This window comes from Pseudomonas umsongensis (assembly GCF_002236105.1).
Taxonomy (GTDB): domain Bacteria; phylum Pseudomonadota; class Gammaproteobacteria; order Pseudomonadales; family Pseudomonadaceae; genus Aquipseudomonas; species Aquipseudomonas umsongensis.
In genome coordinates this window covers 455,659-512,140 of record NZ_NIWU01000003.1, presented here as the reverse complement: position 1 = coordinate 512,140, position 56,482 = coordinate 455,659, and the positions used below count along the sequence as shown (strand labels likewise).

At 61.0% G+C, this 56,482-nt stretch carries 52 protein-coding genes and 1 riboswitch (2 of these 53 running past the window's edge); of the genes, 23 read left to right on the top strand and 29 right to left on the bottom strand.

From position 1 onward, the window contains the following. Nucleotides 1-832 carry the 5' portion of an erythrose-4-phosphate dehydrogenase gene (gene epd, locus PSUM_RS19010; RefSeq protein WP_083349848.1) on the bottom strand. It extends 224 nt beyond the left edge of the window, so the window shows 832 of its 1,056 coding nt (coding positions 1-832); the start codon lies at nucleotides 830-832; the stop codon falls past the left edge of the window. A 190-nt stretch (nucleotides 833-1,022) separates the two neighbouring features. Next, nucleotides 1,023-3,020: a transketolase gene (gene tkt / locus PSUM_RS19005; protein WP_020800883.1), complete on the bottom strand. Its 1,998-nt coding sequence runs from the start codon at nucleotides 3,018-3,020 to the stop codon at nucleotides 1,023-1,025. Between the two features lie 272 nt (nucleotides 3,021-3,292). Between tkt and PSUM_RS19000 the strand changes: the two genes are divergently transcribed. The 4 genes from PSUM_RS19000 to PSUM_RS18985 all read left to right on the top strand — a co-directional run bounded on the left by PSUM_RS19000 (nucleotide 3,293) and on the right by PSUM_RS18985 (nucleotide 7,829). After that, entirely contained in the window at nucleotides 3,293-4,288 is a 996-nt protein-coding gene (locus tag PSUM_RS19000) for an ArsR/SmtB family transcription factor (protein WP_033045623.1), read from the top strand. An 18-nt stretch (nucleotides 4,289-4,306) separates the two neighbouring features. After that, entirely contained in the window at nucleotides 4,307-5,497 is a 1,191-nt protein-coding gene (metK, locus tag PSUM_RS18995) for a methionine adenosyltransferase (RefSeq protein WP_020800885.1), read from the top strand. Nucleotides 5,498-5,655: 158 nt separating this feature from the next. Further along, the gene (ligB, locus tag PSUM_RS18990; RefSeq protein ID WP_020800886.1) at nucleotides 5,656-7,329 is read left to right on the top strand and encodes an NAD-dependent DNA ligase LigB; all 1,674 of its coding nucleotides are present in this window, start codon (nucleotides 5,656-5,658) and stop codon (nucleotides 7,327-7,329) included. Between the two features lie 104 nt (nucleotides 7,330-7,433). Beyond that, nucleotides 7,434-7,829 carry a DUF1090 domain-containing protein gene (locus PSUM_RS18985; RefSeq protein WP_020800887.1) on the top strand — a complete coding sequence of 132 codons (396 nt, stop codon included), beginning with the start codon at nucleotides 7,434-7,436 and terminating at the stop codon, nucleotides 7,827-7,829. Between the two features lie 116 nt (nucleotides 7,830-7,945). On the opposite strand, the gene PSUM_RS18980 is transcribed toward PSUM_RS18985, so the two are convergent. Next, nucleotides 7,946-8,395: a c-type cytochrome gene (locus PSUM_RS18980; protein WP_020800888.1), complete on the bottom strand. Its 450-nt coding sequence runs from the start codon at nucleotides 8,393-8,395 to the stop codon at nucleotides 7,946-7,948. Between the two features lie 128 nt (nucleotides 8,396-8,523). Here PSUM_RS18980 and mltA point away from each other — a divergent pair, with 128 nt between their 5' ends. Continuing rightward, nucleotides 8,524-9,696: a murein transglycosylase A gene (mltA, locus tag PSUM_RS18975; RefSeq protein WP_033045626.1), complete on the top strand. Its 1,173-nt coding sequence runs from the start codon at nucleotides 8,524-8,526 to the stop codon at nucleotides 9,694-9,696. 123 nt (nucleotides 9,697-9,819) lie between these two features. On the opposite strand, the gene PSUM_RS18970 is transcribed toward mltA, so the two are convergent. Then, nucleotides 9,820-10,203 carry an MAPEG family protein gene (locus PSUM_RS18970; RefSeq protein WP_020800890.1) on the bottom strand — a complete coding sequence of 128 codons (384 nt, stop codon included), beginning with the start codon at nucleotides 10,201-10,203 and terminating at the stop codon, nucleotides 9,820-9,822. A gap of 30 nt (nucleotides 10,204-10,233) precedes the next feature. Continuing rightward, nucleotides 10,234-11,067, bottom strand: a complete 834-nt coding sequence (locus PSUM_RS18965; RefSeq protein ID WP_020800891.1) for an EamA family transporter — start codon at nucleotides 11,065-11,067, stop codon at nucleotides 10,234-10,236. A 282-nt stretch (nucleotides 11,068-11,349) separates the two neighbouring features. On the opposite strand from PSUM_RS18965, the gene PSUM_RS18960 reads away from it, so the two are divergent. After that, a complete protein-coding gene (locus tag PSUM_RS18960; protein WP_020797420.1) occupies nucleotides 11,350-12,519 on the top strand; it encodes an MFS transporter in 1,170 nt (389 codons plus the stop codon). Here the strand turns inward: PSUM_RS18960 and PSUM_RS18955 are convergent, their stop codons facing one another. Both PSUM_RS18955 and PSUM_RS18950 read right to left on the bottom strand, forming a co-directional pair. Then, nucleotides 12,520-13,407: a formate/nitrite transporter family protein gene (locus PSUM_RS18955; RefSeq protein WP_020797419.1), complete on the bottom strand. Its 888-nt coding sequence runs from the start codon at nucleotides 13,405-13,407 to the stop codon at nucleotides 12,520-12,522. It lies immediately after the preceding gene. A gap of 72 nt (nucleotides 13,408-13,479) precedes the next feature. Beyond that, complete coding sequence (locus PSUM_RS18950) at nucleotides 13,480-13,884, bottom strand: acyl-CoA thioesterase (RefSeq protein WP_020797418.1); 405 nt, start codon at nucleotides 13,882-13,884, stop codon at nucleotides 13,480-13,482. Nucleotides 13,885-14,082: 198 nt separating this feature from the next. Continuing rightward, a riboswitch (S-adenosyl-L-homocysteine riboswitch) is annotated at nucleotides 14,083-14,185 on the top strand. A gap of 23 nt (nucleotides 14,186-14,208) precedes the next feature. Between PSUM_RS18950 and ahcY the strand changes: the two genes are divergently transcribed. From ahcY to rhlE2, 4 genes are all read left to right on the top strand, one after another. Beyond that, nucleotides 14,209-15,618 carry an adenosylhomocysteinase gene (gene ahcY, locus PSUM_RS18945; RefSeq protein ID WP_020797417.1) on the top strand — a complete coding sequence of 470 codons (1,410 nt, stop codon included), beginning with the start codon at nucleotides 14,209-14,211 and terminating at the stop codon, nucleotides 15,616-15,618. A 162-nt stretch (nucleotides 15,619-15,780) separates the two neighbouring features. Further along, on the top strand, nucleotides 15,781-16,626 hold the full coding sequence (gene metF, locus PSUM_RS18940; RefSeq protein ID WP_020797416.1) for a methylenetetrahydrofolate reductase [NAD(P)H]: 846 nt from the start codon (nucleotides 15,781-15,783) through the stop codon (nucleotides 16,624-16,626). 187 nt (nucleotides 16,627-16,813) lie between these two features. Then, nucleotides 16,814-17,629, top strand: coding sequence for a substrate-binding periplasmic protein (locus tag PSUM_RS18935; protein ID WP_020797415.1), 816 nt, complete (start codon nucleotides 16,814-16,816; stop codon nucleotides 17,627-17,629). Nucleotides 17,630-17,854: 225 nt separating this feature from the next. After that, on the top strand, nucleotides 17,855-19,723 hold the full coding sequence (rhlE2, locus tag PSUM_RS18930; protein WP_083349849.1) for an RNA helicase RhlE2: 1,869 nt from the start codon (nucleotides 17,855-17,857) through the stop codon (nucleotides 19,721-19,723). Between the two features lie 239 nt (nucleotides 19,724-19,962). Here rhlE2 and PSUM_RS18925 read toward each other — a convergent pair whose 3' ends face one another. The 3 genes from PSUM_RS18925 to PSUM_RS18915 all read right to left on the bottom strand — a co-directional run bounded on the left by PSUM_RS18925 (nucleotide 19,963) and on the right by PSUM_RS18915 (nucleotide 23,510). Beyond that, nucleotides 19,963-20,550, bottom strand: a complete 588-nt coding sequence (locus tag PSUM_RS18925; RefSeq protein ID WP_008057034.1) for a YceI family protein — start codon at nucleotides 20,548-20,550, stop codon at nucleotides 19,963-19,965. 32 nt (nucleotides 20,551-20,582) lie between these two features. Continuing rightward, a complete protein-coding gene (locus tag PSUM_RS18920; protein WP_020797412.1) occupies nucleotides 20,583-21,134 on the bottom strand; it encodes a cytochrome b in 552 nt (183 codons plus the stop codon). A 639-nt stretch (nucleotides 21,135-21,773) separates the two neighbouring features. Further along, entirely contained in the window at nucleotides 21,774-23,510 is a 1,737-nt protein-coding gene (locus tag PSUM_RS18915) for a flavin monoamine oxidase family protein (RefSeq protein WP_033044531.1), read from the bottom strand. Between the two features lie 221 nt (nucleotides 23,511-23,731). Here PSUM_RS18915 and PSUM_RS18910 point away from each other — a divergent pair, with 221 nt between their 5' ends. Continuing rightward, entirely contained in the window at nucleotides 23,732-25,138 is a 1,407-nt protein-coding gene (locus tag PSUM_RS18910) for an adenosylmethionine--8-amino-7-oxononanoate transaminase (RefSeq protein ID WP_020797410.1), read from the top strand. 58 nt (nucleotides 25,139-25,196) lie between these two features. Further along, nucleotides 25,197-25,916: a 16S rRNA (uracil(1498)-N(3))-methyltransferase gene (locus PSUM_RS18905; RefSeq protein ID WP_083349850.1), complete on the top strand. Its 720-nt coding sequence runs from the start codon at nucleotides 25,197-25,199 to the stop codon at nucleotides 25,914-25,916. Between the two features lie 81 nt (nucleotides 25,917-25,997). On the opposite strand, the gene PSUM_RS18900 is transcribed toward PSUM_RS18905, so the two are convergent. The 3 genes from PSUM_RS18900 to PSUM_RS18890 are packed head-to-tail and all read right to left on the bottom strand — an operon-like array spanning nucleotide 25,998 to nucleotide 28,549. Next, nucleotides 25,998-26,900: a transporter substrate-binding domain-containing protein gene (locus tag PSUM_RS18900; RefSeq protein WP_020797408.1), complete on the bottom strand. Its 903-nt coding sequence runs from the start codon at nucleotides 26,898-26,900 to the stop codon at nucleotides 25,998-26,000. Nucleotides 26,901-26,929: 29 nt separating this feature from the next. Next, on the bottom strand, nucleotides 26,930-27,280 hold the full coding sequence (locus PSUM_RS18895) for a RidA family protein (RefSeq protein ID WP_020797407.1): 351 nt from the start codon (nucleotides 27,278-27,280) through the stop codon (nucleotides 26,930-26,932). Nucleotides 27,281-27,307: 27 nt separating this feature from the next. Then, entirely contained in the window at nucleotides 27,308-28,549 is a 1,242-nt protein-coding gene (locus tag PSUM_RS18890; protein WP_033043071.1) for a D-amino acid dehydrogenase, read from the bottom strand. 109 nt (nucleotides 28,550-28,658) lie between these two features. Here PSUM_RS18890 and PSUM_RS18885 point away from each other — a divergent pair, with 109 nt between their 5' ends. Beyond that, on the top strand, nucleotides 28,659-29,564 hold the full coding sequence (locus PSUM_RS18885; protein WP_020797405.1) for a LysR family transcriptional regulator: 906 nt from the start codon (nucleotides 28,659-28,661) through the stop codon (nucleotides 29,562-29,564). A gap of 26 nt (nucleotides 29,565-29,590) precedes the next feature. Here PSUM_RS18885 and trhA read toward each other — a convergent pair whose 3' ends face one another. Continuing rightward, entirely contained in the window at nucleotides 29,591-30,208 is a 618-nt protein-coding gene (gene trhA / locus PSUM_RS18880; protein WP_033043069.1) for a PAQR family membrane homeostasis protein TrhA, read from the bottom strand. A gap of 99 nt (nucleotides 30,209-30,307) precedes the next feature. Here trhA and PSUM_RS18875 point away from each other — a divergent pair, with 99 nt between their 5' ends. Further along, on the top strand, nucleotides 30,308-31,228 hold the full coding sequence (locus PSUM_RS18875; RefSeq protein WP_033043068.1) for a LysR family transcriptional regulator: 921 nt from the start codon (nucleotides 30,308-30,310) through the stop codon (nucleotides 31,226-31,228). 113 nt (nucleotides 31,229-31,341) lie between these two features. Here the strand turns inward: PSUM_RS18875 and madM are convergent, their stop codons facing one another. From madM to mdcA, 9 genes are all read right to left on the bottom strand, one after another. After that, a complete protein-coding gene (madM, locus tag PSUM_RS18870) occupies nucleotides 31,342-32,106 on the bottom strand; it encodes a malonate transporter subunit MadM (RefSeq protein WP_020797401.1) in 765 nt (254 codons plus the stop codon). Nucleotide 32,107: 1 nt separating this feature from the next. Next, a complete protein-coding gene (gene madL / locus PSUM_RS18865) occupies nucleotides 32,108-32,524 on the bottom strand; it encodes a malonate transporter subunit MadL (protein WP_020797400.1) in 417 nt (138 codons plus the stop codon). 63 nt (nucleotides 32,525-32,587) lie between these two features. Then, nucleotides 32,588-33,499: a malonate decarboxylase subunit epsilon gene (gene mdcH, locus PSUM_RS18860; protein WP_083349851.1), complete on the bottom strand. Its 912-nt coding sequence runs from the start codon at nucleotides 33,497-33,499 to the stop codon at nucleotides 32,588-32,590. Then, nucleotides 33,496-34,116: a malonate decarboxylase holo-ACP synthase gene (locus tag PSUM_RS18855; RefSeq protein WP_033045268.1), complete on the bottom strand. Its 621-nt coding sequence runs from the start codon at nucleotides 34,114-34,116 to the stop codon at nucleotides 33,496-33,498. The genes mdcH and PSUM_RS18855 overlap by 4 nt, the downstream gene beginning before the upstream one ends. Next, the gene (gene mdcE, locus PSUM_RS18850; RefSeq protein WP_033045266.1) at nucleotides 34,110-34,913 is read right to left on the bottom strand and encodes a biotin-independent malonate decarboxylase subunit gamma; all 804 of its coding nucleotides are present in this window, start codon (nucleotides 34,911-34,913) and stop codon (nucleotides 34,110-34,112) included. The genes PSUM_RS18855 and mdcE overlap by 7 nt, the downstream gene beginning before the upstream one ends. Then, nucleotides 34,910-35,761, bottom strand: a complete 852-nt coding sequence (locus PSUM_RS18845) for a biotin-independent malonate decarboxylase subunit beta (RefSeq protein ID WP_033045264.1) — start codon at nucleotides 35,759-35,761, stop codon at nucleotides 34,910-34,912. Before PSUM_RS18845 ends, mdcE begins: the two co-directional genes overlap by 4 nt. Next, nucleotides 35,754-36,053, bottom strand: coding sequence for a malonate decarboxylase subunit delta (locus tag PSUM_RS18840; protein ID WP_020797395.1), 300 nt, complete (start codon nucleotides 36,051-36,053; stop codon nucleotides 35,754-35,756). The genes PSUM_RS18845 and PSUM_RS18840 overlap by 8 nt, the downstream gene beginning before the upstream one ends. Beyond that, on the bottom strand, nucleotides 36,053-36,928 hold the full coding sequence (locus tag PSUM_RS18835) for a triphosphoribosyl-dephospho-CoA synthase (protein WP_033045263.1): 876 nt from the start codon (nucleotides 36,926-36,928) through the stop codon (nucleotides 36,053-36,055). The genes PSUM_RS18840 and PSUM_RS18835 overlap by 1 nt, the downstream gene beginning before the upstream one ends. After that, on the bottom strand, nucleotides 36,928-38,598 hold the full coding sequence (mdcA, locus tag PSUM_RS18830; RefSeq protein ID WP_083349852.1) for a malonate decarboxylase subunit alpha: 1,671 nt from the start codon (nucleotides 38,596-38,598) through the stop codon (nucleotides 36,928-36,930). Before mdcA ends, PSUM_RS18835 begins: the two co-directional genes overlap by 1 nt. Nucleotides 38,599-38,935: 337 nt before the next feature. Here mdcA and PSUM_RS18825 point away from each other — a divergent pair, with 337 nt between their 5' ends. Both PSUM_RS18825 and PSUM_RS18820 read left to right on the top strand, forming a co-directional pair. Next, complete coding sequence (locus tag PSUM_RS18825; RefSeq protein ID WP_033044663.1) at nucleotides 38,936-39,883, top strand: IS110 family RNA-guided transposase; 948 nt, start codon at nucleotides 38,936-38,938, stop codon at nucleotides 39,881-39,883. Nucleotides 39,884-40,452: 569 nt separating this feature from the next. After that, nucleotides 40,453-40,821, top strand: coding sequence for a DUF6124 family protein (locus PSUM_RS18820; RefSeq protein WP_020797391.1), 369 nt, complete (start codon nucleotides 40,453-40,455; stop codon nucleotides 40,819-40,821). Nucleotides 40,822-40,934: 113 nt separating this feature from the next. Here PSUM_RS18820 and PSUM_RS18815 read toward each other — a convergent pair whose 3' ends face one another. From PSUM_RS18815 to pilG, 6 genes are all read right to left on the bottom strand, one after another. Beyond that, nucleotides 40,935-41,402: a chemotaxis protein CheW gene (locus PSUM_RS18815; protein WP_083349853.1), complete on the bottom strand. Its 468-nt coding sequence runs from the start codon at nucleotides 41,400-41,402 to the stop codon at nucleotides 40,935-40,937. After that, on the bottom strand, nucleotides 41,395-47,406 hold the full coding sequence (locus tag PSUM_RS18810) for an Hpt domain-containing protein (RefSeq protein WP_083349854.1): 6,012 nt from the start codon (nucleotides 47,404-47,406) through the stop codon (nucleotides 41,395-41,397). The genes PSUM_RS18815 and PSUM_RS18810 overlap by 8 nt, the downstream gene beginning before the upstream one ends. 49 nt (nucleotides 47,407-47,455) lie before the next feature. Continuing rightward, a complete protein-coding gene (locus PSUM_RS18805; protein WP_020797388.1) occupies nucleotides 47,456-49,516 on the bottom strand; it encodes a methyl-accepting chemotaxis protein in 2,061 nt (686 codons plus the stop codon). Nucleotides 49,517-49,671: 155 nt separating this feature from the next. After that, nucleotides 49,672-50,205: a chemotaxis protein CheW gene (locus PSUM_RS18800; RefSeq protein WP_083349855.1), complete on the bottom strand. Its 534-nt coding sequence runs from the start codon at nucleotides 50,203-50,205 to the stop codon at nucleotides 49,672-49,674. A 10-nt stretch (nucleotides 50,206-50,215) separates the two neighbouring features. Further along, entirely contained in the window at nucleotides 50,216-50,581 is a 366-nt protein-coding gene (gene pilH, locus PSUM_RS18795; RefSeq protein ID WP_007897961.1) for a twitching motility response regulator PilH, read from the bottom strand. A 57-nt stretch (nucleotides 50,582-50,638) separates the two neighbouring features. Next, a complete protein-coding gene (gene pilG, locus PSUM_RS18790) occupies nucleotides 50,639-51,043 on the bottom strand; it encodes a twitching motility response regulator PilG (protein WP_020797386.1) in 405 nt (134 codons plus the stop codon). Between the two features lie 343 nt (nucleotides 51,044-51,386). Between pilG and gshB the strand changes: the two genes are divergently transcribed. The 7 genes from gshB to PSUM_RS18755 form a co-directional block, all read left to right on the top strand. Further along, complete coding sequence (gene gshB, locus PSUM_RS18785; protein WP_020797384.1) at nucleotides 51,387-52,340, top strand: glutathione synthase; 954 nt, start codon at nucleotides 51,387-51,389, stop codon at nucleotides 52,338-52,340. A 64-nt stretch (nucleotides 52,341-52,404) separates the two neighbouring features. Further along, the gene (locus PSUM_RS18780; protein ID WP_020797383.1) at nucleotides 52,405-53,304 is read left to right on the top strand and encodes an energy transducer TonB; all 900 of its coding nucleotides are present in this window, start codon (nucleotides 52,405-52,407) and stop codon (nucleotides 53,302-53,304) included. 191 nt (nucleotides 53,305-53,495) lie between these two features. Next, nucleotides 53,496-54,068: a YqgE/AlgH family protein gene (locus tag PSUM_RS18775; RefSeq protein WP_008063482.1), complete on the top strand. Its 573-nt coding sequence runs from the start codon at nucleotides 53,496-53,498 to the stop codon at nucleotides 54,066-54,068. Further along, nucleotides 54,068-54,505 (top strand): Holliday junction resolvase RuvX, encoded by a 438-nt coding sequence (gene ruvX / locus PSUM_RS18770; protein WP_020797382.1) that lies wholly within the window; start codon nucleotides 54,068-54,070, stop codon nucleotides 54,503-54,505. Before PSUM_RS18775 ends, ruvX begins: the two co-directional genes overlap by 1 nt. Nucleotides 54,506-54,591: 86 nt before the next feature. After that, the gene (gene pyrR, locus PSUM_RS18765) at nucleotides 54,592-55,095 is read left to right on the top strand and encodes a bifunctional pyr operon transcriptional regulator/uracil phosphoribosyltransferase PyrR (protein WP_020797381.1); all 504 of its coding nucleotides are present in this window, start codon (nucleotides 54,592-54,594) and stop codon (nucleotides 55,093-55,095) included. Nucleotides 55,096-55,122: 27 nt separating this feature from the next. Beyond that, complete coding sequence (locus PSUM_RS18760; RefSeq protein ID WP_020797380.1) at nucleotides 55,123-56,127, top strand: aspartate carbamoyltransferase catalytic subunit; 1,005 nt, start codon at nucleotides 55,123-55,125, stop codon at nucleotides 56,125-56,127. Beyond that, on the top strand, nucleotides 56,124-56,482 hold the beginning of the coding sequence (locus PSUM_RS18755) for a dihydroorotase (RefSeq protein WP_020797379.1). The gene runs 913 nt beyond the window's last position; the window shows 359 of its 1,272 coding nt (coding positions 1-359); its start codon is at nucleotides 56,124-56,126; its stop codon lies off the right edge, out of view. The genes PSUM_RS18760 and PSUM_RS18755 overlap by 4 nt, the downstream gene beginning before the upstream one ends.

Genomic DNA, 56,482 nt, shown 5'->3' with positions numbered 1-56,482 from the left:
CGCGGGTGGCAGCCTCGCGCAGGATCCGGTTGACCTCGGTGGCGTCGGTGTCGCTCACGGTCTGCATCGTGATGTCGAGGCAAGACACGTTAACCGTCGGCACGCGTACGGCTTTGGCCTGAATTCGCCCGGCAAGTTCCGGCAGCAAGCGTTCAATGCCGCGCGCCAGACCAGTGGACACCGGAATCACCGACTGAAACGCCGAACGGGTGCGGCGCAGGTCTTCGTGATGATAGGCGTCGATCACTGGCTGGTCGTTCATTGCCGAATGGATGGTGGTAATCGACACGTACTCGAGCCCGATGGCCTGATCCAGCAATCGCAACAACGGCACGCCGCAGTTAGTCGTGCAAGAAGCGTTGGACACCAGCAACTCATCGCCCGTCAGGCAATCCTGGTTCACGCCGTAGACGATAGTGGCGTCGACATCCGCCTCGCTGGCCATCGGCTGGGAAAACAATACGCGCGGAGCGCCAGCGTCGAGGAACCGTTGGCCGTCTTCGCGGGTGTGGTAAGCGCCGGAGCATTCCAGCACCAGATCGACGCCCAACGACGCCCAATCGATGCCTTCGGGAGTAGCACTGCGCAGGACCTTCACGCAGTCGCCATTAATATGCAGACAATCGCCATCGACCCTGACCTCACCGGGAAAGCGCCCGTGGGTGGAGTCGAAGCGTGTCAGGTATTCGATGCTGGCCATGTCGGCCAGATCGTTGATCGCGACAATCTCGAACCCGGCCTTATCGCCTCGTTCAATCAACGCACGCAATACGCAACGACCAATCCGGCCGTAGCCGTTGAGTGCAACTTTGTAGGGACGCGGTTGAGGCATGGGGGTTCTCGATAGACGCAGTCAGACGAAATCTCTTTAACAACACACCCCACCTGTAGGAGCGAGCATGCTCGCGATGGACTTCAGGACAACGCGTTCATCCAGACAGCCAGCGTTATCGTTAACGACCATCGCGAGCATGCTCGCTCCTACAAGGGTTCGCGGCGGTCATTAGACCGCCGCGCTGTGCTTAGTCTTCCAGCAGCTCTTCAGCCTGACCCAGGATGTTTTCCAGGGTGAAGCCGAACTCTTCGAACAAGGCAGGCGCAGGCGCCGACTCGCCGTAGGTGGTCATGCCGATCACGCGACCTTCCAGGCCGACATACTTGTACCAGTAGTCGGCAATGGAAGCTTCGATGGCGATACGGGCGCTGACCTGCAGCGGCAGGACCGATTGCTTGTAGCCAGCGTCCTGGGCGTCGAACACGCTGGTGCAAGGCATGGAAACCACGCGCACCTTGCGGCCCTGCTCGGTCAGCTTGTCGTACGCCTGAACGGCCAGGCCGACTTCCGAACCGGTAGCGATCAGGATCAGCTCAGGCTCGCCTGCGCAGTCCTTCAACACGTAGCCACCGCGGCTGATGTCGGCGACCTGCAGGGCATTGCGGGTCTGGTGCTGCAGGTTCTGACGCGAGAAGATCAGGGCCGAAGGACCGTCTTTACGCTCCAGTGCATACTTCCAGCACACCGCCGATTCAACGGCATCGGCCGGACGCCAGGTGTCGAGGTTTGGCGTGCAGCGCAGGCTGGCCAGTTGCTCGATTGGCTGGTGAGTCGGGCCGTCTTCGCCCAGACCGATGGAGTCGTGGGTGTAGACGTGGATCACGCGCTGCTTCATCAGGGCCGACATGCGCACCGCGTTGCGGGCGTATTCCATGAACATCAGGAAGGTCGCGCCGTAAGGCACCAGGCCGCCGTGCAGGGCAACCCCGTTCATGATCGCGGTCATGCCGAATTCGCGCACGCCGTAGTACATGTAGTTGCCGCTGGCGTCTTCAGCGGTGACACCTTTGCAGCCTTTCCACAGGGTCAGGTTGGAACCGGCCAGGTCAGCCGAACCGCCGAGGAACTCAGGCAGCAGCGGGCCGAACGCGTTCAGGGCGTTCTGGCTGGCTTTACGGCTGGCGATGGTTTCGCCCTTGGCAGCCACTTCGGCGATGTAGGCATCGGCTTTTTCGCTGAAGTCGGCCGGCAGTTCGCCGCTCAGACGACGGATCAGCTCATTGGCTTCGGTCGGGAACGCCGCGGAGTAGGCCGCGAAACGCTGGTCCCACTCGGCTTCGACCGCGCGACCAGCTTCCTTGGCATCCCACTCGGCATAAATGTCGGCCGGGATTTCGAACGGGCCGTGGTTCCACTTCAACGCCGCACGGGTCAGGGCGATTTCCGCGTCACCCAGCGGGGCGCCGTGGCAGTCTTCCTTGCCTTGCTTGTTCGGCGAACCGAAGCCGATGGTGGTCTTGCAGCAGATGAGCGTCGGCTGCGGGCTTTTACGCGCCGTCTCGATCGCGATCTTGATCTCTTCCGGATCATGACCGTCGACATTGCGGATCACTTGCCAGTTGTACGATTCAAAGCGCTTTGGCGTGTCATCGGTGAACCAGCCTTCGACTTCGCCGTCGATGGAGATACCGTTGTCATCGTAGAACGCGATCAGCTTGCCCAGGCCCAGGGTACCGGCAAGGGAGCTGACTTCGTGGGAGATGCCTTCCATCATGCAGCCATCACCCAGGAACACGTAGGTGTGGTGATCGACGATGTTGTGGCCAGGACGGTTGAACTGCGCCGCCATGACTTTTTCAGCCAAGGCAAAGCCCACGGCATTGGCCAGGCCCTGGCCCAGCGGGCCGGTGGTGGTCTCGACGCCCGGCGTGTAGCCGAATTCCGGGTGACCCGGGGTACGGCTGTGCAGTTGGCGGAACTGCTTCAGGTCTTCGATCGACAGATCGTAGCCGGTGAGGTGCAGCAGCGAGTAGATCAACATCGAACCGTGGCCATTGGACAGCACGAAGCGGTCACGGTCGGCGAACGATGGATTGCTCGGGTTGTGCTTGAGGTAGTCGCGCCAAAGCACCTCGGCGATATCCGCCATACCCATGGGGGCACCGGGATGGCCGCTGTTGGCTTTTTGCACGGCATCCATGCTGAGGGCACGAATGGCGTTGGCACGCTCACGACGGCTAGGCATCGCTGTTCTCCTGCGGGTTCTGAATCGAGAGTGATAAAAATGAAACGGAAAAAAGGCGAGCATTTTCCCTCACCCGGACGCCTCGGGGCAATGACAGAAAGTCATCTGAAGGCGTTTTTCCAACGCTTGGCGACGGATTAGGCGGGTGAAACCTTTCCGCTATCGGTTTGTAGAGTTGAGCAGCTCCTGAGAAGTGCCATCTATCGATCAATATCAAAACTTTTTGATATTGATCTTGCGGTGCTTCCGGTGCGTGACTAGACTGCCGGCCTATGAATTTACGCGCGCCCTCCATTCGCCAGGACGATTGTGATGAGCTGGCGGCCTTGTGCAAGGCCGGCGGCGATCCCTTGCGCCTGAATGTCTTGCGCGCTTTGACCAACGATTCGTTCGGCGTACTGGAACTGGCGCAGATCTTCGGCATCGGCCAATCGGGCATGAGCCATCACCTCAAGGTGCTGGCCCAGGCTGATCTGGTAGCGACCCGCCGTGAAGGCAATGCGATTTTCTACCGTCGCGCCCTGCCACACACTGAGTTGCCGGGGGGAAAATTGCACGCGGCATTGCTCGAGGAAGTGGATAACCTGCGTTTGCCGGTCGACGTGCAAATGCGCATCACCCAGGTTCACAAGCAACGCGAGGCGGCCAGCCAGGACTTTTTCTCACGGGTCGCCGAGAAATTTCGCGCCCAGCAAGACTTGATCGCTGGCCTGCCACAGTACCGCGAGAGCGTGGTGGCCCTGCTCGACAAGCTGAGCTTCGGCAGCGCTGCCACGGCGATCGAAGTCGGCCCCGGCGACGGTGCATTCCTGCCGGAACTGTCGCGCCGCTTCACTCAGGTCACGGCACTGGACAATAGCCAGGCCATGCTCGAACTGGCACGCCAGGTGTGCGAACGCGATTCGCTGACTAACGTTAACCTGCAACTGGCCGATGCCCTGAACGGCGTCAGTCTCAAGGCCGATTGCGTTGTACTGAACATGGTATTGCATCACTTTGCCGCGCCGGCCGATGCGCTCAAGCACATGGCCAATTTGCTGCAACCGGGCGGCAGCCTGCTGGTGACAGAATTATGTAGCCACAACCAGAGTTGGGCCAAGGAGGCCTGCGGTGATCTCTGGCTGGGGTTTGAACAGGACGATCTGGCCCGTTGGGCCACCGCTGCGGGGCTCGTCCCCGGAGAAAGCCTCTATGTAGGCTTACGTAATGGTTTCCAGATTCAGGTCCGCCATTTTCAGCGGTCGGCTGGCGACACTCACCATCGGTAATTTCAGGAAAACATCGAGATGAGCGAATACTCCCTTTTCACCTCCGAGTCCGTGTCTGAAGGGCATCCGGACAAAATCGCCGACCAGATTTCTGATGCGGTGCTGGACGCCATCATCGCTGAAGACAAGTTCGCGCGCGTGGCGTGCGAGACCCTGGTGAAAACCGGCGTGGCGATCATCGCTGGCGAAGTCACCACCTCGGCCTGGGTTGACCTGGAGCAGATCGTTCGTGACGTCATCACCAACATCGGCTACACCAGCTCCAACGTCGGCTTCGACGGTGCGACCTGCGGCGTAATGAACATCATCGGCAAGCAGTCCCCTGACATCAACCAGGGCGTCGACCGTGCCAAGCCTGAAGATCAGGGCGCCGGCGACCAGGGCCTGATGTTCGGCTACGCCAGCAACGAAACCGACGTGCTGATGCCTGCACCGATCACGTTCTCGCACCAGCTGGTGAAACGCCAGGCCGAAGCCCGTAAATCCGGCCTGCTGCCTTGGCTGCGTCCGGACGCCAAGTCGCAAGTGACCTGCCGCTACGAAAACGGCAAGGTTGTCGGCATCGACGCGGTTGTCCTGTCGACCCAGCACAACCCGGAAGTGTCGTACGCAGACCTGCGCGAAGGCGTGATGGAGCTGATCGTCAAGCACGTGCTGCCTGCCGAACTGCTGTCCAAGGACACTCAGTTCCACATCAACCCGACCGGCCAGTTCATCATCGGTGGCCCGGTGGGCGATTGTGGCCTGACCGGCCGCAAGATCATTGTCGACAGCTACGGTGGCATGGCCCGCCACGGTGGTGGTGCGTTCTCCGGCAAAGATCCATCCAAGGTTGACCGCTCGGCTGCCTATGCCGGTCGTTACGTGGCCAAGAACATCGTTGCCGCCGGCCTGGCCGAGCGCTGCGAGATTCAGGTGTCCTACGCCATCGGCGTTGCCCAGCCGACTTCGATCTCGCTGAACACCTTCGGCACCGGCAAGATCAGCGACGACAAGATCGTCAAGCTGGTCCGCGAAGTGTTCGACCTGCGTCCTTACGCAATCACCACCATGCTTGACCTGCTGCACCCGATGTACCAGGAAACCGCTGCGTACGGCCACTTCGGTCGCACCCCGGCAACCAAGACGGTTGGTGATGACACCTTCACCACCTTCACCTGGGAAAAGACCGACCGCGCCGAACACCTGCGCACGGCTGCCGGCCTGTAAGACTTCCCGGTGGTACCTGAAGCCCCGCACGGTCCGCCGTGCGGGGCTTTTTTATGGGTGAAAACTTAGTAGGTTGAACACTCCGAAAAACAGCGGCACACCCATCAGCCCGCCGCTGACTAACCTTCAGGCACCTCTATCGAGCAAGGAAGCTCACTATGCTGCCCCGCCTGCTGACCGGCTTACTCCTGACCTGCCTGTGCCTGAACAGTGCTGCTGGCGAATGCCCTGCCTGGCCGCCCGCGCGTGCCGCACAAGAACTCGCCGCGCTGCAAAAACAAATCGACCTCTGGGATGACAGCTATCACCGCGAAGGCCGTTCGCTGATCGCCGACGAACTCTACGATCAGTCCTTCGCGCGCCTGAGCCAATGGCGCCAATGCTTCAGCCCCGGCTCGGCCACCGATCCATTGCGCACCGCGAGCGGTCCGCTGGCCCATCCAGTGCCGCATACCGGCCTGGAAAAACTGCCAGATGCGGGTGCCGTCGAGCATTGGCTGCTGGGTCGAACTCAGGTCTGGGCCCAGCCCAAGGTCGACGGCGTGGCGGTGACCCTGGTCTACCGCAATGGCCTGCTGGTCCAGGCGATCAGTCGCGGCGATGGTGTGCATGGTCAGGACTGGACCGACTCGGCCCGCCAGGTCGGCGCCATTCCTCAACGCCTGTCCGAGCCACGGGACCTGGTGGTACAGGGCGAGCTCTACTGGCGCCTCGCTGACCATGTACAAGCCATCGCCGGCAGCCTGAACGCCCGCGGCACAGTAGCCGGCTTGATGGCCCGCAAGACATTGAGCGTCGAGCAGGCCGAGGGGATCGGCCTGTTTGCCTGGGAATGGCCCCACGGTCCGACGAGCTTGCCGGCCCGTATCGCGGAACTGGAAAAACTCGGTTTTTCCAGTTCCGCACAGTACACCCAGGCCATCAGTTCAATAGCCGAAGTCGAGTACTGGCGTGATCACTGGTATCGCTCGCCCCTGCCGTTTGCCAGCGACGGGATTGTCCTGCGCCAAGAGCAGCGCCCGCCCGCCGAACGCTGGCAGGCAAAAGCGCCATACTGGATCGTTGCCTGGAAGTATCCCTTTGCCCAGGCACTGGCCGAGGTACGAAAAGTTCATTTCAAGATTGGTCGCACGGGACGGATCACCCCCGTGCTGGAGTTGATCCCGGTGACGCTCGATGACCAGCAGATCAAGCGCGTCAGCGTGAGCTCCTTGCAACGCTGGCAAACGCTGGATATCCGAGCGGGCGACCAGGTCGCCATCAGCCTGGCCGGCCTGACCATTCCCAGGCTCGATGGCGTTGTGCTGCGCAATACCGAGCGCCCTGAGATGAACGTACCGCTGGCTGCCGACTTTCACCCATTGAGCTGCTGGCAGCCGACGCCGGGATGCCAAAGCCAGTTTCTCGCACGCCTGACATGGCTCAGCGGCAAACACGGATTGGACCTGCCCCATGTCGGCCCCGGCACATGGGAAAAACTTCTTGAAACAGGTCACCTGAACGGCCTGTTGGATTGGTTGACCCTCGATGCCCAAGAGCTTGCTAACATTGACGGTTTCGGCGAGCGCAGCGCTACTCGGCTGGCCAGCAGTTTCGACAATGCCCGGCAACGCCCACTCGCCCGCTGGCTCAAAGCCCTGGGTATGCCGCCGATCGGCCAGGCACACTTGGGCGACTCATGGCGGGAGCTGGCACAACGAGACATCGAGCAATGGCAGGCCCAACCCGACATCGGACCAGGACGCGCCGCACAATTAAGCGCATTTTTTCGCGATCCGCAGGTCGTGGCGCTGAGTGAAACACTTCGCCGGGCTGCCATAGACGGTTTTTAGCTTTAGCCCCGGTGATGCCCATGCGCCCGGGAACCCTGAAGTCCCGATGGGCTCAAACGTGCCATCGCTGCATCGACACGTATGCCTTTTCACCTGGAGCTTTTATGAAATTTCTTCCACCACTGGTCCTGTTGACCCTTTGCAGCGTTATGGCCACTCCATTGATGGCCGTCGAAGACGCCCCAGGCCTGACCGGCTGCGCCGCCAAGAAACAAGGCATCATCAATCAGATCGAACTGGCCAAATCCCACGGCAATGCCGACCAGCAGGCTGGCCTGGAGAAAGCCTTGAGCGAAGTCAGCGCCAATTGCACTGATGCCTCGCTGAAGAAAGAACGGGAAAACAAGGTGCTCGACGCCAAGCACGAAGTCAGCAAGCGTCAGGCCGACCTTGATAAAGCCATGAAACAAGGCGACCCCGAGAAGATCAACAAGCGCAAGGACAAACTCGCCGAGTCCCGCAAGGAATTGCAGGAAGCGGTGGACGAGCTGGATAAATAAGAACAGGTAAAGATCGGCAATCCCTGGTGCTGCAAAATCCGCCTTCGCGAGCAGGCTCACCCCCACAGTTGACCGCATGCCCCTGCTCGCGAAGACATCAGACCGGGTATCGTTGATCAATGATCCCGAAATTCTTTATGGCACGCACTGCAGGCATCTTCGACCTTCTGTACCGCCGGCCCCAGGTTACTGGCCTTGTAGGGTTGAACCTGACTGGCGATCACCAGCTCGCCCGTGGCCGCTTCAAGACTGCGAGCCATTTGCTCAAAGCGTGCCTGCTTCTCCCAGACATCATTCTTGGCACTGGTGTGGTCTTCTTCACGCACCTGCGGGAAATGTTTCCATGGCTCATGGGACAGCGCATCGAGTTTCACCGCGCCGTCAGCGAACTTCGGGCCATCGAACGCAATACGGCCACGCAACATGCCACCCAGGTCTTCACCGGTCTTGAGCATCTGCTTGAAAATGGCCTTGCGCTGACCGAGGGGCGAGTTGGGATCGACGCCGCCACAAGCGCAAAGCGTCAGGCAGGCCAGCAATACAACAGAAAGTCTTTTAAGAGTCATGGTGGCTTCAGGTCACGGAAAACGGGGGCCAGTATCCTCGCGTCACCGGCAAACACCAATACCCCTATTATCAATACGGGTTGCATGAGTGCACACGACGCTCAGGCAACCGGCAAAGGAAATATTCCATGAACAGCCGTTTCAAGGCCTGGTGTCACCCCCTGGCCTGGACGCTTCCGATTGTGGCCGTGCTCGCTGGCTGCACCGGTGGCGAAGACAAACAACCGAAGACCCACGCCCTGGCCACCTACTCCAGCGCCACTTGGGAAGCGTTGCCAGCAGTCTCCGACAATGACCTCGTTGCCGGTTTCGGCTCCTGGCGCAGCGCCTGCACCCGACTCAAGGCTGACCCGGTCTGGGGCGCCACCTGCGCAGCGGCGACCAACGTGCCGCAGAGTGCCAGCGACATCCGTGGTTTTCTCAAGCAGAACCTGGATGTCTACGGCCTGCGCGCCGCCAACGACAATCCCAACGGTTTGATCACTGGCTACTACGAACCGGTCTACCCCGGCAGCCTGACCCAAACCGCAAAGGCGAACGTCCCGGTGTATGGCGTGCCTGAAGATATGATCATCGTCTCGCTGGACAGCATCTACCCGGAACTCAAGGGCAAACGCCTGCGCGGCCGACTTGAAGGCCGCGTGCTCAAGCCTTACGACGATGCAGCGACCATCGGCAGCAAGGGGGTCAAGGCTCCCGTCGTGGCCTGGTTGACCGATCCGATGAACCTGCAGTTCCTGCAAATCCAGGGATCGGGTCGTATCCAGCTCGACAGCGGTCGTCAGCTGCGAATCGCTTACGCCGACCAGAACGGCCACCCTTATCGACCGATCGGACGCTGGTTGGTGGAGCAAGGCGAGCTGAAGAAAGAAGACGTGACCATGGGTGCAATCAGCAACTGGGCCAAGGCCAACCCAGCGCGTATTCCAGAACTGCTCGGCAGCAACCCAAGCTACGTGTTTTTCACCCAGAACCCGGACAGCAACGAAGGCCCGCGCGGCTCGCTGAACGTGCCGTTGACGGCCGGTTATAGCGCGGCGGTGGATCGCAAAGTGATTCCGCTGGGTAGCCTGTTGTGGTTATCCACCACAAAACCGGATGGCACTGCACTGGTACGCCCGGTGGCAGCCCAGGACACCGGCGGCGCCATTGCCGGCGAGGTTCGTGCGGATCTGTTCTGGGGTACTGGCGAGGCGGCCGGGCAACTGGCTGGCGACATGAAGCAGCAGGGGCAGATCTGGATGCTTTGGCCCAAAGGCGCGGCGCTGCCGCAAGTGCCGCAAATCGCCGACAAGCTTTAAAGTCAAAAGATCGCAGCCTGCGACAGCGCCTACATTGACCTCATCCGCCGCATTATCGCGGATGCTCTCAATGCCTGTAGGAGCTGTCGAGTGAAACGAGGCTGCGATCTTTTGATCTTGCCCTTAAACCGACACGACAAAGAAACTGACGATCAGCCCCATCCCCACAAACCACACCAACGACCGCAAGGTCGCCCAGTCCGCCAGATAGAAAATGATGAAGAGAAGGCGACTGGTGATGAACAACACCGCCAGCACATTGAGGGTCACGAGCTCCGCATTGCCGACCAGGTGCGCCACGAGCACTGCCGCCGCGAACGCCGGGGCCACTTCGAAGCTGTTCAGTTGCGCGGCATGTGCCCTCTTGCCCAAGCCCTCCAGGGAATCAAGAAATCCCCGGGGATCGTGATTGTGTCTCAAACCGTATCCACCGCTGATCTTGGCAACCGCCGTACACACATACGGCAGGATGATCGCAATTAAAATGCACCACAGAGCAACATTCATGAAGCAGTCCCTTTCTCACGTTTAGACCCGTCAAAATTTCATTACCAGCATGCCAACCAGAACCAGCCCGCAGGCCAGTAGCCTTGGCCCGCCGAAAGGTTCTTTCAGGTAACGCATGCCGAACAGCACCACCAGGATCACGCTGATCTCGCGCAAGGCCGCCGCTTCGGCAATGGAGCCCAGCTGCATGGCCCACAGCACCAGAGCGTAGCTGAACAACACGCAGAATCCGACCGCCAGGCCCAATCGCCATTGCTCACGCCAGAACAGCTTGAACGCCGGCCGCTTGCTCACCCAGGCCAGCAACGGAAACGGCCAGGCACTGAGCAATGTCACCCAGACCAGGTAATCCAGTGGATGCGACCAGCGCCGCAAGGCCTGGCCATCGATGAAGGTGTAGCAACCGATGCACAAGCCGATCAGCGCGACCACAGGCAGCATCGACCACGGCAAGCGAGCGCCGCCTCCCCCCTGCCAGAGCAGGCACAGCATGCCAAGCGGGATCAACAGAATTCCGAAGATCTGCTGGTGGGTCAGCACTTCCCCGGCAAAAACCAGGGTCAGCGCGAGCACCACCAGCGGCGACAACCCCCGCATCAGCGGATAGACCAGCCCGAGGTCGCCGACCCGATAAGCCTGGATCAGCAAATAACGGTAGAGCAACTCGAAGGCTGCCGAGGCGAGAATCCACGGCCAGATGTCCAATGGCGGCAGCGCCACGAACGGCAACATAAGCGCGACGAAGAGCATTGCCACGCTGTCCATGCAGGCCACTACCAGCAAACGCTCGGCGCTGAACTTGATCAGGGTATTCCACGCCGCATGCAACAGCGCCGCCACCAACACTAACGCCGTCGCAAGCACGGCCTACTCCTTTTTTGTTGACCGCCCCCCCCTTGTAGGAGCCGGCTTGCTGGCGATGGCGTTCCTGTGATTGCCATCGCCAGCAAGCCGGCTCCTACAAGGGCTGGGGAGAGAATTGATTCGCCATATGTCAGCAGCTGTTTATACTGCAACCGACCACGCCGCACTCAGTTGCGCACAGACTAATTCCAATAACAATGCCCTTGCCCGCTCTCATCGAGATCGGTCCTGGCATGCGTATGCCTGATCACAGCGTCAAGACTACCGACAGAGACCTTGCGCATGCCACTCGCCTTGCTTGCCCTTGCTGTTGCCGCGTTCGGCATCGGCACCACTGAATTCGTCATTATGGGCTTGCTGCCCGATGTTGCCCGCGACCTCGCGGTCAGCATTCCCCACGCCGGATTGCTGATTACCGGCTACGCCCTGGGCGTGGTGTTCGGCGCACCAATCCTCGCGGTCGGCACCGCCAACATGCCGCGCAAAGCGACACTGCTGGGCATGACGCTGATGTTCATCCTGGGCAACATGCTTTGCGCACTGGCGCCGAACTACGCCACGCTGATGGCCGCGCGCGTGGTGACTGCGCTGTGCCACGGCGCGTTCTTCGGCATCGGCTCGGTGGTTGCCGCCGGCCTGGTGGCGCCGAACAAACGCGCCCAGGCGATTGCCATGATGTTCACCGGCCTGACCCTGGCCAACGTGCTTGGAGTGCCGCTGGGCACCGCGCTGGGGCAGTACGCCGGCTGGCGCTCGACGTTCTGGGCGGTGTCGGTGATCGGCGTGATCGCGGCGATTGCGCAATGGGTCTGGCTGCCTAAGAACATCGTGATGGAAAAAGCCAATCTGGCAAGCGAGTTCAAAGTGCTGGGCAAGACCAACGTGCTGCTGGCATTGGGCATGAGCGTATTGGCCTCGACCAGCCTGTTCAGCGTATTCACCTACATCGCACCTATCCTGCAGGACATCACCGGTGTCAGCCCCCATGGCGTGACCATCATGCTGTTGTTGTTCGGCGTAGGCTTGACGGCGGGCAGCATGCTCGGCGGGCGATTGGCCGACAGCCGCCTGTTGCCTTCACTGGTCGGCATGGCGCTGGCCGTGGTGGTGGTCTTGGCCGCGTTCAGCCAGACCAGCCATTCGGTAATTCCCGCGGCAATCACCCTGGTGTTGTGGGGCCTTTTCGCCTTTGCCCTATGCCCGATCCTGCAACTGCTGATCATCGATCAAGCCCATGAAGCGCCCAACCTGGGCTCGACGCTGAACCAGAGTGCATTCAACCTCGGTAACGCAGCAGGTGCCTGGATCGGTGGGCTGGTAGTCGCCAGCGGTGCAGATCTTGCGGACCTGCCGTGGACCGGCGCCATGGTCAGTGGCTTGACGGTGTTGGCCGCGCTGTATTTCATCTACCTGCAACGGCGCAGTGCCGCTGCGGTAAATGTGCCGGGTTGATTATTTTTTTTGCGCTTGCGGATCAGGTTTTGCAGCCTGCTCCGCCGCGCTTTTGGGTGGCCCGCTCTCGCTGCGAATCTGCGCATGGCTGATCAATGCAAAGATGAAGCTACCACCAACAATGTTCCCCACCAGCGTGGGACCTGCGAACACCAGCCAGAAATCTTTCCATGGCAGCTCGCCAGCGAACACCAGATAACCGACCTCCAGCGAACCGACCACGATGTGCGTGAAATCCCCCAGCGCCATGAGATAGGTGATGAGGATGATGATCCACATCTTGGCGCTCTCCATCGACGGGATCATCCAGACCATGGTGGCGATCATCCAGCCCGAAACGATGCCCTTGGCGAACATCTGACTGGCATCGTTTTCCATGACCTTGCGGCCGATATCGAGGAAGGCCTCGTCGGTCTTGCTGTCGAAAATCGGCAGCTCAAGCATGACGTAAGCCACCAGCAAGGTGCCGCAGAGGTTGCCCACCAGCACCACCCCCCACAATCGCAGCAATCGGCCGAAATTGCCGAGCGTGGGCTTGCTCATGATCGGCAGCACGGCGGTCAGGGTGTTTTCGGTGAAGAGTTGCTGGCGGGCAAGAATCACCGCGAGGAAACCGGCGCAGTAGCCGAAACTGGCTATCACCTTGAAACCTTCGCCGTCCGGCAGTCGGGAGTTGAGCAAGCCCATGCCCATCAACGACAGGCCCATGGTCAGGCCGGCAGCCAACGCCGACCACCACAGCGCAGCAACGCTGCGCTCCAGTTCCTGATCGCCCTGGGTGCGGATAATTTCGTGCAGCACCGCCGCGCGTGGCGGTTGGTTCTTTTCGACTTCGTGCTGCTCTTTTTCCGAAAGGTCGGGGGTCTTGCCGTCTTTTTTAGTGTCCATGGAACTCCTGAACCGCTGGCGTGCGATGTAGTTACGACCCGCGCGGTTCAGATTCCGTTCGTCATCCACAAATTATTCGACGGCGCCTTCATCCTTGAACTGGTCCTTGACGTACTTGATCTCGGTCCGCCCGTGTGGCGCAGGCAATCCGTCTTCGCCCAAATTGACGAAAACAATCTTCTCCACCGTCAGGATGCTCTTGCGGGTGATCTTGTTACGCACTTCGCACGTGAGGGTGATCGAGGTGCGACCAAATTCAGTGGCGGTGATACCCAGCTCGATGATGTCGCCCTGGCGCGAGGCGCTGACGAAGTTGATCTCGGAAATGTATTTGGTGACCACGCGTTGATTGCCCAGCTGGACGATGGCATAGATCGCCGCTTCTTCGTCGAGCCAACGCAGCAGGCTGCCGCCAAACAGTGTCCCATTGGGGTTGAGGTCTTCGGGCTTGACCCATTTGCGGGTGTGGAAATTCATATGCACTCCTGAGCGCCTTGCCGAATGATGGACGGTATATTGGCAGACCCCGGGCCAGAGCTCTATTCGGGATCTTCTATAGCCAGTATTACCGTTCGCACATTGACCGACAGAAACCCTTTGGAAGATCAGCATAGCCCGCTATAATCGCCCCCGTTTCAAAACGGTAATCTTCACTTGCTACCGTTTTCCCGCCACCTGTCCGAGGGGCGCTGCAGCAGGCTAGACCTGTCAGGCTCGGATGGGGCGTTGCTTGGCCATCAACGGCCAGACACTAAACGCACAACGGCGCCCATTCGCATACATTACGAATGGAGACTCTTCATGAGCGCTGTTATCACGCCTGCAGATTTTAACGATTACAAAGTCGCCGACATGTCCCTGGCTGCCTGGGGCCGTCGCGAAACCATCATCGCCGAATCGGAAATGCCAGCCCTGATGGGTCTGCGCCGCAAGTACTCCGAAGAGCAACCGCTCAAGGGTGCGAAGATCCTCGGCTGCATCCACATGACCATTCAGACCGCCGTGCTGATCGAAACCCTGGTTGCCCTGGGTGCCGAAGTACGCTGGTCGTCCTGCAACATTTTCTCGACTCAAGACCAGGCTGCTGCGTCCATCGCCGCTGCCGGCATTCCGGTTTTCGCCTGGAAAGGTGAAACCGAGCAAGAGTACGAGTGGTGCCTGGAGCAAACCATCCTCAAGGATGGCCAGCCATGGGACGCCAACATGATCCTCGACGACGGCGGCGACCTGACCGAACTGCTGCACAAGAAGTACCCACAGGTACTGGATCGCGTTCACGGCGTGACCGAAGAGACCACCACCGGCGTGCACCGCCTGCTGGACATGCTGGCCAAGGGCGAGCTGAAAATCCCGGCCATCAACGTCAATGACTCGGTGACCAAGAGCAAGAACGACAACAAGTACGGCTGCCGTCACAGCCTGAACGATGCGATCAAGCGCGGTACCGACCACCTGCTGTCCGGCAAGCAAGCGCTGGTCATCGGCTACGGTGACGTGGGCAAGGGCTCGGCCCAGTCCCTGCGTCAGGAAGGCATGATCGTCAAGGTTTCCGAAGTCGACCCGATCTGCGCCATGCAAGCCTGCATGGACGGTTTCGAACTGGTTTCGCCGTTCATCGACGGTATCAACACCGGCACCGAAGAAAGCATCGACAAAGCGCTGCTGGGCAAGATCGACCTGATCGTGACCACCACCGGTAACGTCAATGTTTGCGATGCGAACATGCTCAAGGCCCTGAAGAAGCGCGCTGTTGTCTGCAACATCGGCCACTTCGACAACGAAATCGACACCGCTTTCATGCGCAAGAACTGGGCATGGGAAGAAGTGAAGCCGCAGGTTCACAAGATCCACCGTACCGGCGCTGGCAGCTTCGATCCGCAGAACGACGACTACCTGATCCTGCTGGCTGAAGGCCGCCTGGTTAACCTGGGCAACGCCACTGGCCACCCGAGCCGCATCATGGACGGTTCGTTCGCCAACCAGGTACTGGCGCAGATCTTCCTGTTCGGCCAGAAATACGCCGACCTGTCGCCAGCCCAGAAAGCCGAGCGCCTGACCGTTGAAGTACTGCCGAAGAAACTCGACGAAGAAGTGGCCCTGGAAATGGTCCGCGGTTTCGGCGGCGTCGTGACTCAACTGACCAAGACCCAGGCCGACTACATCGGCGTGACGGTCGAAGGTCCGTTCAAGCCGCACGCTTACCGCTACTGATCGGTTCTGCAGCCTGCTCTCCCTTGTGGGAGCGGGCTTGCTCGCGAAGGCGGTTTATCATTCGACATTAATGTTGTCTGACGCACCGCTTTCGCGAGCAAGCCCGCTCCCACATGGGGATGTGCATGTCTTCCAGGCTTACGTGTTTCCAAGGATATGACCATGTCCCAAGATCGTCGCTACAGCTTCGAGTTCTTCCCTACCAAGACCGATGCTGGGCATGAAAAGCTGCTTGCCACTGCCCGCCAGTTGGCCACGTACAACCCCGATTTCTTCTCCTGCACCTACGGTGCAGGTGGTTCGACCCGTGATCGCACGCTCAACACCGTGTTGCAGCTCGAGAGCGAAGTCAAAGTTCCGGCCGCACCGCACTTGTCGTGCGTCGGCGACAGCAAGGCTGACCTGCGCGGCCTGCTGAGCCAGTACAAGGCCGCCGGCATCCAGCGCATCGTCGCCTTGCGCGGTGACCTGCCTTCAGGCATGGGCATGGCCAGCGGTGAAATGCGCCACGCCAACGACCTGGTCGAATTCATCCGTGAAGAGACTGGCGATCATTTCCACATCGAAGTTGCCGCCTACCCGGAGATGCATCCTCAGGCACGCAATTTCGAAGACGACCTCAACAACTTCGTGCGCAAGGCCAACGCTGGCGCCGACAGTGCGATCACCCAGTATTTCTTCAACGCCGACAGCTACTTCTACTTCGTCGAGCGCGTGCGGGCCAAGGGTGTGAACATTCCGATCGTGCCGGGGATCATGCCGATCACCAACTACAGCAAGCTGGCACGCTTCTCCGATGCCTGCGGTGCGGAAATCCCGCGCTGGATCCGCAAGCAACTGGAAGCCTACGGTGACGATACCCAAAGCATTCAACGCTTCGGCGAGCAAGTCATTACCGAGATGTGCGAACGCCTGCTGCAGGGCGGCGCGCCAGGGCTGCACTTCTATACACTGAACCAGGCTGAAGCGAGCCTGGCGGTTTGGAACAACCTGAAGTTGCCGCGTTAAACACAGCAAGATCAAAAGATCGCAGCCTGCGGCAGTGCCTACAGGGAATACACATTCCAATGTAGGAGCTGCCGAAGGCTGCGATCTTTTGCATTCAACGCACGTTTACTGTGATGCAACACGCGGAGTTAGAGCATCTGCTGCCAGTTTCTGGCTCTTTCGCGTTTCTCGTCGTAATCTCAAGCCCATGCCTTTGATCACGCAGTTCGTCGCCCTGCTTGTTTTCACTTGCCTTAGCTTTGCCGCTAGGGGCGAGAAGCTGCGCATTGTCACCGAACCCTGGGCACCATACGTGTACGAGGAGAACGGCAAGGCCCTGGGGCTGGACTACGAAACCACCGCCATCGTCTTCAAGCGCCTGGGCATCGAAGTGGAATGGCAATTCCTGCCATGGAAACGCTGCCTTTCGATGCTGGAAACAGGTCAGGCCGATGGCGCGCTGGACATTTTCCATAGCGATGAACGCGATGCGACCCTGCTCTACCCCAGCGAACCGCTCTCGGAAGTCCAGTTCGTGATGTTCTACGCCAACGCCAGGCCCCATCCGTTTCGCACCCTCGACGAACTGCGCGGCCTGACCATCGGCATCTCTCCTGGCTACCTGTACAGCGAGGATTTCAGGGACTCGACCCTGTTCACCCGGGAACCTGCGCCGAGCCACGAAGCGAACTTCGGCAAACTGGTGCGTGGGCGGATCGACCTGCTGATCACCGACCGCAGGGTGGGCCAGCATTTGCTCGACGAACTGAATATCCGCAACATAATTACCGAAAACCCCACTGTCATCAGTCAACAGAGCCAGTTTCTGGCGGTGCGCCGCAATGCCGGCATGGACTTGCTGGTGCAGCGTTTCGGCGCCGAGCTCAAACGTTTCAAGCGCGAACCCGCGTACGCCGAGCTCAGCGCCCGATATGGCGCCGCACCGGCCGCTACAATCAACGTCGGGCGGACCACGGCCAACACGGAAAAAACCGTTGAGCAGCAGGAAAGCGGCGCGCAGTGATTGCTCTGTTATACTCCGGCCTTCCCGCCAGGCTCACGCCCGGACGCTCGGAACCGTTCAAGGCATCTCGAACCCGCTACAGCGCAGCTTTTCAGCCCGCGCGAGCGCTCCAGACGAGCCTTCGTGACCGAAGCAGGACCGGACGGGATTGCGTTCCTCATAAACGCCATTCGCGCCAGGCAAGACTCCCATTGGGCCAAGCCCTAACTTAAAACAGGATTACTCATGTCCTTTGCTTCCCTCGGTCTCTCCGAGGCTTTAGTCCGCGCCATCGAGGCAGCGGGCTATACCGAGCCTACTCCGGTGCAACAGCGGGCCATTCCCGCCGTGTTGCAAGGTCGCGACATGATGGTCGCGGCACAGACAGGTACTGGTAAAACCGGCGGTTTCGCCCTTCCGATCCTGGAGCGGTTGTTCCCCAACGGTCACCCGGACAAATCCCAGCGTCACGGCCCGCGCCAACCGCGCGTACTGGTCCTGACCCCTACTCGCGAACTCGCGGCGCAAGTGCACGAAAGCTTCAAGGTCTATGCCCGTGACCTGAAGTTCGTCAGTGCCTGCATTTTCGGTGGCGTCGGCATGAACCCGCAGGTCCAGGCCATGTCCCGTGGCGTAGACGTGCTGGTGGCCTGCCCTGGCCGCCTGCTCGACCTGGCCGGCCAAGGCAGCGTTGACCTGTCCCACGTGGAAATCCTCGTACTGGACGAAGCCGACCGCATGCTCGACATGGGCTTCGTCCATGACGTGAAGAAAGTCCTCGCCCGTTTGCCGGCCAAGCGTCAGAACCTGCTGTTCTCGGCGACGTTCTCCAAGGACATCACCGACCTCGCCGGCAAGCTGCTGCACAACCCGGAACGCATCGAAGTCACGCCGCCGAACACCACGGTCGAGCGCATTGAACAGCGCGTATTCCGCCTGCCGGCCAGCCACAAGCGTGCGTTGCTGGCGCACCTGATCACCGCTGGCGCCTGGGAACAGGTGCTGGTATTCACCCGCACCAAGCACGGCGCCAACCGCCTGGCCGAGTACCTGGACAAACACGGCCTGAGCGCCGTCGCGATCCACGGCAACAAGAGCCAGAACGCGCGCACCAAAGCCCTGGCCGACTTCAAGGCCGGTACCGTGCGCATCCTGGTTGCCACCGACATCGCCGCTCGCGGCCTGGACATCGACCAGCTGCCACACGTGGTCAACTTCGAACTGCCGAACGTCGATGAAGACTATGTGCACCGCATCGGCCGTACTGGCCGTGCCGGTCGTTCGGGCGAGGCGATCTCGCTGGTGGCCCCGGACGAAGAAAAACTGCTGAAAAGCATCGAACGCATGACCAAGCAGAAAATCGCCGACGGCGACCTGATGGGCTTCGATGCCAGCGCCGTGGAAGCCGAGAAACCCGAAGCTCGCGAGCGTCCGGACATGCGCAACCCGCGCAATCCACGTGGCCCGCGCGGCGATGGTCCGAATGGCGGCGGTGGTGGTGGCGGTCGCAAGGACAAAGGCAAGGACAAGGGCAAGGAAAAACCGGCGGGTGAGCGCGGTGAGCGTCCAGCCCGTCAGCAGAAGCCCCGTGAAGGCACCCCGGCCCGCGAACAGCGTCAGCCAAGCCAGCCGCCGCGTGCCGCAGCTGATCGTGCGCCGGACGAGTTCCTGGACGACGATATCGATAACTTCGGTAACCGCGTCGACTATGTTCCGCAGCAGAAACCGGCCCAAGGCCGCGGCCGTCGTCCGGGTGCTCCGGCACAAGGGACAGCCGCAGGCGCTCCACGTGGCGGCAAGCCGCAGGGCGGTCGCCAGAACGGTCCGCGCAACAGCGATGGCGCCAGCACCGGCACCCCGCCAGCCAAGCGCAGCGGTCCACGCAGCGGCGCTCCACGTGATGGCCAGGCCCGTCGCGAAGACTCGCGCAACCGCCGCCCGGCCCGTGACGATCAACCGCGTTCGGAACCGGCCGTGCAGAACCCGCGTGGTCCGGCGCCGAAGATCATGCACAAGGAGTCGAAGGCCGATCGCTTCCCGACACCTGAGCAACTGGATCAACTGCCAAGCCGTCCTCGTGGCGAAAAACCGGCATTGCTGACTCGTAATCGCTGAGTTATCGCTGAAATGAAAAATGCCCCGCATCGAAAGATCCGGGGCATTTTTTTGAGCGATACAAAACCTGTAGGAGCGAGCCTGCTCGCGATGGTCGTGAACGATAACGCGTTAAACCAGATGCCCAGTGGCGCCTATGGGTTTTTCGCGAGCAGGCTCGCTCCTACAGGGGTTTGTGTACGGCAATAAAAAACGCCCGCGCTCGTGAGAGCGGCGGGCGTTTTTGTCAGCGGCGAAAATTATTTCGCTTTGACACCTTCAAAGGTCACGTACATTTCAACTGCATCGGACGATGGGCCCAGGTCTTTCTGCTTGCCGAAATCGGAACGCTTGAGGCTGAAGGTACCCTCGAAGCCTGCACGGTAGCCGCCCCATGGATCCTTGCCTTCACCCAGGAAGGTAGCCTTGACCACGATTGGCTTGGTCACGCCAAGGATAGTCAGGTCGCCAGCCACGTCCGCAGTGTCCTTGCCAGCGGCGTTTTTGCCGGTTGGCTTGACGCTGGTGGAAACAAAGGTGGCTTTGCTCCCGTTCAGGAAGTCTTTGCTGGAGATGTGCTTGTCACGCTCAGCGTTGTTGGTGAACACGCTGGCGGTGTTTACGTTGAACTCGATCTTGCTGTCTTCAGGCTTGGCAGCGTCAAAGCTGAACTTGCCGTCGATGTCCTTGAAAGTACCGGTGATGAAGCTGTAGCCCAGGTGGCTGATCTTGAAGTCAACGAAGGCGTGCTGGCCTTCCTTGTCGACCACGTAGTCAGCGGCCATGACGCTACCGGCGGACAACAGGGCGGAACTGATTGCCAGAGCGGCCAGAGTCTTTTTCAACATACATTGTTTTCCTTTGGAGTCGAGGTTGAACTTCAGGCTTTGCGACCCAGCATTCGCTTGAGGGTCACATCACGGTCGATAAAGTGGTGCTTCAATGCTGCCAACGCATGGAGGCCGGAAAAAATTACCAGTATCCATGCCAGCCAGAGGTGAATCACACCGGCGGTATCTGCCTGGTCCGGTAGCCCGGACACCAGCGCAGGCACTTCAAACAAGCCAAACACCGGGATACCGACACCTTCTGCGGTGGAAATCAGGTAACCGGCAATCATCACAGCGAACAGACTGAGATACAGAAAGCCATGGCCGAACTTGGCGCCCAGGCGCGTCATGCGGCTGTAGCTGGACAGGGTCGGCGGCGGCGGACTGATGAAACGCCACACCACCCGCAACACCATCACACCCAACAACACCAGGCCGATGCTCTTGTGCAGGTCCGGTGCGTCTTTGCGCCAGGTGCTGTAGTAGTCGAGCCCGACCATCCACAACCCCAACGCGAACAGGCTAAAAACCGCCAGCGCCACACTCCAGTGAATGAAAATGCTGACCCAGCCGTAGCGGGAAGTAGAATTTCGTAGCTGCATTGCCCAGATCCCTGTAAGTGCTGGCCCAAGACTATCGATTTATCTATCGGATTAAAGCGGAAAATTTCGCTTTGAAATATCGAGAAATGCGATCAATAGCCTAAATCACGCGGGTTAAGGAAAGATTAAAGTCGAAATTGTGAAAAGAAGTGAATACAAACCAGAGAACACCTGTATCAAAAGGTTTATTCGATTTCTTGCCTCATTTTTTCAAGCGTAAAAAAAAACGCGGCCTTGAACCGCGCTTTTTTGTGCTTGAACGCTACGTAGACTTAGCGGGGCGATATCGACCTTCCTAATTGTGGTACACGGAAGGGGGCTGCAGACAGTCAGGATTGTACGGATCCATATCGCATTTATAGGCCAGTTCATGCCCGTATCCCCGGCGATATCCCTCATGAAATATCTCCGCATTTGCACAACCAAAAAGGGTTACCAATATGATGATTACCGTCAGTTCTTTCATATGCTCTCCAGTTTTTGAAGAGCATGGGCCCAAGATCAAGCTCTACCCATCACCCCCTTCTGATTCGCTTGTGGGAAGTCTCTGATATCGCTGGCGCATGTAGGACGGGAGACAACGCCGAGATCTGGCAAAAAAAAACGCGGCCCATGAGCCGCGTTTTTTACGCCTGAACGTTACTGGGCCTTGGTAACCGTGGTCGCCGCTGGCTTCTTGGTCGGTTCGGCCTTTTTCGCCGGTGCCTTGGCCGACGTTTTCTTCGCCTCGGTCTTCTTCACTGGCGCTTTTGCCGGTGCTTTCTTCGCAGGCTCGGCTTTCACCGGTGCCGCAGGCTTCGGCGCTTCGACCGGAGCAGGTGCAGGGGTCGGCGCCGGGGCTGGTGCGGGAGCCGGTGCGACGGGTTCTGGTGTCTTGATCGGCTGTGGCTTCTTCTCGTCATCCGAGCCGCCGAACAGGTTGCTGAAGAAGTTGCCCTTCTTCGCTGCCACCGCGCCGGCTGCAGCGGCAGCGGCTACTGGAGCGGCTTTCGCCGGGTCAAACGACTTGCCCGCCGCCAGGTCTTCAACCTGGCTGGCCGCACGCTGACCGGTGCGCAATGCGCCTTCCAAGGTGCCCGGGTACAGGGTGTCAGTGTGTTCGCCAGCAAAGGCTACACGCTGAACCGGACGCTCCCACAGACGCCAGAACTTGCTGATCTGACCCGGGCCGAAGGCCAGGTAAGCGCCGCCCATCGAAGGGTCGGTGCTGTAGCGACGGATTTCATAACCGGTAAACGAACCGCGTGCCTGTGGGTAAAACGCGTGCAGGCGGATCAGTACCTGATCGACCATCTGCTTGTCGCCGAACGCCTGCATGACCCGCGAGTTGTCGCCGGACAGGTTGATCACCACGTTGGCGCCGCCCTTCAGCGCCGGCTCGACCCACAACATGCCCAGGCCGGTGTTGCTGTAGATCTCACCGGACATGCGCGCCTTGCTTTCCCACACTGGCGTCTTGAACTTCAACATGATCTGGTCGCGCCAACCGTAGTTGGTGCCCTTGATCGCGGCCTGGTGCTGGGCGTCCAGTGCCGGGGTCATCTGGATCTTGTTCAGGGCACGCAAAGGCACGGCCACCACAACGTAGTCAGCCTGGTAGCCAACGCTGCCGACCTTGACGGTGACGCCGTCCTTGTCCTGGGTAATGGCCGAGACCGGGGAGCTGGTCTTGATGGTTTTCAGTTCTTTGACGAAGGCCTGGGCCAACACCGGGCTGCCACCGACCAGGCGCGACGCGCGCAGGTCACGGTCGGAAACGCCACGATAAACGCGACTCTGCTGTGCGAAGTACAGCAGCGAGATACGCGAAGGTTCGTCATAACGGGTACGAATCTGCTGGTTCACCAACTGACGGGCAGTGGCCGGCAGGCTCAGGCGATCGAGCCAGTTGGACACGTTGATCTGGTCCAGGGCGTGCAGCGTGTTGTTGGCTGACGGGTTTTGCGGGTCTTCGATCGAGCGCGCCAGGTCGTCCACCGTCTTTTCGTAGCGCTTGAGCGCTTCGGCAGTGGTTGGATCCTTGGTGGCCAAGTCGGCCGCGGTGTAATACACACCGTCGATCAGGTAGCCCGGGGTGCGCACGAATTCAGGTGCTGGCGTGGTGCTCAGCTTGAACGTCGAGATGTACTTGTTCAAGACCGGCTGGGTCTTGTCGTTGCCGATCCACTCACTGGTCGCCATGCCGGAGCGGCCGCCCAGGCTCGGCTTGGCTTCCAGCAGCGTGACCTGCCAGCCTTTTTTCTGCAGCTCGTAAGCAGCCGTGAGGCCCGAGACCCCGCCGCCGATCACGATCGCGGTTTTATCCTTGGCCAGCGCAGACACGCTGAACAGCCCCAACATCACCAGCGCACAGGCGCGCAGCCAACCGACAGACATTCAGCGAACTCCGGAAATACAGGAAAAATAGCAGTTTTTGCGAGCCAGGCGGCTCCAGAACCGCGAAGGATACGTCAGCCGCCAGACGCCTGCCAGCAACGTCTACCGTCCTATACAAAGTAGCTCAAACAACACAATGGGTTGTTCCCGAGGCACGCATTGCATAGGCTTGCGCGATTGTATGTCCGCGCACGACACGGACCGCCTCGAGGAGACTGAACATGGGCCTGAATAATCAGTGGATGCAACGCGATCTCGCGGTGTTGTGGCATCCCTGCACCCAGATGAAAGATCACGAACAACTGCCGCTGATCCCGATCAAGCGCGGTGAAGGCGTGTGGCTGGAGGATTTCGAAGGCAAGCGCTACCTCGACGCGGTGAGCTCCTGGTGGGTGAACGTGTTTGGCCATGCCAACCCGCGTATCAACCAGCGCATCAAGGACCAGGTCGATCAACTGGAACACGTGATTCTCGCCGGGTTCAGCCATCAGCCGGTGATCGAGTTGTCCGAGCGCCTGGTGAAGATGACGCCGGAGGGCCTGACTCGATGCTTCTACGCCGATAATGGTTCGTCCTGCATCGAAGTTGCGCTGAAAATGAGTTTTCACTATTGGCTCAACCGCGGCCTGCCGAACAAGAAGCGCTTTGTTACCCTGACCAACAGCTACCACGGCGAAACGATGGCGGCGATGTCGGTGGGCGACGTGCCGCTGTTCACCGAAACCTACAAGGCGCTCCTGCTCGACACCATCAAGGTGCCGAGCCCCGATTGCTATCTGCGCCCCGAGGGCATGAGCTGGGAAGAGCACTCGCGCAACATGTTCGCCGCCATGGAGCAAACCCTGGCCGAGAACCATGACACCGTTGCCGCGGTGATCGTCGAGCCGCTGATCCAGGGCGCCGGCGGCATGCGCATGTACCATCCGGTGTACCTCAAGCTGCTGCGTGAAGCCTGCGACCGCTATGGCGTGCACCTGATCCACGACGAAATCGCCGTGGGCTTCGGCCGCACCGGGACGATGTTCGCCTGTGAACAGGCGGGTATCCGGCCGGACTTCCTCTGCCTGTCCAAGGCCCTGACCGGCGGCTACCTGCCGCTGGCGGCGTGCCTGACCACCGATGACGTCTACAGCGCCTTCTACGACGATTACCCGACCCTGCGCGCCTTCCTGCATTCCCACAGCTATACGGGCAACCCTTTGGCATGCGCGGCGGCCCTGGCGACGCTGGATATCTTCGAAGAAGACAAGGTCATCGAAAACAACAAGGCGCTGGCGCAGCGCATGGCCTCCTCCACTGCACATCTGGTCGACCACCCTAACGTCAGCGAAGTGCGCCAGACCGGCATGGTGCTGGCCATCGAGATGGTCAAGGACAAGGCCAGCAAAGAGGCCTACCCATGGCAGGAGCGTCGCGGCCTGAAGGTGTTCCAGCATGCACTGGAGCGAGGTGCCTTGCTGCGGCCATTGGGCAGCGTGGTGTATTTCCTGCCGCCGTATGTGATTACCCCGGAGCAAATCGACTTCCTCGCCGAGGTCGCCAGTGAGGGCATCGACATTGCCACTCGCGATAGCGTCAGCGTGGCGGTGCCGAAGGACTTCCACCCCGGTTTCCGCGATCCGGGCTAGCGTTCGCCTGCTCGTTCCCACGCTCTGCGTGGGAACGATCCAACTACAGAGATTTAGCATGAGACTGTCCCGCTTCTTCATCGACGCCCCCCTGAGCACCGGCGAGCACGAATTGCCCGAAGCCCAGGCCCATTACATCGGGCGCGTGCTGCGCATGGCCGAGGGTGATGCGTTACAACTGTTCGACGGTTCCGGCCATGAATTTCGCGGCACGCTCGTTGAAGTCGGCAAAAAAAGCGTGATAGTCCAGATCCATGAGGAGTTTGCCGGCCAGGTGGAATCGCCGTTGCAGATCCACCTCGGCCAGGGCTTGTCCCGTGGCGAGCGCATGGACTGGGCGATCCAGAAAGCGACTGAATTGGGTGTCACGCAAATCACGCCGATTTTCAGCGAACGCTGCGAAGTGCGACTCAAGGACGAACGCGCCGACAAACGCCTGCTGCACTGGCGCCAGGTAGCGATCAGCGCCTGCGAACAATGCGGGCGCTCACGGGTGCCGGTGATTCATCCGCCGGTGCTGTTGGCCGACTGGTTGAAACAGACTGAGGCTGAACTGAAGCTGGTGCTGCACCCGGTGGCCGAGCCATTGGTCAGCCATGCCAAGCCTTCAAGCCTGGCCTTTCTGATCGGCCCGGAAGGTGGTTTGTCCGATGCCGAAGTCGATCTGGCCAAGGCCAGCGGCTTCCGCGCCGCCCGCCTCGGCCCGCGAGTGTTGCGCACCGAGACCGCGCCGGTGGTTGCACTGGCGGTTGCCCAGCAGCTCTGGGGTGATTTCTAAAAAGATCGCAGCCTGCGGCAGCTCCTACAGGCTGGAGCGCAATCCCGTGTAGGAGCTGCCGAAGGCTGCGATCTTTTGACTTTATTGCACCGGATCACTCACCGGCTTGGCAATGATCGCCTTGAGTTCGCTGGTCATCGGGAACTCAAGGTTCAAACCCTTCGGCGGGATCGGCTGCTCGAACCAGCGCTGGTAGATGCCATTGATCTCGCCCGAGCTGTACAGATCCGCCAACACGCCGTTGACCAGGGCGAGGAACTGCGGGTCGTCCTTGCGTACCATGCAGCTGTAGATCTCCCGCGATTGCTCCTCCCCGACCACCACCCACTTGTGCGGGTCATTGGCCTTGGCACGCTCGCCGTAGAGCAGCGCGTCGTCCATGTAGAACGCCGCGGCCCGGCCCGATTGCAGCATCTGGAAGGCTTCCCCGTGGTCCTTGGCGCTGATCACGAACATGTCGATCTTGTGATCGACGTTGTAGCTTTTGAGGAAGCGCTCGTTGGTGGTGCCGGCGGTAGTCACCACGTTCTTTCCGCGCAGGTCGGCAAAACCTTTTATGCCGCTGTCCTTGGCGGTGAGCAACTGGCCTTTGACGTAGATGAAGCCATAGGAGAACGCCACCTGTTTCTGCCGTTCGGCAGTGACGCCGGTGGAACCGCATTCCAGGTCCACGGTGCCATTCTGTACCAATGGAATGCGGGTCTGAGAGGTTACCAGGTTGTACTTCACCTTCAGGTCAGGCCGCGCCAGTTGCTGCTGGATACGCTCGACGATCTTGCTCGCCAGATCCACCGAGTAACCCATCGGCTTGCCGCTGTGATCACCCACGTAGGAAAACGGCACCGACGCATCGCGATAACCCAGGGTAATGCTGTTGGTGCTGGCGATCTTGCCCAGGGTGCCGGTCAGCGGCGTTTCATTGGCCTGTACCTGACTGCCTAGCAACAGGCCGAGGCTGCAAGCGAGCAACGTGATTTTTTGCATTGTTATTCTCCGTTGTGGGTGTTGGTTTATCAGGCGCGTGCAGCGATGACGGTGATTTCCACAAGCACCTGCGGGCGGGCCAGTTCGGCCTGCACGGTGGTGCGGCTCGGGGCCTGCCCGGGCGATAACCAGGCCGACCAGACCTCGTTCATCGCGGCGAAATCCTCGGTGATGTTCTTCAGGTAAATGGTCGCGCTGAGCAGATGATCCTTGTCGCTGCCAGCCTCGGCCAGCAAGGCGTCGATTTTCCTCAGTACTTCCCGGGTCTGTCCGCTGGCATCCAGGGCATCGCCCGGTACCTGCCCGGAAAGAAACACCAGATCGCCAAAAGTCACGGCGCCTGACAGGCGCGGGTTGCTGTGCAGTCGGGTAATGCTCATTGCAGTGTCCTCTTCAGAAATGGCTATTCAGGCGGCCCGGTGATTGAACCCCTGCAGGTCGATGGAAGGTGGACGCTCAGCGATCAACTCGCTGAGCAATCGCCCGCTGCCGCACGCCAGGGTGAACCCCAACGCACCGTGGCCGAGGTTGAGCCACAGGTTGCGATAGGCCGTCGCGCCCAGCAACGGTACGCCGCTGGGGGTGGCCGGGCGCATGCCGGCCCACTCGACGGCTTGGTCATAAGCGCCGGCATTTGGAAAGGTGTCCTGGGCCTGACGCTTGATCAGTGCCAGGCGCTTGGGGTCCAGCGCAGGGTCGAAGCCGACGATGTCGACCATCGCCGCCACGCGCAATTGCTCGCCGATGCGGGCGTAGACGATCTTGCGATCGTAGTCGGTGATGCTCACGTCCGGCACCCGGTGACCGACGCCGATGGGCACGGTCAAGCTGTAGCCCTTTAGCGGGTACAGCGGCAGTTGCAGCCCGGGCAGCGCCAACAGCGGACTGCGGTGGCCGGCAGCGATCACCAGTTGCTCAACCGGCAGCAGGTGTTCGCCCAACTCGATGGCGTTGACGCTGCCGTGTCCATGGCGAATCCCGGTCACTGCTTGACCGAGACGAAACTCGCAACGACCGGACGCTTGCAGCCGGGCGGCCAGTTGCTGGCAGAAACCGTGGCAATCGCCGACCTCTTCGTCCGGGGTGTAGATCGCCCCGACGAAGGGTGCATCCATCAGCGCCGGCTCCAGCTGCGCGCATTCGGCCGCCGACAACACCTGCTGTTGTTGCGGGTCGGCCAGCCCATGGCGCGCATGTTCGAAGCTGCTGTTCTGGCGGAACGTCACCAGCTTGCCATTGCGCCGCCACTGGAAACCCGCCAGTCCATCGTCCTCGCGCCAGGACTTCAACGTGCCCTGGCTCAGGAGCGCCAGGCGCAGCAAGTGGGCGGCGTTCGCGCGGTTGACCGAGTGGCGGCAGGCCCCGAGGAACGATGCCATCCAGCGCCATTGCGCCAGGTCGAAGCGCGGACGCAGCTTCAGCGGTGAATCGCCGCGTAACATCCAGCCGATGGCCTGTAATGGCACACCGGCGTCGGCCAGGGGTGCGACATAGCGATAAGACAACTGGCCGCCATTGGCGAAACTGGTTTCGCTGCCCAATGAGTCCCGAGCCTCGACCACCGTGACCTCAAAGCCGTCGCGCACCAGCGCATAGGCCGTAGCCAGGCCAATCACGCCACCGCCGATGATGCACACTCGCTGAGCCATGTCCGTCCTTAAAACCGTTGTGAAGACAAGGCCGAGGTTAGAGCCAGGTGACAGACGTTGAACAATGCATAAATATGTCAACCCCATAAACAAAGGTTATGGACTTGTCATGCGTCTTCGCCATATCGAAATTTTCCAGGCCATCCGCCAGACCGGCTCGATCAGCGCGGCCGCACAGTTGCTGCACGTCTCGCAGCCGGCGGTGAGTAAGGTGTTGCAGCACGCCGAGCAGCAATTGGGCTTCCCGTTGTTCCTGCGGGTGCGCGGCAAGTTGCAGGCGACGCCGGAAGCGCTGGAGCTGGAGCGCGAAGTGGACAAGGTCAGTGAAAGCCTGCAAGGCGTACGACGCCTGGCCCAGAGTCTGCGTCGCGAGCCGGGGCACAGCCTGCGCATCGGCGCGACCCCGGCACTGGCCCTGTCATTGCTGCCGCCGGCCATTCACGAATGGACCGGACGCTACCCGGACATCGTCTGCGAGTTGTCCAGCGCCCACAGTCGCGAACTGGTGCAGAACCTGTTGATGCGCGAAGTGGATGTCGCCCTGACCCTGCAACGCCCGGATCACCCGGGGCTCAAGGCCCAAGCCCTGGCGTGCGGCGTGCTGGTGGCGCTGGCGCCGATTGGTTACTGGCCGCCGCAAGAGGCAGGCAGGCCGTTACCGCTCATGGCGCTGGCGAATGCGCCCCTGATTGGTTTATCCAGTGCCGATCCGCTGGCCGCACGGCTCGACAGCTATCTGGAAGCCGTCGAACCACCTCCTCGCGTACGCATCGCCGTGCAGACCTACTCTCTGGCACGGGCGATGGTGGAATCTGGCGCGGGTGTAGCGGTGATCGATCCGTTCACCGCCCTTGGTGCGTCTCCCGACACCACAACGATTCGCCCTCTGGCGCCGCCGCTGCCCATCACCCTGTACGCAGTCACCCGCGCCGCCGAACCCCCGCCCCACACGTTGAATGACCTGTTGCAGGTGTTCGGCCGCCAAGCCCAGGAGCAATTGGATCGCCTCTGCTGAGCCTGAAACCTGCAAGGCCGTTTCGCCTACAAGACGTAAAAGAATATCGCCACGAAGTGCAGCAAACTCCCGGCAATCACGAACAGATGCCAGACCCCGTGGGCATGGCGCAGGCGATGGTCGAGGGCAAAGAAGATAATCCCCACGGTATAAAAAATCCCGCCCGACGCCAGCCACGCAAATCCGGCGCTGCCGAGCGCCGCCAGCAAGGGTTTGACCGCCACCAGCACGATCCAGCCCATGACCGCGTAGATCACGATCGACAGGATCCGCGCTTCCGATCTCGGCTTGATCTCTTGCAGGATGCCGATCAGCGCCAGCCCCCAGACGATCCCGAACAACGTCCAGCCCCACGGCCCGCGCAGGGTCACCAGGCAGAATGGCGTGTAGCTGCCGGCGATCAACAGGTAGATCGAAAAATGATCGACCTTTTTCATGATCGCTTTCTTGCGTCCGCGCACGCTGTGGTAGACGGTCGATGCGCTGTAGAGCACCAGCAAGGTAAAGGCGTAGATCGCCATGCTGACAATTTTCCACGGACTTCCGTCGAGGCTGGCGAGCACAATCAGCCACACACCGCCGACAAAGGCTGCCACTGCTCCGACCAGATGCGTCCAGGCGTTCAATCTTTCCCCGTGATACATCGTTTACCCACCTCGAAAATCGATAAAGCTCAATAGGGTGCGCTCCTACATACACCCACATACGTGCACAATCAGGTTATTCCAATAAGAGTCCACCCCATGTTGATCGATGAAGAGTTGACCCTGAAAAAACTCGAGGTGTTCCTGGCCTTCATGCGCACTGGCAACCTGGCCCGCGCCGCTGCCGAATTGCAGACCAGTAACGTTAGCGTACATCGGGCCATCCACTCCCTGGAAAGCGCCCTGCGCTGCCCGTTGTTCAAGCACGAGGGGCGCAACCTCACGCCGCTGGAAAGCGCCTACGTCCTGGAAGAACGGGCGCACAAGCTAATCCAGGATGTCGTGGAAACTGTGCGCCTGACCCGCGAAGCCGCCGGGTTTTCCGCCGAGCGCTTCAAGCTGGGCTCGCTGTATTCGCTGACGGTGAAGACCGTGCCGCAATTGATCATGGGCCTGAAGATCCGCCGCACCGAGCTCAATATCGACCTGATCCTCGGCTCCAATTTCGACCTGTTGTACAAGCTCAAGAACATGGAGGTCGATGCGATCCTGGTGTCCCTGGACGACAGCATCAACGATCCGGATCTGGAGCACTTGCCGTTATTCTCCGACGATATCTTCCTGGCCACCCCGGCGGATTCGAAGTTTGCACACAGAAGCGACGTCGACCTGGCCGAGGTCCGCGATGAAACCTTCATCACCCTGACCCAGGGCTTCGCCACGCATCAGGACGGTAAACGGGTTTTCGAGCAGGCGGGGTTCGAGCCGAAGGTGGCGATGCAGGTCAACGACATCTTCACCCTGCTGAGCATGGTCAGTTCGGGGGTCGGTTATGCGTTGCTGCCGGGCCGGATTGCGGCGGTGTACGAGAATCGCGTGAAGCTGATTGCGCTGCAGGAGAAGTACCGGTTGCAGCAGCACATTGGCGTGGTGTTCTTGAAGGCCAAGGAGCGTGATCCGAATCTGCTGGCGTTGCTGGCGGAATGCCGGATGTACGCCAATCGCCACGCCAACCAGTGATCGTTCCCACGCTCTGCGTGGGAATGCAGCCCGGGACGCTCCGCGTCCCATTCGAGAGCTGGAACGCGGAGCGTCCCTTGAGGCATTCCCACGCAGAGCGTGGGAACGATCAGTTAGCCAACAATCCCGCGAACAATGAAGTACAGCAACGAAGGCCCCAACAAGCACCCAAGCCCGGTGTGAAAGGTCGCCGTCAACGCCCCATAAGGCACCAGCCGTCGATCCGTCGCCGCCAGCCCCGCCGTCACACCGCTTACCGTACCGGCCAGGCCACCGAACACCATCGCCGAACGCGGGTTATCCAGGCCCATCCAGCGCGCCGCCATCGGCGTGCCGACCATCACCAGGATCGCCTTGATCAACCCGGTGGCGATCGACAGTGCCATCACATCCGAGGTCGCGCCAATCGCCGCACCGGTCACCGGCCCGACGATGTAGGTCACCGCGCCCGCGCCAATCGTGGTCATGCTCACCGCATCGCGATAACCGAATACCCAGGCCATGCATGCGCCGACAATGAACGGCAGCACCGTACCCAACAGCAGCGCGATCACGCCGATCAGCCCGGCTTTTTTCGCTTCGGTGGCCTGCACTTCGAAGGCCGTGGCGACAATGGCGAAGTCGCGCAGCATTGCGCCGCCCATCAGGCCGATGCCGGAGAACAGCGTCAGGTCCGCCAGGCCTTTTTGCCCGCCGGTCATGGTGCCGCCGACCCAGGCCAGCACCAGGCCGATGACGATGGCAATCGCTGAGCCGTGAATGCGTCCGAAGGTCAGGCGTTTGGAGAGGATGACCGACACCCACATGATCACGCCGACGAAGGCGAATGCGGTGACCAGGCCGTTATGTTCCAGGCCTTTCTCGATGAGATCCCACATATCAGCGACCTCCTACTGGTGTGCCGACGGGGGTAATTTCCGTGGGCTCATCGGGCAAGGGTTCACCTTTATGGGTCCGGCTGATCAAGGCAATGGTGCAGCCGCAGACCACCACCGAACCGATCGCCGCCAGCACCGCCACCGGACCGCCATGCAAGGCCGTGACCACGTTCTGTTGCGCGGCCATCGCCACCACCACGGGGATGTACATGGCACCCCAGAAGCCCACGCCCATTTCGCAATCCCTGGTCATGCCACCGCGTTTTTGCATCCACAGCCGCGCGCAGATCAACAGGATCATGGCGATCCCGACCCCGCCGACGTTGGATTTTACGCCCAGCAGGACGCCCAGCATGTCACCCATGATCACCCCTGCCAGCGTACAGATCGCGAGCAGCGCCACACCGTAAATAATCATTGTTGTCGTCCTCAAAGTGCATCGTCGAATGTTGTTCTTGTTGTTCGAAGCCTCAGGGTTGCTCTAGGGGTGGCGACATCCCTCCTCACGCAACAGCGCCTGCAGGGTATCGAGCCTTGCACCGTCGAACGCAATCACGGTGCCCTGTTCGAAGACCCGGCGCGCCAGCCCGGTCAGCACTGCACCGGGCGGCAGTTCGATCTGTAGACGTACGCCGCGCTCATACGCGCTTTGCACCGTGCCGCGCCAATCCACCACGCGGCACATGTTGAAGGCCAGGTCGTCGCGCAAGGCGTCAACCTTGATCACCGGGCGGGCGCGACTGCCGCTCAGGTAGCCGATCTTCGGCGTTTGCAGCTTCACCCTGGCGAACGCTTCGGCCAGGGTTTGCGCCGGTACGTCCAGCAGCGGGCAGTGCGACGGCACACTCACCGCCAGACGCTTGACCATCCCCGCCCCACGCGCCCTTGCCAGCTCGGCCAGCGCTTTCATCCCAGCGTCGCTGCCGGCAATCACCACCTGGTTATCGGCGTTGATATTGGCCAGGTAAACCGGTGTATCGACGCTGTGAACCCGGGCCAGCAAGCCCTCCACCACCGCCAGTTCCAGGCCGATGATCGCGGTCATCCCGTAGCCATGTGGATAAGCCTGCTGCATCAACTCGCCGCGCAGGCTGACCAGATGCAACGCATCGCTGAAATCCAGGGCACCGGCGACCACCGCGGCCGGGTAGGCACCAATGGACAGCCCGGCGACGTAATCCGCCGGCAATGACAACTGCCGCGCAGCCGCCACACCGGCGATCAGCAGGCAGAGCTGCACCGCCCTTGTCGATTGCAACGCCTGTGCAGAATCGAGCCGCCGAACGTCTTCGCCCAACAGGTCGCTGGCCTCGATCAGCGTGTCCCCAGGCAAACCCTGGAGCATGCCCGGCCGCTGCGCACCCTGCCCCGGGAACACCAGCAAACTGCTCACGCTGCCTGCTCCTGCGCGTTCCACGGGTCGACGACCAGGCAGGCCCCTGTTGCGTTCTTGAGCAAAACCCGAGAGGAAGAACCCGCCCACTCACGCAAGGCGACAGCGCCGAACGTGGTCTGCAATTGCATGTCCACCACACACGGCGCCGTATCGAGTAACGCCAGCAACTCTCGAGCCTGAACACGCGCCAGGGGTCGTGGTGTGCGCAGGATCAAATCCAGATCGCTGGCCTCATGCAAGGCTGCGACGCCACTGGCCAACTCGAAGCCGGCACTGCCGCTGACACCCCAGGCCCAACCGCAGGCATCGAGTACAGGGCGCAATTGAGCCAAGGCCTCAAACGCCGGCAAGTCACGGTGGCTCTCGACGTGGCAAAGCGCTTCCGGGCTGACACAACGGGTTACCGCGGCAATTGCCATCGACGTCCCATAGCGCTGTTCACGTAAACGTCCACGCACGCCGACCGCAATCCGATCCGCCGTCGACACCGCACGGCGCACCACCACGGGCTGACCGGCGCCGATCGACTCGACCGCCCAGGCAGGCGCATCCTCAGGCAGCTGCCGAGGAGTCATGCCCCAGAGCAGGTCGTGGGCCAGAAACCGGCTCACCATTGTTCTCTCAGTAACTGGCGGACCTTGCTCGAGGCCGCCCGATTGGCCGCCCCGAGGCGAGCGCTCAAATCAGTGCCCTTGTGCGCGACATCGGCAATCGCCTGCGTCAGGCACTCGCTCACCCGCGCCACATCCGCCGAGGTGGGCTGTTCGATCTGCTGCACCGCCAAGGTTTCCCAGAGCAGTCCGAGGCTGGCATAGCTGTCGATGTCATAGGCCATCGGTGGCACGCTGGCGGCCAGGGTTTCCAGCTCTTCGACACTACGCAAGGTCACCCGCGCCGCCGAAGCCTTGCCCATGGCATGCACCATCACCCCTGGATCGCGCAGGGCAATCAAGCGGTTGGCCTGATAACCGTGAGCCAGAAACGCCCCGGACATCGCCTTGCCCACCAGCAAGCCAATCACGGCATGACCGGCCAGCCGGGCGCGGGCATAACTGTCGGCGGCACCGGCCAAGGCTTGATGAATACCGAGGGCTTCTTCGCGGCGCCCGTAGGCCTGGCTCGGCACATCGACGATGGCGATCAAGGCGCGTTTTTGCAGCTTGTCCTGATCGGCAACGATGACGTCATTCACCGCCTTGGCCAGGCCCCAGCCTTCGAGCAGCCCGACTTCACCATGGCGGGCACGCACGAACCGGTTGTCTGGATCGGCCACCACGGCGATGAAGCGCGCGGGCTGTTCACCCACAAATCCATCCGCCACTTTCAGCGAGGCCGGCAAACCAGTGACCGGCCTGGCATCGCCGCTCAAGGCGTTGAACCAGTTCAAGCCCCTCAGGGAATACGAACTCATGAGCGCTCTCCTTGATACAGGTCGCGAACCGTGGCCGGCTCGATTTGCGGCTCGGCGTCCAGACGCGCCAGCCGTTGCAGAAACAGGTCGGCCTGAGTACTGCGTTGCTGCGCAGGCAAACCCTGCTTGAGCAATTCGCCGACCTGCCGACGAATCCGCGCCACGTCGTCTTCCACGTAGCGATCCACCAGACCCGTGGCGAAACGTTGCTCGCCGCCGGTCAGGCTCCAGATAAAGGGGCGATCGCGCGAGTCGTATTCCTCGAGCCCCGCCTCCTGTTCGATCACCTGGGGACCGTTCAGGCCCAGGCGAGCCTCCTGAGTCACCAGCAGGTAGCTGCACAAACCGGCGGCAATCGACATGCCGCCAAAACAACCGACGCTGCCCGCTACCACACCGATCACCGGTTGGTACTGGCGCAAATCGACGATCGCCGCATGGATATCGGCAATGGCCGCCAAGCCGAGGTTGGCTTCCTGCAGGCGCACACCTCCGGTTTCCAGTAGCAGCACGGCTCGGGTCGGGATGCCCTTGCGGTTATCCTCGGCAGCCAGTTCCAGTGCACCGGCAATTTTCGCCCCTCCGACTTCACCGAGACTGCCGCCCTGGAATGCCCCTTCGATAGCCGCGATCACTACTGGCAATCCGTCGAGGCTGCCCTTGGCGATCACCACGCCGTCATCGGCTTGCGGCACCACGCCCTGGCGCGCCAGCCACGGCGACATGATGCGTTGAAACGGATCGAGCAATTCGCGAAAGGTGCCGGTATCAAGCAAGGCTTTCGCCCGTTGCCGGGCACCGAGTTCAACGAAGCTGTGCTTGTTGAGAAGCGCTGCGCTGTCAGTCATGGCCGATCTCCTCGAAGCCCTGTTCCAGGCGCAGGCGGACTACCCCGGGGGTGGCGCCGAAATCGTGGATGTCGATGTCCATGGCCGGCGGGACCTGGCCGTCGAACATCCGTGCGAACAGGTGCTGCCAGCGTTGCTCGCTGCCGTTGACCGAGGTCTGCACGGTGATGCTCAGCTTGCCGGGTTGACCCGGTTCGATCAGCACTTCCAGATCGCCCGAGCCGACACAACCCACCAGCGTGCGACCGCGTGGCGGCTGCCCGGCGGGGAATTCAAAAGATAAGGTTTCCATTAAAACGCTCCCTGGGTAATGCGGTCGCCGGCCTCGATGCGGTCGATGAACAGGCAGGCTGCGAGCAAATCCGCAGCACCACCGGGCGAGGCATTCAATGCGATCAACTGTTGGTCCAGCTCATGCAGCCGACGACGCCCGGCGAGGCTGGCGCTGCCACCGGCGTCGAGCACGGCCTGGGCACCGAGTTGCATGGTGCTCAGGCCTTCCTCACCGGCGCGGTACAGCACGCAGGTGTCAGCCAGATTCGTCATGATCGCCAGCAACGCATCGAGCCGAGCGTTCTGTTCGCCATGGCCGACAGCGCGGCTGCGCTTGAGTTGCGGCAGTGCGCGTTGAATCACTGCCGGAAAACCGAGTTGCGCTTCCTCGCGGGCACCGCGCACACCGTAGCGTTGGGCGACTTGCGCACCGTGGCTCAGTGGACGCGGCGCATAACGGTCGTCGAGCAAGGCCAGGCGTGCCGCTCGCAAGGCGATGGCGCCAGCGGCGGTGGAATGCGGCTCCAGCGCAACAGCGGCGACCAGCAGGCCCAGCGCCCAGATGGCCCCGCGATGGGTATTCACGCCGTTGGTGGTGGCGAGCATCGCTTGTTCGCCTTCACGTCCGATCAGGCCAATCGCCTCGCGCAGCGGCAATCCAACCTCGCCCATCTCGATAGCGGCTTGCGCCATTTCCTTGAACGCCGGCCACAGGGCCAGCGCCGAGGCGTGCATCAGCCCCAGGTGCAAATCGGTGTGGGCGCCATTGCCGCGGCGGTCGACCAACGCCGGTTTTGGCGACAGGTCAGCCTCGTCGATGAGCGCATCCACCGCCAGGTCCGCCAGGCGTTCGGCCAGGCTCAGGGTTTTCGGTTGCAGGTTGAGTGCGTGCATTACCAGCTCCTGAACTTGGCGGGCGGGTTGTAGAGGCCACCAGACCACTCCACCAGGTCCGCTACGCTTTTGGCGGCGAGCAATTCACGGGTGGCGTCGGTACGGCGGATGCCGAGGTCTTCGGGCAAGGCGATCAAGCCTTCGCGGCGCATGCGCGCGGTGTCCTTGGGGTTGTGCCGCAGGCCGATGGCGGTCACGCCAGCGACGGCGGCGATCATGGCCTGGCGCTCTTGCAGCGTGCGGGCCTTGTACAAATAGGCGATGCCTTCTTCGGTCAGCAGGTGGGTGACGTCGTCGCCGTAGACCATGATCGGCGCCAGTGGCATGCCGCTTTTTTTCGCCACATCGATGGCGTCGAGGGTCTCGACGAAGGTCGGCTTTCCGCCTTCCTGAAAGGTCTCGACCATTTGCACCACCAGTTTTTTGCCGCGTTCGAGCATGGGTTGTGCAGTGTCGGTATGGCGCATGTCGAGCCAGGCTGGCGTGCCGTGCCGGCGACCGCGCGGGTCGTGGCCCATGTTCGGCGCGCCACCAAAACCGGCCAGGCGACCACGGGTCACGGTCGAAGAATGGCCGTCGCCATCGACTTGCAGGGTCGCGCCGATGAACAGGTCCACCGCGTATTGCCCGGCCAATTGGCTGAACATCCGGTTGGAGCGCAGCGAGCCGTCACGCCCGGTGAAGAACACGTCGGGCCGGGCGGCGATGTAGTTTTCCATGCCCAGTTCGGTGCCGAAGCAATGCACGCTTTCGACCCAGCCACTTTCAATCGCCGGGATCAGGGTTGGGTGGGGATTGAGCGTCCAGTTGCGACAGATCTTGCCCTTGAGGCCCAGGGATTCGCCGTAGGTCGGCAGGATCAGTTCGATGGCGGCCGTGTTGAAACCGATGCCGTGGTTGAGCGATTGCACGTTGTGTTTTTCGTAGATCCCGCGAATCGCCATCATCGCCATCAGCACGTGCACCGGCTTGATGTGCCGAGGGTCTCGGGTGAACAGCGGCTCGATGTAGAACGGCTTGTCCGCCACCACCACGAAGTCGACCCAAGAGGCGGGAATGTCGACCCGCGGCAATTCACTGACATCGTCCACCAGTTGATTGACCTGGACGATGACGATGCCGTCGCTGAAGGCAGCCGGTTCGATCAGCGCCGGCGTGTCTTCGGTGCTGGGGCCGGTGTAGATGTTGCCGGCGCGGTCGGCCATGAAGCCAGCGCTGAGTACCACGTTGGGAATCAGGTCGACCACCAGCCGCGCATAGAGCTCGATGTAGGTGTGGATGGCGCCGATTTCCAGCAGGCCGTCTTCGAGCAACTGGCTGATGCGCAGGCTCTGGGTGCCGGCGAAGGAGAAGTCGAGCTTGCGCGCAATGCCACGCTCGAACAGGTCCAGGTGCTCGGAACGACCGACGCTGGGCATGATCATGTGAAGGTCATGCAGCTTGCCCGGATCGGCCTTGGCCAGGGAACGGGAGAGAAAATCCGCCTGCTTCTGGTTATTGCCCTCCAGCACCACTCGATCGCCCGGCAGGATCAACGCCTCCAGCGCCGCCACGATCTTGTCGGTGGGCAACACCACACCGTCGGCCAGGTCTCGCACCAGCGCAAGACGTCGCTGCTTCTCGCTGCGCCGCCGCGTCCATCGCGAGTCGGGGGATATTGTTGTTGTCATGACCACTCCACGGGTTCGCTGTCGTGGGGTCACAGTAGGAGTGTTGGTGGGGGGTATCAATCAAGCAGAGGGGTGGATTGTTACGCTTAGGTTAATGGTTGACTATTCTGACGCCTTCGCGAGCAGGCTCGCTTGTATGGTAGGACTTGAAGGGAGGAGGAGGGACAAGGCTCGATTCTGACTGTTGACGCAGTACAGACTGTGGGAGAGTTCGCCCCTCCTCCTTTCACCCAAGCGCCGATAAAGAATGCATCTGGCCTAGACCGACGATAGGAACAAGCCTGCGCCTCTGGGTGAGCCCTTCAAGTGCTTAAAACCTTATCCCGGAGGAAAACCTATGGCAATGCCGGTTTCTGTTTCAAAGCCGATCGTGGGCGTGGATGTCGCCAAGAAAGAATTGGTGATTTATCACGCCGAACTGGACCTGCTTGAAGAGATTCCCAACAACAAAATCAGCATCAACAAGTGGTTAAAGGACTTGCCGGGGAGTGTGGCTATTGCTGTTGAAGCCACCAACATCTACCACCTGGAGTTCGCTGACCTGGCCTTTGAGGCCGGCTGCGTGATTTACATGGTGGGCGGCTATGAGCTCAAACATTACCGAGAAGGTGTGAAGGTCCGTGCCAAAACCGATGCACTGGATGCCAAACTGCTTGCTCGCTATCTGAAGAACGAGCATGAAGAACTTCACCCATGGACGCCGCCGACACCGCTGTATCGCCAACTCCTGAGTCTTTTTCGCCGCCGGGCGGCCTTGGTCCAGGCCAGGGTCGGCCTAGTGCAAAGCTGGTCGAATGAGCCCTTGCTGAAGGCTGCTTTTTCCGAGCAAATAAAGTCCATGCAGCAGCTTGAGACGCTGATCGAAAAGACGATCAACGATCAGCTGAAAGAAGCCGGTTTGCTGGGGCAGTTGAAGCGTTGCTTGAAAGTTGAAGGGGTTGGATTTTTGACTGGCGCGCGCTTGCTCACGGCGTTCCAGCGCGGAGACTTCCGAAACGCAGATGCCTTTATCGCCTTTCTTGGAATGGACTTGCGGGTGTCAAAATCAGGGCAAAAAGATGGTCGCCGGAGTTTGACCAAGCGAGGCGATCCAGAAGCCCGCCGCCTTCTGCACAATGCGGCTATGTCGGCGAGTCGAACCGAAGCCTGGAAAGGGTTTTACCAAGAACAAAGAAATCGGGGTTTCAGCACCACTCAAGCCTTGGTGATGCTGGCTCGCAAGCTCGCTCGTATCGTATTCGCCCTGCTGAAGGGGCAGAGTGAATACCAACCGAAAACCAGTTGAGGGCTTCCCCTCAACCATAGAATCTCCCACATTGGTTTTGCGGCGAACACCAACCCTGTGGGAGCGAGCCTGCTCGCGAAGGGGCCGCGATGGTCACAACTGCTGTCGAAGGCCGGAAGAAAATTGTCGAAAAGTCCCAAAAAAGGACCGATCAGTCCCTTTTTGGGAATCTTCAACCATTGGACATCTTCGCCAACTGATCGGGTTTTGTGTTTAAACATTTGTCCGCAGAAAGGATGGAAGGCTACAACGCCTGACATCGCTGCCTACAGAAATGCCGGAACCCGCTGACTGGTGCGCTTTTGCGCGGATCTTTATCGTTTATGCGTCGCTGCAAATTCAGCGGCCGGGTTTGGAACCCCGAGGTGTAAAGGGCGAAAAAGCGCCATTCATAACGTATGCTTGCGCACCTTCATAGTGTGCATTCCGTTATGGCGGCTGTGCGCGGGAGACCTTCGGGTCTACCGGGTTTTCTCCATTTACCTCGGGTTCCAACCTGCGTACAGCTGCCACCCTAATTCGTTTGGAACCGAATGGGCCAGCTGAAACTCGTCAAATGGAGATTCAGTATGTTCAAAGTAACTCCCAATCCCCCGGAAACCGATCCCGATTTCCAAGCTGCCTTGGAAGCCGAGAAGCTCAGCGAAGCCGCAGACCGCGCCCTCTCTCATTACTTCCCGCCCCCTCACGAAAAACCGGCCAAGCGCCGAAAATTCCAGCTGTTCACCGTCTCTCCTGACATCGGCACTGAAGCACTTCTGGCCAATGCCTCCGAAGACCTGCTGTCCATCAGTGCCATTGCGGCCGATCTGGCGGACGGCGTGGAGGGTTCGCGCCGTTCGGTAGCCTTGGCGCTCAGCCGCATGGCCGATGGTGTGCATTTGTTGGTGGAGCGGGCGTTGGATCACCATGAGGCGTTGGCTCAGGCCAAGGTTTAGCCGTCAGATTTTTGGTGAATTGGAGGCCGCTTTCGCGAGCAGGCTCGCTCCCACAGGGTTTGGTATTCGCCGCAAAACCATTGTGGGAGCGAGCCTGCTCGCGAAGGGGCCCTTCAGACGAGCGCAGCACCTACCAACAACTCCTCCAGCGCCAACAAATCCGGCACCTTGGCCACTTGATCCGCCACCTGCACCGCCGCTTTCTCCAGCGGGCACAACGGCACATCCACGTAGCTCAATTGACTGTCGAGCTTGTACGAGCGCGGTATCCCTTGGACCAGTAGCGCGATGAACTTCAGCTCGGGCCGACCGCCGAGCGCGTTGAGAATGACAATTCGCGCGCGTTCGCCGATGACGATTTTCTGCCCGCACGCCGACTCGAAGCTGAGCAATGGTATCTGCCGGTCGCGCCACGCTACCCTTCCCAGATACCAAGGTGGTGAGTCCAGGTCGATGGCCGCGGGTTGGTAACCAATCAGTTCAGCCACCGCGACGTTAGGCAGGATCAGGTGGCGGTCAGCCAAAGGCAGTAGCAGGCCGGTGAGTTGGCTGTCGCGCGGGTCGTGGCGACGCTCATGCATGGGTCTTGCTCCACAGGGCAATGCTTTCAAGCAATACCGATTCCTGGTACGGCTTGCCCAGGTAGTCGTTGACGCCGATGGCCATCGCCCGGTCGCGATGTTTCTGGCCAGTACGAGAGGTGATCATGATGATCGGCAGGTGCCGCAGACGCTCATCGTTGCGCACCTGGGTGGCGACTTCGAAGCCATCCATGCGCGGCATTTCGATGTCCAGCAGCATCAGGTCCGGGATGTGCTCTTCCAGCAGCAGCATGGCGTCGACACCGTCCTTGGCGGTCAGCACGTTCATGCCGTGGCGTTCAAGCAAACGGCTGGTGACCTTGCGCACGGTGACCGAGTCGTCGACCACCATCACCAGCAACGGCCGTTGCGGCTCGACCTCGACGTCGTGACTGACCGGACGCTGCGGCGCGCGGGCTTGCATGGCGCGAACCGGCGCCAGCAGGTCCAGGATCAGCACCACCCGACCGTCCCCCAGAATCGTCGCCCCGGACACCCCTTGCACGGCTGCGAACTGTGGGCCGAGGCTCTTGACCACGATCTCGCGCGTGCCGGCCATGGCATCGACCTGCACTGCAATATGCCGCTCGTTGCATTGCACCAGCAATACCGGCAGCGGCAGGCTCTGGCCCAACAGCCGTGGACGCGGGCTGGTTTTCAGCAGCTCGCCCAGGTAACACAGTTCATAGCACTGACCGGCGTATTCGTAGGTCGGCGGATCAAGGCGGAAATGCCCTTCAAGTTCGTTGGGCAACACGCGGACAATCCCATCAATGGTGTTCAGTGGAATGGCGTATTGATCCTCCCCGCATTGCACCATCAGCGCCCGGTTGACCGACACAGTGAACGGCAGGCGAATGCGAAAATGCACACCCTGCCCTGGCACTGAGTCGATACTCATGGTGCCGCCCAGTTGCCGCACCTCTTCGTGCACAACGTCCATGCCGACCCCACGCCCGGAGATCTGGGTGATTTTCTCGGCGGTGGAAAACCCCGGCTGCAGGATGAATTGCAACACGTCGTGGTCGCTGATGACACTGTTCGGGTCGAGCAGGCCGCGTTTGATCGCCTTGCGCCGCACCGCCTCCAGTGGCACGCCGGCACCGTCATCGCGAATATCGAAAATGATGTCGCCACCTTCGCGCAACAGATCCAGGGTGATCCGCCCTTGCGCCGGCTTGCCCGCCGCTAACCGCACAGTGGCGGATTCCAGGCCGTGGTCGACGGCATTGCGCAGCATATGCTCCAGTGGCGCCGCCATGCGTTCGAGCACATTGCGATCCATCTCGCCTTCGGCGTTGCCGACGATGAACTCGACGTCCTTGCCCAACTCACTGGCAACCTGGCGAACAATGCGCTTCAAGCGCGGCAGCATCCGCTCGAACGGCACCATGCGCGTGCGCATCAGGCCTTCCTGCAATTCGGTGTTGATGCGGCCCTGCTGTTGCAACAGGTTTTGCGCATCCTGGTTGCGGCGGTCGAGGGTTTCCTTGAGATCAAGCAAGTCGGAGGCGGATTCGAACAGCGCTCGCGACAGTTGTTGAAGTTGCGAGTGGCGATCCATTTCCAGCGGGTCGAACTCTTCGTAGCCCAGGCGCTCGGCATCGACGTGCTGACGACTGAGAATCCTGCCCTGGGTTTCGGTATCGAGCCTGCGCAACTGGTCGCGCATGCGCTCGATGGTGGTTTCCATCTCGTTGAGGGCGACCTGCGCGTCGTTGACCTGCTGTTCGATGCGACCGCGAAAGATCGAGGTTTCAGCGGCCAGGTTGACCAGGTCGTCGAGCAGTTCCGCCGAGACCTTGACCATATCCGCCCCGGCATCGGACTGCAGCGGAGGTGCCTCGGTTTTTGCCGGAACGGTGAGTGGGGCCGGGGCTTCAGGCAGCACCGGGTGACTGAAGTTCTGGATGGCATCGATCAGCCGGTCGGCCGGCGGCAATGGCTCACCGGCGCGCGCCGCGTCGAGCATCTGCGCCAGCCGGTCATGGCTGCGCTGCAGCAGCTCGAACAAAGCCGACGTGGGTTGCAGCATGCCAGTGGATAAACCTTCGTAGAGAAACTCCAGTTCGTGGGCCAAATCGCCAATGGGAGCGATTTCCACCATGCGCGCACCGCCCTTGAGGGTATGCAGATCGCGCAGCAGGGTTTCCATTTCCTGCCGGTTCGACGGCTCGGCCTGCCAGCGCAGCAGTGCCGCCCCGGAGCTTTCGATGATGTCGAAGCCTTCTTCAAGAAAGATGTCCAGCAACTCGCTGTCATGGTGGGCCGAGTCGACGCCAGCGGCAGCTTCGATTACATCGGCATTGTTTGCGTGGCTTTGCCTGAACGCGCGAATCGCTTCGATCAGTTCCCCGGGATCGCCCAGGGCCTGATGGTCTTGCAACTGCTCAAGCAACTGCGCCAGATGGTCATGGCTCAGTTGCAGCAATTGCGTCAACACTTCGCTGTGGCTGTAACGGCGGTCCGCCAGGCCCTCATAGAGGTTTTCCAGTTCCTGTGCCAGGTCTGCGACCGGTTCGACCTCGGCCATCCGCGCGCCCCCCTTGAGGGTGTGCAAGTCGCGCTGCAACGAGGACAGCGGCGCGGGGTTATGCGGGTCACTGACCCAGCGTTGCAAGGAATGGTTGGCGCTTTCGAGGATATCCTCGGCTTCCTCAAGGAAGATCGAAACGATGTCGTCGTCCAGTTCGGCTGCGCGGTCTCCTGTAGGAGCGAGCCTGCTCGCGATGGGCTCATAGGCGCCGCGTTTATCCAATGAAAGCGCGTCATCGTTAGCGTCCATCGCGAGCGTGCTCGCTCCTACAGGGGGGAGCGTGCGCTCGAGTTCGGCGGTGGCGGCGCCCAGCTCGCGGATGCTCAAGGTGCGACTGCCGTCACTCCGGATCAGGCCCATGGCCGAAGGGTCCAGGCTCTGATCGAGCAAGCCGTGCAAGGCCCGAATCCTTTCCGGGCGCGGGCTGACTTCCTGGCCGGCAGCCAGCTCATCAAGCATGTTGATCAGCGCTTCGTGGGCACTTTGTGCTTCCTGGAAAAATTCCTCGCTAACCGCCAGGCTGCTCTCTTCCACAGCCCCGTAGAGGTCGAGCAAGGCTTCGCAGAGCTCATCCACCGGATGCAGGTCGGCCAGGTGCGCGCCTTCGCCGAGGGTGGTCAATTCGTCCAGCAGTGCACTGAGCTCCTGGCGTTCGCCTGGATGCTGCTGCCAGCGCCGCAACAGGCTTTCGGCGTCGAGCAGGATGTCCATGCCCTGGGCCAGGAAGTTGTTGATCAACTGCGGGTCGCGCTTGATCCTCAGGCCGGCACTGGGCGTGCTCAAGTGACTTTGCAGGCGTTCGGCGAGCAGCGCCCTGGCGTGCTCGATCAGGGCCCCGGAGCCGGGGATTTCAGCCAACGGGTCGGTCTTGAGCTGGCGCAAGCCAAGACGGAACAAACCTTCGGCCTCCAGCAGCACTTCGACTTCGTCCAGGTCGAGCGCGATCAGGTGAGCCTTGTACTCCCGGGCCAGTTGGTCGAGCGTCGTCGCCAGCTCGGCAATCGGCACCACCCCGGCCATCGACGCACTGCCCTTGAGGGTGTGTAAAGCACGCTGCAGCTCATCGCTGGCCTGCAGCGGCAGGCGTTCGGCGGCCTGGTCGAGAAAGCGGTTGAGGTTGCTCAAATGGGTTTCGGCTTCCTTGCGGAAGATTTCCAGCAATAGCGGGTCGAGGGCCGCGACGTCCTGGGTATCCTCGTCCGCTGCCAGGGTATCGCCCTTGGCCAGGGCGTGGGCACGGGCCGCCAACTGGTCGACATCATTGCGCTGACGCTGGGCATCGGTGTCATATTCGGCCACCAGCTCCGGCAGCAGATCGAGCACATCGTCGAGCAGTTGCTGCACGCTGGCGCCAGGCTCCACGCTGTGTTCCAGCACGCGGTTAAGCAGGTTTTCCACCGCCCAGGCCAATTCGCCAAGCACCAGGGCTCGCACCATCCGGCCACTGCCCTTGAGGGTATGAAAGGCACGGCGCAATTCACTCAGGGCCAAGCGGTTGGTGGGATCCGCCGACCAGCGTGGCAAATGCTCGCGAAGGATCTCCAGCACTTCATCCGTTTCTTCGAGGAATACTTCGCGCAACTCCTCATCCACCGGCTCTTCGCCTGAAGGTGGCGGCAGCAGGCTATCCGGGGTGTCGAGCGCGGGCGGGTTCAGGGCCGAAACCGGGCTGGCCAGCACATCAGCCAGGGCCTGGGCGATGGCCGGGGCATCCCGCTCCTGCTGTTGCCGCAGGGACTGCGCTTCGCCGGGGCTCAGGACATCCGCAAGCACTGGCACCTGTCGTTCGCTGGGGAAAAACCCGAGTGAGGCCAGGCTACTTTGCGCCACGTCAAGCAGACCCTCACCGGGTGCTTCGGGGTCGTCGTTGAGGCGTTCAAGGTAATACTCGATGCTGGTGATCACGTCGGCCAGGCTGTCCAGCGCCTGCCAGCCGGGCTGATCCGGCTCGAGCAGCAGGTGTTCATGAATGTAGTGATTGCAGGTTTCGATCAGGCCCGCCGCCCGGGTCAACGGGATCATCGCCAGCGCACCCCGAACCTGGGTCAGCAGGGCCGGCAGCTCCTGCAGGTGCTGTCGGTCCCAATCGGCATCGATGTAGTCGACGATCATGTCCTTGGCTTGCTGCAGACAGATGCGCGCTTCCTTGATGACGATCTGGTGGATCTGCGTCAGGTCGGTGGTGGGCAGCCGACTGTCTTCCTGGCTTTCAGGCTCTACGGTGCCGACCATGCCGGCCAGCGTCGCTTCGACGTAAAGCAAGGCCCCGGCCACGTCCATGAGGATCGCATCATCGGGTACGCGCTGGCCTTGGGCCAGGCTCAGCACCACGGCCAGTTGATCGATGATGACCTTGCGGGGTTGGCCGAAACCCAGCACCGCCAGGGTGTCAGCGATTTGCCGCAGGGGTGCCAGCAGGCTGTCGAGGTCCGAAGTGTGTTGCCGGTCGCTGCGCACGAACAGGTCCAGGCGCTCCTTGACTCGCACCAACTCTTCGCACAATGCCGCCAATACCGAGCGCATGGCATCACGATCAGGACCGGCCAGGCGGGCGCGTTCTTCGTCGACCATCGCGCTGTCAGGCAATGCATCGTCCAGTGCGTAGCGATCTTTCATGGTCAGCATCTGCCCGGTGGGATGTTCGGCCTTGGCAATGTAGAACAGCAAACTCTTCAGCAACTCGGGTGGCGGCGGCTGATTGATGCCCTGCATGCCCTGTTCGAGCAGACGCTTGAGCTCTTTGTCGGCCTCCTTGAACAGGCTGCGCAAGGCCGGACTGTTGGTAATGACGCCGGCGCGCATGCCTTCGACCAGCGCTGAAGCGACCTGCCACAGTGGGCTCAGGGGCGCTGAATCGCACAAGCCTTCCAGACGCGTAAAGACCTTGGCCAGGTACTCCAGGTGCGTGTCGTCATCCTGCTCGCGCAGCAACCCGACCAGGGCCATCTGCAACATTTGCCGCAACTTGCGCAGTACATTCGGCAGGTCCGCCGGCTCCAGCCGCGCCAGGGACGCTTGATCCAGGGCAGGCAGGTCTGGCAACTGCGGGCTGAACAGGCTGGTTTCCGACAACAGGCTTTCGCCGCGGGCGCTGCGCAGGTCGTTGATCAGCGGCAACACGACCAAAGGCAGATCGCGGCGGGCACCTTGCACGCGATCCAGATAGATCGGCAACTGCCCCAGCGCTTGCAGCATTAGGTGCAGCGCCTCGTCACGATGATGGACGCGATTGTGTTGCAAGGCGGTGACCAGTTGCTCCATTTCTTCGGCGAGCAAGGCCGCGCCGTAGAATTCGACCATCTGCAGACTGCCGTGAACCTGATGGATGCACGCCAGGCATTCGCTCAGGGCGTGCGTCGCCTGCGGGTCATCAAGCTGGGTTTCGATCGCGTGATGAGCCTGCTTCAGCGTTTCGGCAATTTCGCCTTTGACCCACTCGAGGGCCACATAGTCGTGCCGATCACCCATAACCACTCCAATCCCCACTTCTATCAAGATAGCCATGCCCGGGGGCGGTTCAAGCTTTGTCCGCGACCTGCGCCTGGGTGGCCGGCAAGGTGAAGCCAGACACCGAACGCCGCAACTGGCTGGCCATTTTTGCCAGGTTGCCGATGCTCTCGGCGGTGGCGGTAGAGCCGGACGAGGTCTGCGAAGTGATCTGCTGGATCACGTTCATCGTCAGGGAAATCTGACCGGCAGACGACGTTTGTTGTTGCGCCGCGTTGGAAATACTCTGGATCAGCGCCGCCAGGGTCTTGGACACCCCTTCGATTTCTTCCAGGGCCACACCGGCATCCTGCGCCAGACGCGCGCCGCGCACCACTTCGGTGGTGGTCTGCTCCATGGAAATGACCGCTTCGTTGGTGTCGGCCTGGATCGCCCGCACCAGGGTCTCTATCTGCCGCGTTGCGGCCGAAGAACGCTCCGCCAGGCGCTGCACCTCGTCGGCGACCACTGCGAAACCACGCCCGGCATCACCGGCCATGGACGCCTGGATCGCTGCGTTGAGGGCGAGGATGTTGGTCTGGTCGGCAATGTCATCGATCAAGCTGACGATATCGCCGATTTCCTGGGAGGACTCGCCAAGGCGCTTGATTCGCTTGGCGGTGTCCTGAATCTGTTCGCGGATATTGTCCATGCCATGGATGGTGTTGTGCACCACTTCGTTGCCCTTGTTGGCGATTTCCACCGAACGCTCGGCCACCGCCGAGGATTCCGCGGCGTTGGCCGACACCTGATCGATGGACTCAGCCATGTCGTTGATCGCGGTGGAGGCTTCGGAAATCTGTTGGGCCTGATGTTCCGAGGCCTGCGCCAGGTGCATTGCGGTAGCCTGGGTTTCCTGCACGGCGGCTGCAACCTGGCCCGCCGTCAGGTTGATCGTTGCCACCAGATCGCGCAGTTGGTCCACGGAATAGTTGATCGAGTCGGCGATGGTCCCGGTGAAGTCTTCGGTTACCGTGGCGGTCACGGTCAGGTCGCCGTCGGCCAAGTCTTCGATTTCGTCGAGCAGGCGCATGATCGCGTTCTGGTTGCGCTCGTTTTTTTCAGCGGTCTCGCGCAGCTGGCGATTGGTTTCGCGCACCATCACCAGGCCGATGAGGATGATCGACATCAGCGCCCCCAGGCCCAGGACATAACCGCCGATGGTGTCGGTGTCACGCCCTCCGGCGAGGTTTTCAAAGCCGCTGGCCAAATGGGAAGCTTCGTCGAGCAGGGTTTGCGAAAGGCTGAAAATATTGGTGGCCGACTCACGAACCTTGAACAGCTCCGGTGAGGTTTCGAGGATTTCGTCCACTGAGCCTGAGACGAATTCGAACAGCTCTGATATCTCGATCAGCCGCGCGCGCGCGTCACGGTCCTCGACCTGGCTGACCCGCAGAGATGCGTTGCCCTGGAGCATGCCGTTGAGCACCTGGCCGAACCGCGCCGCATCACGGCCGAACGCATCGGCGGCCTGCTGTGAGTTTTCGTCGCCGGACAACACGGTATTGACCGCCCCTAAAATACGCTCGGCCAACAGTGATTGACGCTGCGCCATCGCCACCTGAGCCGCCGGGGCGCCACGTTGCAGCAGGGTTTCCACCACCTTTTCGTATTCAACCTGCAACTGCGGCACGGTTTCGGCCAGGGTCGCGGCGACTTGATGCAGCGACAGCACCGTCTGTTCACTGGACAGGATCGCATCGGTGTTTTTCAGCAGGCGCTCCCAGTCCAGTTGCACGGCGCGCATTTCCGGGCGCACGCTGGGCGGTGCCGGTGGCAGGCCGGTGGCGGGGTCGCCTTTCTTCAGATAGCTCCAGCGCCGGGCGAAATCGTTGCGCGCATCGCTTAGCAACTTGAATGCCGCAGCCTTGCCGGCCGCGGCTTCGGTAGCATTCTTGGCGATGCGCTGGGACAACACGCGCAGCTCACCGGCGTGACCGATGTACTGTTTGTCGTAGGTGGCCTGGGTGTTGAGGTACGCGAAGTTGGCGAACAACAACATGATGAAGATGATCAGGGCGATGAACAGCGCGATGATCTGCGATCGACTGCGCGACGCCTCCATTGGCTTGCCTGTTTTTGCTTTTATCATCGGTCTTCGCCTGTTAACCCACTTCTGGGCCTGACAGAATCCCCTGTGGGAGCGGGCTTGCTCGCGAAAGCGCCAGTCCATTCAACATTGATATTGACTGATCTACCGCTTTCGCGAGCAAGCCCGCTCCCACATTTAGAACTGTGTCGTTCCATTTAAATGGCAACATTCATGAACCCCTGCGACCGCGCCAGCGTAAACAGACTGAGCACCTGCCAGCTCTGCTCGCGCTGAAACCGGCCAGTGATGAACGGTGCGATCGGGCCGCCCGGTGCGTCTATCGGCTGTAGACTGTCGCGGGCAAAGTGCTGCAAGCCGAAGACTTCATCGACCAGCAACCCGGCAAACACCTCGTCATGTTCCACCACCAATACGCGCCGCTGCTTGCGCGTCGCCGAGATTTCCTGGCCAAAAAAACCGCACAAATCAATGATCGGCAACAAACGCCCGCGCAGATTGGCCACGCCCTTTACCCAGGACTTGACCCCCGGCACCAGCGTAAAACGCGGCTCGTGCAACACTTCACCGATTTCGCCCATGGGCGCGACGTACCACTGTTCGCCCAAGCGAAAACCGATGCCGCTCCAGCTGTCCTGGCGGGCGGGCTGGGACGGCAAGTCCGCCGCCAGCAAGCGACAACGCCGGTCGATCTGCAATAGCAGTTCGAAGGCGGTCAGTGATTCGCTCATGGCCCTGTGATCAACCGGCCAGCACGTTGTTCAAGGTCTTGATCAGGGTATCTTCGTCAACCGGCTTGGTCAGATAGTCCTTGGCCCCTTGGCGCGTACCCCAGACCTTGTCGGTTTCCTGATCCTTGGTGGTGATGATAATCACCGGGATGTGCCCGGTTTCCGGATCTTTGGTCAACTGGCGAGTCGCCTGGAAGCCATTGAGTCCGGGCATGACGATGTCCATCAGCACTGCGTCGGGTTTTTCCTGGCGGGCCAGCGCCACGCCGTCTGCGCCGTTTTCGGCTTTCAATACTTCATGACCGTGCTTCTCCAGCATGCCGGTCAATTTGTACATTTCGGTCGGCGAATCATCGACGATCAGGATACGTGCCATGGTCTTCCCCATTCTTGTCGGCGCAGGGCCCAATGGCCGAGCGTCACTGTAGGTGTCTTACTGCGGCAAAACAGCGGCAAAGCCCGGAACATGGGCCTGGATCGCGCTCAGCAGCTCTTCCTTGCTGAAAGGCTTGGTCAAAAACTGGTCGGAGCCGACAATGCGCCCCTTGGCCTTGTCGAACAGCCCGTCCTTGGACGACAGCATAATCACTGGCGTGCACTTGAATGCACTGTTGTTCTTGATTAACGCGCAGGTCTGATAGCCATCCAGGCGCGGCATCATGATGTCGACAAAGATGATGCCGGGGTGGTGATCGACGATCTTGGCCAACGCATCGAACCCGTCGATGGCCGTGATGACCTCACAACCCACATTCTTGAGCAGTGTTTCGGCGGTGCGGCGAATCGTCTTCGAATCGTCGATCACCATGACCTTCAAGGCGCTGGGTTGCTGTTCCATAGTTGCTCTACCGTCGCCTTTAGGAATCTATTTGTCCATCTGCGGGGCGTCGAGGACTCGAAACCCTTGATGTTCAAGGGCCGGCACGACATGGCAGCCTTTTTAGCACAGTCTCCAAATCCAATCTATCGGCCGGCCCCGGCAGTGGTTTTTCCTTGACCGGGAACACACTCAGCGCCACTCTGACGCCACTTTTATACGGTCCTTTGTAGGAGCGAGCATGCCCGCGATGGTCGTCAACGATGACGCGTACTGGCTGGATGAGCGCGGCGTTCTGAAGTCCATCGCGAGCATGCTCGCTCCTACAAGGTCGCCATAGCCCCCCAATTTCGAGGAATAACCCATGAGCGTTCGTGTCGGGATTGTCATGGATCCTATCGCCAGCATCTCCTATAAAAAGGATAGCTCGCTGGCCATGCTGCTGGCCGCACAGAAACGCGGCTGGGAACTGTTCTACATGGAGCAGCGCGACCTGTACCAGGCCGAAGGCCAGGCACGGGCGCGGATGCGCCCGCTGAAAGTGTTCGCCAACCCGGAAAAATGGTTCGAGCTGGAAGCCGAGCAGGACAACCTGCTGAGCGACCTGGACGTGATCCTGATGCGCAAGGATCCGCCTTTCGACATGGAATTCGTCTATACCACCTATTTGCTGGAACAGGCCGAGAATGCTGGCGTACTGGTGGTCAACAAGCCGCAAAGCCTGCGTGACTGCAACGAAAAACTGTTCGCCACGCTGTTTCCGCAGTGCACGCCTCCGACTATCGTCAGCCGTCGCCCTGACGTATTGCGTGAATTCGCCGACCATCATGGCGATGTGATTCTCAAGCCACTCGACGGCATGGGCGGATCCTCGATCTTCCGCCACACCGCCGGCCACCCGAACCTGTCGGTGATCCTCGAAACCCTGACCCTGCACGGCCAGCAGCAAATCATGATCCAGGGCTACCTGCCGGCCATCGTCGATGGCGACAAACGCATCCTGATGATCGACGGCGAGCCGGTGGACTACTGCCTGGCGCGCATTCCTGCTGCCGGCGAAACCCGTGGCAACCTTGCAGCCGGTGGCCGCGGCGAAGCCCGTCCATTGACCGAGAAGGATCGCTGGATTGCGGCGCAAGTCGGTCCGACCCTGCGCGAAAAAGGCCTGCTGTTCGTCGGCCTCGATGTGATCGGCGAGCACCTGACCGAAATCAACGTCACCAGCCCGACCTGCATTCGCGAAATCGACAATGCCTTCGGCACCGATATTGGCGGCATGTTGATGGATGCCATCGATCAGAAGCTCAAGGCCCGTTGATAAGCCAAACCAACATTGCGTTATCATGCGCGGCCTGTGAAAACGCGATGTTGGTTTCCTTGTCATGACCCTCCCGTCCGATCTGCCCCCCGAACTCGCCCACCACGGCGTGCGCCCGGCCGATCGCCTCGGTTTTACCCTGTTCCTGGCGGCGCTGATCCACCTGGCATTACTGCTGGGTGTCGGTTTCACAATGGTCGAGCCCAAGCAGATCAGCAAAACCCTGGAAATCACCCTCGCCACCTTCAAAAGCGAAAAGAAACCGGAAAAGGCTGACTTCCTCGCCCAGGAAAACCAGCAAGGCAGCGGCACCCTGGACAAGAAGGCCATCCCCAAGACCACCGAGATCGCGCCTTTCCAGGACAACAAGGTACAAAAAGTCACGCCACCGCCCGCCGCCAAGCCAGAACAGAAGGACGCCCCGCCCAAGGCAGCCGTGACCACCGTCGCACCCAAGCCAAAGAAAGCCCCGACAAAAACGGAGGAGCCCAAGCCCGTCACCAAACCTGTGGTGGCGGCACCGACATTCGACAGCGAACAGCTGTCCAGCGACATCGCCAGCCTCGAAGCCGAACTGGCCCAAGAACAACAGTTGTACGCCAAGCGCCCGCGCATCCACCGCCTGAGCGCCGCCTCGACCATGCGCGACAAGGGCGCCTGGTATAAAGACGAGTGGCGTAAAAAAGTCGAGCGCATCGGCAACCTCAATTACCCTGACGAAGCCCGGCGCAAGCAGATCTACGGCAACTTGCGCCTGATGGTCTCGATCAACCGCGATGGCTCGCTGTATGAGGTGCTGGTACTGGAGTCGTCCGGACAACCGCTGCTGGACCAGGCGGCCCAGCGCATCGTGCGCCTGGCAGCGCCGTTCGCCCCCTTTACCGGGGACCTGTCGGACATCGATCGCCTGGAAATCATCCGCACGTGGAAATTTGCACGCGGCGACCGCCTCTCCAGTAACTGACCAGCACCCCTTGTAGGAGCGAGCATGTCGAATCGTCGCACCGTCGCGATGGTCGTCAACGATAACGCGGGAAACCTGATACCCCGAGGGGTTTTCAGGTTTTTCGCGAGCATGCTCGCTCCTACAGGGAATCGTGTCAGATTTGCATCCCCAGCTTGTCAGTTCGTCCCTCCAACGCCACACTAGCGTTCATGAAAAACGTCAGCCCCAGCTACCTCAAGCATCACTTCCTGATCGCCATGCCTCACATGGTCGACCCGAACTTTGCGCACACCTTGACCTACATCGTCGAGCACACGGCCAATGGTGCCATGGGGCTGGTGGTCAACCGTCCGCAGGACCTCAACCTGGCCGATATCCTCGAGCAATTGCGTCCGGACATCGAGCCGCCCGCGCTCTGCCAGCACGTGCCGATCTTCATCGGCGGTCCGGTACAGACCGATCGTGGTTTTGTCCTGCACCCCAAGGGCCAGAGTTTTCAAGCGACCGTTGATCTGGAAGGCGAGCTGTCCCTGTCCACCTCCCAGGACGTGCTGTTCGCCATTGCCGATGGCGTCGGCCCGGCGAAAAGCGTTATCACGCTGGGTTATGCCGGATGGGAAGCCGGGCAACTGGAGGCCGAACTGGCCCAGAACGCCTGGCTGACTTGCCCGTACGACGCCGACATCCTGTTCAACACCAGCAGCGAACTGCGCCTGGAAGCGGCAGCCAAGCACCTGGGCGTCAATCTCAGCCTGCTCACCAGCCAGGCGGGGCACGCCTGATGGCCCTGCGGTTGATTCTGGGATTCGACTACGGCACCAAGCAGATCGGCGTTGCGGTTGGCCAGGTCATTACCGGCCAGGCCCGCGAGCTGTGCACCTTGAAGGCACAAAACGGTATTCCCGACTGGGATCAGGTAGAAGCGCTGATCAAGGAGTGGAAACCCGACGCCGTGGTGGTCGGCCTGCCGCTGAACATGGACGGCACACCCAGCGACATGTGCGCCCGCGCGGAAAAATTCGCCCGACGCCTGAACGGTCGCTTCAACCTGCCCTTCTATACCCACGATGAACGCCTGACCACCTTCGAAGCCAAGGGCGAACGCCTGGCCCGGGGCGGACAGAAAGGCAGCTACCGCGATAACCCGGTGGATGCCATCGCCGCCGCCCTGCTGCTGCAAGGCTGGCTCGACGAGAACAGCGCATTGTTCCAATCCTAATCCTGAAGAGCCGTCACCCGTCTCTTTTAGCTACAACCCGAGCCACCTCCCGCAACGATCCGGCTCGGGCCCAAGAAGGAGCAACCATGAGCCTGCCCAATCCCGCCGAACTGATCAGCCAGATGGCGACTGATCTCAAGGCACACCTGGAACACCGTGGCATCAGCGAACCGCGCTACATCGGCATTCGTACCGGTGGCGTGTGGGTTGCCCAGGCCCTGCTCAAGGAGCTGGGCAGCGCCGAACCGCTTGGCACACTGGACGTGTCCTTCTACCGCGACGACTTCAGCCAGAACGGCCTGCACCCGCAAGTGCGGCCGTCGGCCCTGCCGTTTGAGATCGAAGGCCAACACCTGGTGCTGATCGACGACGTGTTGATGAGCGGGCGGACCATCCGCGCCGCCCTGAACGAACTGTTTGACTACGGCCGCCCGGCCAGCGTGACCCTGGTATGCCTGCTGGACCTGGATGCCGGTGAACTGCCGATCCGCCCCAACGTACTGGGCGCGACCTTGTCCCTGGCAGCCCACGAGCGGGTGAAACTGTCGGGGCCGGAACTCAAGCTCGAACTGCAAGACCTCGCCCTTTAATTCGCCCTATTGAGAGTCCCCCTCGCGATGACGCCTCTAGATACCAAGCGCCCGCTGCAGCTCAATGATCAGGGCCAGCTGCGCCACTTCCTCTCGCTCGACGGTTTGCGCCGCGAGCTGCTGACGGAAATCCTCGACACCGCCGACTCGTTCCTCGAAGTTGGCGCACGGGCAGTGAAGAAAGTCCCGTTGCTGCGCGGCAAGACCGTGTGCAACGTATTCTTCGAAAACTCCACCCGCACCCGCACCACCTTCGAACTGGCGGCGCAACGGCTGTCGGCGGACGTGATCACCCTGAACGTGTCGACATCGTCGGCAAGCAAGGGCGAAACCCTGCTCGACACGCTGCGCAACCTGGAGGCCATGGCCGCCGACATGTTCGTCGTGCGCCACGGTGATTCCGGCGCTGCACACTTCATCGCCGAACATGTTTGCCCACAGGTGGCGATCATCAACGGCGGCGACGGCCGTCACGCTCACCCGACCCAGGGCATGCTCGACATGCTCACCATCCGCCGGCACAAGGGCGGCTTCGAAAACCTTTCGGTGGCCATCGTCGGCGACATCCTGCACTCGCGGGTTGCACGCTCGAACATGCTGGCCCTGAAAACCCTGGGTTGCCCGGACATCCGCGTGATTGCGCCGAAGACCCTGCTGCCGATCGGCATCGAGCAATACGGCGTGAAGGTCTACACCGACATGACCGAAGGCCTCAAAGACGTCGACGTGGTGATCATGCTGCGCCTGCAGCGTGAGCGTATGACCGGCGGCCTACTGCCGAGCGAGGGCGAGTTCTACCGCCTGTTCGGCCTGACCACCGCGCGCCTGGCTGGCGCCAAACCCGATGCCATCGTCATGCACCCGGGGCCGATCAACAGAGGGGTGGAAATCGAATCGGCGGTAGCCGACGGTCCACACTCGGTGATCCTCAACCAAGTGACCTACGGCATCGCGATTCGCATGGCCGTCCTGTCCATGGCCATGAGCGGTCAGACTGCGCAACGCCAATTCGAGCAGGAGAACGTTCAGTGAAGCTCAGCATTCTCGGGGCCCGCGTCATCGATCCGGCCAGCGGCCTGGATCAAGTCACCGATATCCACATTGAAGCCTGCAAGATCGTCGCCATTGGCGCCGCCCCAGCCGGTTTTGTCGCTGTCGACACCCTCGATGCCAAAGGCCTGGTGGCCGCCCCTGGCCTGGTCGACCTCAATGTCGCCCTGCGTGAACCGGGCTACAGCCGCAAAGGTTCGATTACCAGCGAAACCCGCGCCGCCGCTGCCGGTGGCGTGACCAGCCTGTGCTGCCCGCCAAAGACCAAACCGGTGCTGGACACCTCGGCCGTGGCCGAGCTGATCCTCGACCGCGCCCGCGAAGCCGGTAACGCTAA

Bases quoted from the DNA above. Each gene is read 5' to 3' on its own strand.
- PSUM_RS18845 (WP_033045264.1), bottom strand. From the start codon at position 35,761: ATGACTGACAGCGCAGCGCTTCTCAACAAGCACAGCTTCGTTGAACTC.
- PSUM_RS18815 (WP_083349853.1), bottom strand. From the start codon at position 41,402: ATGCATGAGCGTCGCCACGACCCGCGCGACAGCCAACTCACCGGCCTG.
- pilH (WP_007897961.1), bottom strand. From the start codon at position 50,581: ATGGCACGTATCCTGATCGTCGATGATTCGCCGACCGAAATGTACAAA.
- mltA (WP_033045626.1), top strand. From the start codon at position 8,524: ATGAACAGCCGTTTCAAGGCCTGGTGTCACCCCCTGGCCTGGACGCTT.
- PSUM_RS18775 (WP_008063482.1), top strand. From the start codon at position 53,496: ATGAAAAACGTCAGCCCCAGCTACCTCAAGCATCACTTCCTGATCGCC.
- PSUM_RS18970 (WP_020800890.1), bottom strand. From the start codon at position 10,203: ATGAATGTTGCTCTGTGGTGCATTTTAATTGCGATCATCCTGCCGTAT.
- PSUM_RS18935 (WP_020797415.1), top strand. From the start codon at position 16,814: ATGCCTTTGATCACGCAGTTCGTCGCCCTGCTTGTTTTCACTTGCCTT.
- ruvX (WP_020797382.1), top strand. From the start codon at position 54,068: ATGGCCCTGCGGTTGATTCTGGGATTCGACTACGGCACCAAGCAGATC.
- PSUM_RS18800 (WP_083349855.1), bottom strand. From the start codon at position 50,205: ATGAGCGAATCACTGACCGCCTTCGAACTGCTATTGCAGATCGACCGG.
- PSUM_RS18820 (WP_020797391.1), top strand. From the start codon at position 40,453: ATGTTCAAAGTAACTCCCAATCCCCCGGAAACCGATCCCGATTTCCAA.
- PSUM_RS18780 (WP_020797383.1), top strand. From the start codon at position 52,405: ATGACCCTCCCGTCCGATCTGCCCCCCGAACTCGCCCACCACGGCGTG.
- PSUM_RS18915 (WP_033044531.1), bottom strand. From the start codon at position 23,510: ATGTCTGTCGGTTGGCTGCGCGCCTGTGCGCTGGTGATGTTGGGGCTG.
- mdcE (WP_033045266.1), bottom strand. From the start codon at position 34,913: ATGAGTTCGTATTCCCTGAGGGGCTTGAACTGGTTCAACGCCTTGAGC.
- pyrR (WP_020797381.1), top strand. From the start codon at position 54,592: ATGAGCCTGCCCAATCCCGCCGAACTGATCAGCCAGATGGCGACTGAT.
- PSUM_RS18960 (WP_020797420.1), top strand. From the start codon at position 11,350: ATGCCACTCGCCTTGCTTGCCCTTGCTGTTGCCGCGTTCGGCATCGGC.
- PSUM_RS18910 (WP_020797410.1), top strand. From the start codon at position 23,732: ATGGGCCTGAATAATCAGTGGATGCAACGCGATCTCGCGGTGTTGTGG.
- madM (WP_020797401.1), bottom strand. From the start codon at position 32,106: ATGTGGGATCTCATCGAGAAAGGCCTGGAACATAACGGCCTGGTCACC.
- metK (WP_020800885.1), top strand. From the start codon at position 4,307: ATGAGCGAATACTCCCTTTTCACCTCCGAGTCCGTGTCTGAAGGGCAT.
- mdcA (WP_083349852.1), bottom strand. From the start codon at position 38,598: ATGACAACAACAATATCCCCCGACTCGCGATGGACGCGGCGGCGCAGC.
- PSUM_RS18810 (WP_083349854.1), bottom strand. From the start codon at position 47,406: ATGGGTGATCGGCACGACTATGTGGCCCTCGAGTGGGTCAAAGGCGAA.
- tkt (WP_020800883.1), bottom strand. From the start codon at position 3,020: ATGCCTAGCCGTCGTGAGCGTGCCAACGCCATTCGTGCCCTCAGCATG.
- PSUM_RS18900 (WP_020797408.1), bottom strand. From the start codon at position 26,900: ATGCAAAAAATCACGTTGCTCGCTTGCAGCCTCGGCCTGTTGCTAGGC.
- PSUM_RS18905 (WP_083349850.1), top strand. From the start codon at position 25,197: ATGAGACTGTCCCGCTTCTTCATCGACGCCCCCCTGAGCACCGGCGAG.
- PSUM_RS18950 (WP_020797418.1), bottom strand. From the start codon at position 13,884: ATGAATTTCCACACCCGCAAATGGGTCAAGCCCGAAGACCTCAACCCC.
- PSUM_RS18955 (WP_020797419.1), bottom strand. From the start codon at position 13,407: ATGGACACTAAAAAAGACGGCAAGACCCCCGACCTTTCGGAAAAAGAG.
- metF (WP_020797416.1), top strand. From the start codon at position 15,781: ATGTCCCAAGATCGTCGCTACAGCTTCGAGTTCTTCCCTACCAAGACC.
- rhlE2 (WP_083349849.1), top strand. From the start codon at position 17,855: ATGTCCTTTGCTTCCCTCGGTCTCTCCGAGGCTTTAGTCCGCGCCATC.
- PSUM_RS18825 (WP_033044663.1), top strand. From the start codon at position 38,936: ATGGCAATGCCGGTTTCTGTTTCAAAGCCGATCGTGGGCGTGGATGTC.
- ligB (WP_020800886.1), top strand. From the start codon at position 5,656: ATGCTGCCCCGCCTGCTGACCGGCTTACTCCTGACCTGCCTGTGCCTG.
- PSUM_RS18890 (WP_033043071.1), bottom strand. From the start codon at position 28,549: ATGGCTCAGCGAGTGTGCATCATCGGCGGTGGCGTGATTGGCCTGGCT.
- PSUM_RS18835 (WP_033045263.1), bottom strand. From the start codon at position 36,928: ATGCACGCACTCAACCTGCAACCGAAAACCCTGAGCCTGGCCGAACGC.
- PSUM_RS18980 (WP_020800888.1), bottom strand. From the start codon at position 8,395: ATGACTCTTAAAAGACTTTCTGTTGTATTGCTGGCCTGCCTGACGCTT.
- madL (WP_020797400.1), bottom strand. From the start codon at position 32,524: ATGATTATTTACGGTGTGGCGCTGCTCGCGATCTGTACGCTGGCAGGG.
- PSUM_RS18760 (WP_020797380.1), top strand. From the start codon at position 55,123: ATGACGCCTCTAGATACCAAGCGCCCGCTGCAGCTCAATGATCAGGGC.
- PSUM_RS18985 (WP_020800887.1), top strand. From the start codon at position 7,434: ATGAAATTTCTTCCACCACTGGTCCTGTTGACCCTTTGCAGCGTTATG.
- PSUM_RS18885 (WP_020797405.1), top strand. From the start codon at position 28,659: ATGCGTCTTCGCCATATCGAAATTTTCCAGGCCATCCGCCAGACCGGC.
- PSUM_RS18855 (WP_033045268.1), bottom strand. From the start codon at position 34,116: ATGGTGAGCCGGTTTCTGGCCCACGACCTGCTCTGGGGCATGACTCCT.
- gshB (WP_020797384.1), top strand. From the start codon at position 51,387: ATGAGCGTTCGTGTCGGGATTGTCATGGATCCTATCGCCAGCATCTCC.
- PSUM_RS18925 (WP_008057034.1), bottom strand. From the start codon at position 20,550: ATGTTGAAAAAGACTCTGGCCGCTCTGGCAATCAGTTCCGCCCTGTTG.
- trhA (WP_033043069.1), bottom strand. From the start codon at position 30,208: ATGTATCACGGGGAAAGATTGAACGCCTGGACGCATCTGGTCGGAGCA.
- PSUM_RS18895 (WP_020797407.1), bottom strand. From the start codon at position 27,280: ATGAGCATTACCCGACTGCACAGCAACCCGCGCCTGTCAGGCGCCGTG.
- PSUM_RS19000 (WP_033045623.1), top strand. From the start codon at position 3,293: ATGAATTTACGCGCGCCCTCCATTCGCCAGGACGATTGTGATGAGCTG.
- PSUM_RS18840 (WP_020797395.1), bottom strand. From the start codon at position 36,053: ATGGAAACCTTATCTTTTGAATTCCCCGCCGGGCAGCCGCCACGCGGT.
- PSUM_RS18920 (WP_020797412.1), bottom strand. From the start codon at position 21,134: ATGCAGCTACGAAATTCTACTTCCCGCTACGGCTGGGTCAGCATTTTC.
- ahcY (WP_020797417.1), top strand. From the start codon at position 14,209: ATGAGCGCTGTTATCACGCCTGCAGATTTTAACGATTACAAAGTCGCC.
- PSUM_RS18875 (WP_033043068.1), top strand. From the start codon at position 30,308: ATGTTGATCGATGAAGAGTTGACCCTGAAAAAACTCGAGGTGTTCCTG.
- PSUM_RS18805 (WP_020797388.1), bottom strand. From the start codon at position 49,516: ATGATAAAAGCAAAAACAGGCAAGCCAATGGAGGCGTCGCGCAGTCGA.
- pilG (WP_020797386.1), bottom strand. From the start codon at position 51,043: ATGGAACAGCAACCCAGCGCCTTGAAGGTCATGGTGATCGACGATTCG.